The sequence below is a fragment of the Leeuwenhoekiella aestuarii genome (genome assembly GCF_004104055.1).
In the GTDB taxonomy this organism is placed as follows: domain Bacteria; phylum Bacteroidota; class Bacteroidia; order Flavobacteriales; family Flavobacteriaceae; genus Leeuwenhoekiella; species Leeuwenhoekiella aestuarii.
This window is the reverse complement of sequence record NZ_QOVJ01000002.1, coordinates 1-57,671: the sequence shown is the minus strand read 5'-3', so window position 1 is coordinate 57,671 and position 57,671 is coordinate 1. Positions and strand designations below refer to the sequence as shown.

Genomic DNA, 57,671 nt, shown 5'->3' with positions numbered 1-57,671 from the left:
CAGACCTATTCCTTTAAAATACGAAGCATCAAAACCGATAGGATTATCGCTAAAATCTCCCGCCAAATAATAAAAGTCATAATCTGTACCCGTATGACTCATCACTGCCGGAAAGCTTTTAGGGATTCCATATTTTGCTAATTCCTGATTGCCTTGTTCAGTTGTAGCTAATTGATAACTGGCGTAGGTTTTATTCACTGCAGCATCTGTTTCCATAACTTCAAACCAAAAGGGATACTTCTCTTTTTCCGGAAGGTTATAATGCTCCTGCCCTTCTGCAGTTGCATAAATAAAAGGCAAAGGATTATCGAGATGCGTCCCATGCTCCAGGATCACAACAGTCCCAGAATCATCATTAACTAATACAACCCCATCTTTTGTGAAAGGCCATTCACCATTATGATTCTTTTTGTAATTTTTCATAATCCAGCCTGGTAATTCCAGATTTGTAATTTCATCAAGAGAATCAAAATACCTCCCGGTCCATCCCGTAAATTTTACTTTATAAAGAGATTCAAACTCAGCTCTTAGTATCTTTGGCGTGGGGCTGGCCAAACAATTAAATTCTGCTATAACAGGCTTCTTCTTACTTTTCATCTGCTTGATGAAATCCATATCTTCAGTACTCAGACCTCCGTACAATTTCCCTTTCTTTGCTTCGGTATATTTCGCATACCATTCCTGCTTATAAATACCGTAGGTATCTGTGATATACAACAGATCTGCATCATCACTCAGCAGGCTTAAGCTTTCTATAGAAAAACGCTCCAGACCTTTAATAGCATAAATGGTATCCTCTTTTGGGAAAAAACCAAAATAATCCGTATTAACCTCATAACCAGAAGTACTGTTCTTAAGATAACGGTTGTGGTTCAAAACCCAATGAAAAGAGACGTGCTCCTGGCCATCTGCTTTCATCACCGTTTTATCTATAATAGCAGCTGTTAGGTATTTTTTTGGAGTAAAATACCAGGCTAAAAACGATAACAACGGAGTTAATACAAGAAGTATGATTGCAATGCTAATTATCTTTTTTACCATAATTAGAATCGTTTAATAAAACCAACACTTATAGAAAATTGAAGCCCTCTTGTATCTGCGGCATATTCCTGATCTTCAAGCGCTGTCTGTGCCGTTAAAACGTGAGTGGATCCCAATAGTTTTCTATAGTATAATGCTACATTGTTAGAACGCAAACGGGTAATGTTTGCTCCGTCAAAAAGCACGCTGTTTGCGTTATCATCTGGGGAAATCCCGGTTCCTATTTTTGCTCCTATAAAGTCATCTGCCCCGCCAAAGTAGTAACGCACTGTTAACGCATAAGACTGAGACAATGCACTATCTGAAGGAGTTAAGTAAGTCCTGAAATTAAACCAGTAATTCTTATAGTATTTACCCAAACCTAAGGTATAAATAAAGGTATCCTCATTAAAAGCCAAATATCTAAAACCAGCGTCTGCCTCAAAGGAAGCGGGTAAGTTTGCAAATAATGAAAACCCTGCTCTATACTGAGGAAAGATTCCGCTATCGCTTGAGATTCCCAGATTCACATAGGTATAAAACAAGTCTGAAATACGTGGATAAGCATCTACTTCAAACTGAAGCGCATCGGTTTTAAAACGGTTTGCAAAATTGACTCGTGCAGCCATAGAGCCCAACTTGGTTTGCCGTGTATAATCTAATGCCGCTAAATGCCATGGATCGTCAAAACGCTCGTCAAAATATACAAACTCGTAGTTAACACCCAGTTCATTTTTAGCAGACGAACTGTTTATTCCGCTTAGCATACTACGCGCCTGAGTGAGTTTTGGGTTTTGTTCTAAAAGTTTCTGAAGCGTTGCAGTTGCTTCTTCATATCGCTCCAAATCCTTTAAAACCTTAGCCTTTAAAATTCCAAGGTTTTCTGATTCAGGATGTACTTCTAAACCGGTATTTACGAGTTTTAAAGCAGCTTCAGAGTTATCATTCCAAAACTCAAGGTTTCCGTAAGCAAAACTGGCATCTTCATGACCTTTCTCTTTTGCCAAAACTTCTTCAAAAGCCATTCGCGCTTTAGGCAAGCTATCAGAATACGTATAAATTCGACCTAAAAAAACACGCATTTCTAAATAGTCCGGACTTTTTGCCAATGCCGCTTTTAAAAGTTTTACCGCTTTAGGATAATCATCTTCATCAAAAGCTGCATTACGAGCTTGAGTGTAGAGTTCGTCTGTAGTGTATTCCTGTTCTTGTGCAAATGAGCCACATGTCACGAATAACACGGCTAGCATAAAGACCTTAAATGATTTGTATAAATGGGGCATAGTATAGGTTTTCAAGTTTTACCGGTATTTCCTAATCCTGCTCTGGACATTTCTCCCCAGGATTTTTTTCCTTGTATTAGATCTATATTTCCTTTAACAGCAGCCCACATGACAATGGGATGGTATAAAATGGGTTCTAGTAATGCGGTGAGTATGAGCATAAACATAAACTTAGGCTTCTTGTATTGCTGAAAGGAGTACTCTTCAAAGAATATAGCCGTTATCGAAAATAGAATTGAAAACGTATAGATCACTAAAAAGAAAATTCCAAAAACCTGAAAATTCACCTTTCCTAAGAGGACTAAAATTATAAAAAATAAGATTCCTATAAATTCTATAATGGGTGCAAACCACTCAAAAAACATCCAATAAGGAGTGCTCAGCAACCCCAGAACACCATAGCTGGGATTGAACAACATTTTTTTATGCAGCATTAAAGTTTCTACGGTACCTCTCGCCCAGCGATTGCGCTGCCGTCGCAGAATTTGTATACTTTCCGGAACTTCGGTCCAACACAAAGGATCAGGCACAAAACCTACCGTGTATGGAATGTTTTGCTCTCGCATAACTCTACGCATACGCACGAGTAGCTCCATATCTTCACCCACCGTATTGTGATTATAACCACCAGCTTCAATAACCGTTTGCTTATCAAACATTCCAAAAGCTCCGGATATCAACAACAAACCGTCTACTCTTGACCACGCCATTCTGCCCATTAAGAACGCTCTAAAGTATTCTAATATCTGTGCCTTTCCCAGAAAAGTACGTGGTAAACGAACTTCGATAATCCTGCCGTCTTCAATGATACAATTATTAGCAACTCTAATGATTCCGCCACTGGCAATTACTCTTTTTGTATTGTTTAAAAAAGGTCTTATGAGCTTTAAAAGTGAGTTACGCTCTAAAATACAATCTACATCTATACAACAGATTAAATCATAGATACAGCAGTTGATCCCAGTATTTAGAGCATCTGCTTTACCTCCGTTTTCTTTATCTATTACTCTTAAGTTTTTATAAGCCTTTATTCGGGATTTATAGATTCCTCGTATTTTTTTTGTTTGGATGTGATGGTAATGAATCAACTCTTGTTCTTCAAGCTCAAAGGTTTCGATGAGCTTTTGAAGGGAATTGTCTTTACTTCCGTCATTAATAATCACAATCTCAAACGAAGGATAATTCAACGTAAGCAGCGAACGAATATTTTCAACCACATTAGCTTCTTCATTGTAAGCCGGTGCTAATACAGAAATCGCAGGTAAATTAGCAGATTGTAATAATGCAGCATCATCCTGAAAATTATTACGCCGCTTATAGTCTCTTATTTCAAAAATTGAAAAAAAGGCAGAAAAAATATATCCTGAAATTATGATTAGACCATAGATTAAAAACAGGATACTAAAAACTTCTATAACTGAAATGGAGTATAGCTGCAAGTCGTTCAATTTTTATAAAAGATAAGCAACTTTCAACTAAAAATAAGGTCTTTACGCACCGATACTTCTATTAATTGAATACTGTTGAAAATCTTCCCAATCTTTTGAGATTGTTTCAATATTTAATAGCTTTTTTACAGGGATCTTTTCATCAAATAAACCTGAAATCTTATAAAAATCTATTTGCAGGTTTTCTTCTTCTTTATGAATGTGTGGTACTAAAGTTTGTAAATCTTTATACGCACCTATCTTGCTAATAGCATATAAAATACTGCGCTTGTTTGCCGGCGTTTCTTCTGGAAAATGGGCAACCATTAATTGTAATGCCTCAGAAACTTCCATTGCTTGCAACACTTGAATCGCCTGATGTCTTACATTTTCTGAAGTATGATCTAAACAATCTATTAAAAAAGGAATGTTCTGAAACTGATTAAAACTCAAAATCATTTTTATACAAAACACCACAATACTATCTTCTTTATGATTGAGCCAACGTGCAAAATCCGGGATTTCTACTTCAAAGCTTTTGAGGCTATTCTCAATCAATACTTGTTGCCAAAGCGTCAGACGACCTTCAAGATTGTCTAAAAACACTAATGGATCTGTCTTAGAGGTATTTAAAAAATACAATATAGCATGCTGCTTCAACTCAACGCGTTTAGATTGTAATAAAGGCATTATGAGTTGATCTGGCACAGCAATACCTAATTTTGAAAACGCAAAGAGTGCTCTAGCTTTATTAAACCATTCTTTTCTTTTTAAATCTTTCAATAAAAAACGATACAAGCCTAACCCATAAAAAATCTCTTTTATAAGTGCAGTGGACTCTCCTTTTAAATTTTCATCAAAAATCAATACTTGCTTGATCAAAATTTTATAATCGTAAGAAGACTTGATATTATCAAATTTGAAATTAGCCAACTCCTTACTTTTGTTTATAGAATCATCAAATAGAAAGGTATTTGCAAAATCTATAAACTTAGTTTCCAGTTTTTTCCTATGGGCTTCTTTGAAGTTTTTTTGAATACGTAAATACAGAACCAGCCCCACAAAAAGAAGAGTAATTATTAAAAAGAATATACTGAGTAGCAGATTAACCTTTAAAATAAAAGGCCAGTCCTCTAAGTCTAGAGTAGGGTTTAACATAGTATTAAGTTCAATAGTGACTTGGGGAGTCGGTTTAATTTAAAATGTATTTTTTCTTATACGCAAATCAATTTTTATTATAGTTTAGATAGGGTTCTTTTAACGCGCAGCGACAATTCACTTGGGCTAAAAGGCTTTGTTATAAAATCATCTACCCCCATTTTAAATGCGTCGGTTATGATGTCTTCTTGTGTTGAAGTTGACAGAACAATGACCGGGATCTTGGGGTAATTTTTTTTTATATGCTCTATAATTTGAGTTCCTGTAACAAAGGGTAACATTAGATCTGTTAAGATCAAATCAAAGATCTCTTCATGGAGCAACTTCATAGCTTGCCTGCCCTCTTCTGCTACAACAATATCATAACCATCTTTCTTTAGTTTAAATTCTAAAGAACGTACGACCATAGGATTATCTTCTATAATTAGAATTCTTTGCATCAGACCCTTTTAAATAATTCAGGAAAATCTTGCTTTAAGCACTCCTGTACATTCATATATTCATCTCTCAATAATTTGATTTGCTCTAACTTAGAAGAGTCAACCTGACTATGAGCCAACTCATCACAGATTTTACTTCCTAAATTATTCTCTAACATTTCAAAAGATGGTTTTATATTATGAGCGAGATTACTTACCTCCTTGTAATGCTCTTTCTCAAATAGTTCTTCTATTTCTAGAATACGCTTACCTACTGATTCATTAAAGATCTTGATACTTTCTTTGATAAAAATATCATCTCCTTCAGAGAGATTAATCAAATAAGATAATGAGTACGGTTTTGAATTCAATTCCACTGGCTTTTTCTTATTTGAAAGCAAACCCAGTACCCGGTCCAGATCTGATTTTTCAAATCCTTTCTTTAGAACTTCAAAAGCTTCATTGTCTGTATAGATTTCATTTTTATCAGAATCTGAAAAAAATAAAATCCCACCACTATAGTTCATATTATCCTTTAAATAATGAATGGTTTGTACCGCTCCAAGTGGTTTTATATGTTCTTCTAGAATAAGCAGATCTGCCTCTCCTATTTGCTTTACATACTGAATAGCTCCCATACCCGAAGTAAAATGGCTTATCTGGACCTCATTTGGATTAAAATAAGCATTGAAGGCAGCCACAGCATCTGCGTCTGTGGTTACAAATATTATAGTTCTTAAAGCTTTCTTCACTTTAGTTCAGGGAGTTATAAGCGTGTTAGTTTTATATTGTTACTGCGTCATTATCACTATTAAACAAATAGCGTGTCAATGCTTGTTTTAAATCTTCTAATACGATAGGTTTAGAGACATAATCATCCATTCCGTTATCTATACAGCGCTCACGCTCTCCTTTTATTGCTCTTGCAGTAAGTGCTATTATAGGAACTCTTGAGGTATCTGATTCTTCTAATTGTCTAATAGCTTTAGTTGCTTCAAAACCGCTTAAAACCGGCATTTGAATGTCCATCAAAATAAAGTCTATTTTTGTCTTTTTATAAGCAGCTATTGCTTCCTCCCCATTATCTACCTCAAGCAATACAGCATTAGGAACAATTTTAGTTACAATTGTTCGCGTTAAAAATTTATTTACCGGGTTGTCTTCCGCTATAAGAATAGTAGGCGTTTTATCTTGAAGATCAAAAGGCTCTGAAACCGTATACATTTCTTCAGTTTCTATTGAAGGATTTTCTAAGGTCTCAAAAAATTCAAAAAGTTCATTTCTAAGCACCGGTTTAACCATTTTTGCCGAAATACCTAAATCCTCACTTCTCGTATTCAATTTCTGATCATCACCAGAACTATGCATTAAAAGTATCGGGAGTTCTTCTTTAGTAATTTTTAGTTCATTTCTAAGGTGTTCTACTAAATCCAGACCATTCAAATAAGGCATATGAAAATCTACAATTGCCAGATCATAGTTATCTTCTTTCTCTAAAATTTCAATAGCATCAACACCATTACTGACCAAAGTGGTTTCTATATTACGTTCCCGCAACATCTCATCAATGATATAGCGATTGTTTAGATTATCTTCTACAACAAGCACTTTCTTTATAGCGCGTTCTAACTTATTTTCTAGTTGTTGAGAATCTACAGTTGTAAAATCTACCGTAAAGTAAAAAGTAGTACCCAGGCCTAATTCGCTACTTACTTCGAGTTTGCTATTCATCAACTCTAACAGGCGATTACTAATGGTCAAACCTAATCCTGTGCCTCCATACTTCCGGGTGGTCGAAGCATCGGCTTGATCAAAAGCTCTAAATATTTTCTTTAGATTTTGTGGTGCAATACCTATTCCGGTGTCTCGTATTGAAAAGGTATATCTTTTTTTCTGGCTGTCATCAATTGAGTCATTAGACGTTACTTTTACTTCAATCTCCCCTTTATGCGTAAACTTGAGTGCATTACTCAGTAAATTGATCAAAATCTGTCTTAATCTAAGACCATCTGCCATTATATGAGCATTAAGACCTTTAGGTATATTCAACAGTACTTCTAACTCTTTTTGATGAGCTTGTTGCTTTATCATTTCTACAGATCTGCCACAAATCTCTGAGATATTGACCCGTTCTTCGCTGAGCTCTAGTTTTCCGGCTTCGATTTTAGAAAAGTCTAATATATCATTTATCAAATCAAGCAATGAAACCGCAGAAGCATAAACAGTTTCCATATATTTTTGCTGATTCGTATTTAATTCTGTTTTAAGTAACAGGTCACTAAAACCAATCACCCCATTTAAAGGGGTTCTAATTTCATGACTCATGTTTGCTAAAAATTCTGACTTTGATTTATTTGCAGCTTCAGCTTTAAGTTTTGCTTTTAGCAAAGACTGCTCCATAGATTTTAAGGCAGATATGTCTGCTGAAATCCCCAGATACCCTTTTGTATTTCCGCTGTCATCTTTTATTGCAGTAACCACTAATTGAACCGGAAACGTAGAACCATCCTTTCTTACATACGTCCAATCACTGGTTTCAAGTTCTCCTCTATTAATTTTATAGGTGAAAACATCATGACGGTCTACTTTTTCTCCATATTGCTTTTCAAGATTCTGTGCATAATTTTTAACTTCATCATCTTTATGAAATAATGATGGTTTCTTTTTACCTACAACCTCTTCTGCTGTATATCCTAAAAGATTTTCAGCTCCTTTATTGAATTTCCTGATAACATGATTAAGATCTGTTTCTACGATGATAACCTGAGTTGTAGAATCTAAAATGACGCGCATATCATTTAAGCTTTCTTCAAGTGCGCGTTTAGCATTGATCTCATCAGTCATATCTACCACCTGACCAATTAATGAGCGTACATTATCGTGCTCATCTAATAAACCAGAGACAGTAAGGAAACAGTGAACTACAGAACCATTTTTATGCAAATAGCGCTTCTCTATTTGATAAGATGGTGATTTTTGAGAAATGACTTTTGCAAAAAGGTGATTATCATTATCGCGGTCATCCGGGTGGGTGATCTCATCTAAAGATTTTTTGAGCAGCTCTTCTTTAGTATATCCTATCATTTGAGCCAGATTGTGATTTACACTACGCCACCGGCCCTGCAAATCTACAAGTGCCATCCCATTAGGAGAGTATTCAAAAACGCGCTTAAACCGTGTTGCATTTTCAAGTGCTTTACGCTCAAGATTTTTTTTGACTGTAATATCTTCTACCTGAGTGATTACAAGGTCAGAATTCAAGTCTCCAACAGAAATTAAAGAACAGTTCATATTACACCAGATGGTACTTCCTGAAAAATGAAGACATTCAACTTCTATATTATAATGTTCTATTGCACCGGATAGCAATTCACTTCGCTTTTGAATAGCAAGATCTAGATACTCTGGCTTAATAACATCTTTAAAGGTATAACTTAAAACTTCTTCCTCAGATAGCGAATTAAGACCAAAAATCTTTCTTGCAGCAGGATTGGCCATTTCTAATTTATTCTGACTGTTTACCAGAATGATACCTATAGCAGAATTTTCAAAAATTTTAGAAAACCGAAGCTCCGCTTTTTTATGAGCTTCCTGATGATGTTTTCTTTTGCTTATATCTTGAAATGCACCATAAACTCTTACACACGTGCCGTTTTTAAGTTCGGGTTTCCCCATACTCCGAACCCACTTTTCTGTTCCGTCATAGGTTACAATTATAAACTCATCGTCAAAGTTTTTTCCTTCTTCAACACAAGCAGTAAAAAGTGCTATGAGTCGATCTCTGTGTTCTCCTTCTTTATAAAAATTTATACCCGTTTCTATATGAGGTTCATAATCTGGCGGTACACCATGTATTTCTTTAGTAACGCGTGTCCATATTATAGTATTCTCTATTAGATCTACTTCCCATCCTCCTACACAAGCTAAATCATTAGTCTCTTCATAAATTTCATTGAATTTACGAAGCTTCTTAATTTTCTTCAAATACTTATTTGATGAAAACTCATTATCAATTTCTCGTATAAATTTTAGGATTAAATGCCGTGATCCATTAGAATCCACATGAACAAGATGAGAAGACTTAGCTGTAAGCATTTTCTTGCTTTTAGATACAAGCGAGAAATAATTGTCTTTTTTTGCAGAACCCTCATGAGTTAAAGCACGAATTAAATCTTCTATAGATTTTTTACCTGCCTCACCTAAAATGGACCACCACAAGTCTAACGCAGTATCCTTTTCGGGTTCTGGATATTCTAAAATGGACCAGAAAGATTGAGTTATAAAATATCTATTTTGAAAATCAAGATTTACATAGTAAACACCAAGTGAGGCCTCGTTTGTAATCCAAGAAAAGATATCAGGATTCTCACACAAAATACGATGAAAATCTTCCTTAAAAAAGTCTGATTTAGACATTATCTAAAGGTTTAAGTTGGGTTACTAAATTTTAAACTGAAGTTTAAAAATTCATTCGGGCATTCAAATATATGTTTTTAAACTAATATTTTGAGCATTTTAGCGGTGAAATTATTTTTAGAAATATAATTTATTCTAAAAATTTAGTAGTAATACCTCTTAAAATACCTCAACTTCTTTTAAAAAGTGCTTTTGAACCGGTTTGAGAAGGTTTTAATTCTAATGTATTTTCAAAATTTAATCCATTCTCTTCTCGATGAGACACATAGAGAATTGCGGTTTCACGAGCTGCAGCTATTCTATTTACCAATTGAACTAACAACTGTGCTCCTCGCGTATCTAAACCAGAACTAGGCTCATCTAAAATAAGTAATGGCGGATGTTTAATCATTGCACGCGCGATCAGAACAAGTCGTTTTTGTACTTCATTTAATTTTCTAAAAGTATATTCTTTTTTATCGCTTAGGCCTATTAGCTCAAGCCATTCTTCTGCCTTAGTTACTTCTAATGATGTAGGTTTTTGGTATAGGCCCACACTATCATATAGACCAGAAATCACCATTTCTATAACGCTATGCATCCCATCAAAACGCTCTGTAAGTGTGGCCGTAATGTATCCTATCTTCTTTTTAATTTCCCAAACACTTTCTCCGCTGCCTTTTTTTCTTCCTAAGATGTATAATTCTTTACCATAACCTTTTGTGCTGTCTCCAGTGATCATAGATAGTAACGTGGTCTTCCCCGACCCATTGGGACCTTTCAAATGCCAGGCCTCTCCCTTTTTTATCTCCCAGGAAATAGTATTTATAATGGGTTTGCCATCAAAGGAAACAGAGACGTCGTTAAATTTCACTAAACTTTCAGGTAGCTTTTCATAGCGCTCTAAAGGCAGTGGGATTTTAGAAAATTTAGCGTTAAAATCAGACGCTATATCAGTCGGTTGAAATTCAATTTTTCGGAAGATTTTTTGCTCATACACCAAACCCGTATTGATAAACGGCAGTACATCTTCCGCTCTTCTATAAAGCTGAATTACAGTTATGTGCGTGGCCAATTCTTGGAGTTTCTCTTTAAACCATGTTACTTTTTCAACATCAAGTCCCTCAAACGGATTGTCTACTATTAAAAAACTGGGATTTTGACTCAACTGGTAATCGAGTAATAGTTTTTTGCGCTCCCCACTTGACTTACTATTTAGATCATCCTGCGCTGAAGTAAGTATCGTTTTTCCATGTCTATACTCTTCATCTAAATAATAATTCAGCGTATCATTAGAAAAGATAAGTCCAGATCCTCCGGCTTCTTCTGTAAGCCAATCAGCATCTTGCAAGACTTTCAACTGTGAAAAACTCAGTGCCTGCTGCGAAACATCATAAGCATAATGCTTACGCTTAGTGTCGGTATTTGATTCCTTCAAAATAGTTAATCGGTTTTAAGTAAACTACTTCGGGGTAACCCCTCGAAGCATTAAACTGAATAATAGCTTTTTAGAACGAGACAAGTCTCGCCCTATTTAAATCTCAATTATCGAGTGATCTCTAAAATTATCTTGCCTATATGGTTACTGCTTTCCATCAGTTCATGAGCTGCAGCAGCTTGTTCAAGTTTAAATGTTTTATAGACAAAAGGTTTAATTGTACCCTTGTTCAATAATGGCCATATTTCATTTTGCAGTTCTACTCCTATTTGATGCTTAACTTCAATAGATTGTGGTTTTAAAAGACTCCCTGTAATAAGGAGTTGCTTACTCATGATTGTCCATAAATTAATTTCCGGAGTCAAACCATTCATTCCATTGATATTGACCAGACGTCCCTGCTTATTGAGAATATTCAAGTTTTTCTGAGTGTAACTTCCTCCTACCATATCCAGGATCACATCAATCTTACTCCTCTCAAATTCAGATTCAAAATCAGTCTCTTTATAATTGATCACTTCAGCTAAATCATGCTGTTTGATAAACTCTAATTTTTCTGGAGAACCAACGGTGGTAAAGGTTTTTAAGCCTAAAGCCTTAGCCATTTGCAACCCCATAATACCAATACCACTGGTACCGCCGTGAATCAATAGCCGCTCTCCCTTTTTTGCTTTTGCTTGCTGAAAGACATTAAACCAAACCGTAAACATAACCTCGGGTAAAGCTGCTGCTTCAACAAAACTAAAGCCATCAGGTAGCGGAAGACACAAGCGTGCATCCACGACAATTTCTGTAGCATACCCCCCACCGGCAACCAAAGCACAAACCGCATCGCCTACCTTAAAAGATTCAACATTTTTATCTATTTCTATAACTTCTCCCGCCACTTCGAGTCCGGGAATTTGAGCTGCAGGGGTATCATCACCATAAGCATTGGGATTTTTACGCGTAAGAATATCACTACGGTTAACACCCGCCGCTTTTACTGCAATACGTACGTGATACGCTGCTAAAGGTTGACGTTCAACTGTTTTTAATTTTAAAACTTCAGGTCCTCCGGCTTTGATTATAGTAATTGCTTTCATAAAATAGTTTTCAATTGAAAGTTCATCAAGAATAGAGACATACGCTATCAAATAAATCATAAAAAAAGCCCTTTTCTTTGAGAAAAGGGCTTTTTAGTGATTCTTAAGATCTTAAATGTGTATGGCTCTGTCTTCCGTTGCAGCAAGTGCCGCTTCTTTTACAGCTTCTGCATACGTAGGATGTGCGTGAGACATAATCGCAATATCTTCTGCACTCGCACGAAATTCCATTGCGGTTACTCCTTCAGCAATTAAATCGGCTACCCGAGCCCCCACCATATGAACGCCAAGAACTTCATCAGTCTCTTTATCTGCAAGAATTTTTACAAATCCATCTATATCACCAGAAGCTCTAGAACGTCCTAAAGCACGCATAGGAAACTGACCTGATTTATACGCTACACCGTCTTCTTTAAGTTGCTCTTCGGTCTTACCTACAGAAGCAACTTCTGGCCAGGTGTACACCACGCCTGGAATCAGGTTGTAATCAATATGCGGTTTTTGACCGGCAAGGGTTTCGGCAACAAAAACACCTTCTTCTTCAGCTTTATGTGCAAGCATTGCACCGCGAACCACATCCCCAATAGCATAAATATTAGAAACTGAAGTTTGCAAATGCTCATTGACCTCAACACGACCGCGATCATCGGTTTTCAATCCGGCAGCTTGCAGGTTCAGTCCGTCTGTGTATGCTTTACGCCCTACAGAAACTAAAACATAATCTCCTGTAAACTCAACTTCGTTATCTTTTTTATCGGTAGCAGTAACCACAACCTCATCTCCTTTACGCTCCACTGCACTTACTTTATGAGACGTGTTTATTTTAACCTTAGCTTTTTTAAGAACCTTTATTAGTTCTTTACTTTGAGCCCCATCCATGGTTGGGATGATTCGGTCTAAATATTCTACAACAGTCACTTCAGACCCCAAACGCTTATAAACCTGACCTAATTCTAAGCCGATCACGCCACCACCTATAACGATAAGATGTTTTGGAATTTCTTTAAGTTTTAAGGCTTCTGTAGAAGTGATGATGCGTTCTTTATCTATGTTGATAAACGGAAGACTTGCAGGCTTGCTTCCGGTAGCGATAATGGTATTTTTTGCTTCAATCTCAACGTCATCCCCCTCAGCAACAGCGATGTGAATGTGTGTTTTATCTTTAAAACTCCCTACTCCCTGAAAAGTATCGATCTTGTTTTTGTTCATTAAAAACTCAATACCCTTTGTAGTTTGTTCTACCACAGCAGCTTTACGCGCCATCATTTTCTCCAGATTGATCTTGATCTCTCCGGGAATTTCGATCCCGTGCTCTTCAAAATGTTGAATAGCATCGTCATAATGATGTGAAGAATCTAATAGGGCTTTAGAAGGAATACAACCTACATTAAGGCACGTACCGCCCATAGTTGCATATTTCTCAATGATTGCTGTTTTAAGACCCAACTGGGCGCAGCGAATGGCAGCCACATAACCTCCGGGACCGGAACCAATGACCGCAACGTCGTATGTACTCATAATTTTTGCTTTCTTTTTTTAAGAGGCCTTAAAGGTACGACACACAAAAAAGTTAACCGAATATTGGGTTGGATTATTTTAATCTTGATATTTTAATTAGAGCCTATTCTTCTTATAGATAAATTACAGGTATTTGCAGGAAAAGAAGTATCCCCTGCTCCCACCGTATACCGAAGACGAACTCTATCATTTGCATTTAAAGTAACTAGAAATGTTTTTGAAGATGTTACCCGCTGACCACTAACAAAATGTATAGTTTGATTTGAACTTTGGGCAATCTTTGTGTACGTGTTATTATTTGGAGCTCTATCTACATAAAAGTCAAAAGTACGCGCAGTATCATCATTTGCTAACATACTTATTGCATAAGAAATCTCATATATGCCAGCAATTGTTGCTTGTAAATAATACTCTGAATTACTATGAGTAACATTTTTAAGTACCGAAGTTACATTTAGACTACGTGTGTAATCACCTGTAACATTTAGACCTCCATCATTACTAGCATACATTTCACCAAACGCTTCTACAGGTGCACTAGATGGAATTTGCCAAGAGGCATTACCAGTTGCATCAGAAGTCAACACTTTACCAGCAGCTTGATTTCCATCTACGTAACGCAAGCTTCCATTGACCTGAAATTTTGCTGAAGGGGTATTGGTACCAATACCTACTCGTAGATTAGTGTTGGTATGATTACCCAGAATAATGGAATTAGCTTGAGGAGCTCTAGTGCCAGAACCTAATGCGATGGCATTTGTCCCTGTACTTTCAGCATTATTTCCAATAGCGACAGCCCCATCCTGATTGGTATAGGTATCGTAACCCAGCGCGATGGAATTTTGTCCCTGAGCATCAGATTGCCTACCCAGGGCTGTAGCATTAAGTTGATTGGTATAGCTGTCGGGACCAATTGCAACAGAATAATCTCCCTGCGCATCAGCTGAATAACCTATAGCGAGTCCAAATGCCTTATTGCTGTAAGCATCGTCACCTATAGCTAAAGCATTTGTTGCAAGAGCTGCAGATGAATAGCCTATTGCTATGGTATTGAGTGCATTTCCCTCTGCGCGATCACCTATTGCGACAGATGAAATACCCGTAGCTTTAGTTTCATACCCTACAGCAGTAGCATTATCTGCCGTTGCATCAGAATTATAACCTAACGAAGTGGTATTGATCGCTGAGGCATTAGCCTGACTTCCTAATGCTGTACTATTAGATTGGTTTGCAGTAGTTCCAGAACCAACGGCAGTTGCAGCATCACCGGTTGCCCGTGCCCCATTACCTATAGCCGTAGCATTTTGAGCTGTGGCTTGAGTTCCTGTTCCTAAAGCAGATGACCTCAAACCAGAAGAGGTAGAATTTTGACCAAAAGCTACAGCTGAAGAATTGCTTGCAGTCGCATTACTTCCTAATGCGGCAGCATTTTGGGCACTTGTAAGAGCCCCTATCCCAATTGAAACCGAATTATTTCCATTTGCATCTGCGCCAACTCCAAAAGCAAGTGAGCTCTGGTTTCTGGCAATCGCATTCAAACCTATTGCCGCTGAAGAGTTTCCTCGGGCACTCGCATTGGTACCTAAAGCCAAACTACTTACAGAACTTGCAATAGCCCCACTACCAAAAGCATTGGCATCAGTATTGGACGCCAATGCATTATACCCCGTAGCCGTAGCCCGGGAAGCACTGGCATCGGCATTACGACCTAAGGCTGTAGCATCATCTGCTGTGGCCGTAGTTTCAAAACCTATTGCAGTAGACCGTGCAGAACTGGCAGTTGCTCCGCGCCCATAGGCAGCACTCTCTTCAGCCTGAGCCCTACTTTGAAAGCCTGTTGCCGTTGATCTGGCTCCTGAAGCCTCAGTTGCTCTCCCTAAAGCGGTTGATTCTTCACTTGAAGCTGCTGCTTGATATCCTAAAGCGGTTGATCTTGCCCCTGATGCTGTTGCCGCTCGACCGTATGCAGCAGATTCTTCTCCCGAAGAACTAGCCTGATAGCCTACAGCCACAGACCGTGCTCCATTACTGGAGGCATCTCTACCTAAATAGAGTGAATTATCCGTTTTTATACTCCCGACATTAGTATTATTGACCCTGAAATTTAACGGTTGATTATCTGTCGTTCCTAAAAAATTAGTTGAAGGGTTTGTACCGGCATTTCCTGTCAATGCCCAACCTGTTGATGCCCCACCGGAAACACCTTTTAAAATAACCCATTTATTTTGTGAAGAACTATATACATACAAACCTTCAATAATAACGTCTACTGTTTGACCTGCCGGTGTGGTGGTAGGTTGAGTTACATAAATCATCGTGCCATTTTGGTCGGCTGTATAGGTTTTCGCCTGGAGTTGATCTCCTGTTAATCGTGGAGGTGCAATACCATCTAAAGATGTTGCATCTGATGGATTACCTATTACATCTAAAGAGCTTTTAGGGTCGGTAGTGCCAATTCCTACCTGAGCCGAACTTGAAAAAATTATTAATAAGAAAGATAATGAGAGTAAGTGTTGTTTCATACAATGATTGATTTAAGGCACCTCAAAAATAAATGTTAAAATAACATAGGATATTGATAAATAGTTATTTAACACAAGTAAAAAATATTTTCCTACAAACAAGTATTTTATCTGGTTTAACGTAAGTTTTACCGACACTTACGTTAAAAACAATCCTGCGGTTTTGAGTTTTCCAATTAATTGTAACATTTGTTTAGTCGTTTTATCTTAAGACCAATTCGTCTTCTACAAGAACTTTGCAGGCATCACCTCTGTTCGAAACATCAAGCATTATGATAAAAAAGTTTTGAATTTTGAGGCATACCTTTTACTATATTAATCCTGAGCAGGGATCCAAACAAAGCATCACAGGTATAAAATCCGGGAGTATAAAGCATTTTTTTTATAGACTAGTCGGCTGTTCTGGCATTGTATGGATTAATTTTATAACTTACTCATGAACAACATGCTACCACACTGCAACCACAGTGCTACCACAGTGCAACCACACTTTACCACGTTTTATGTGGATGAAATTGGTTGGATTGTTGTAGCACCATTGTATAAACTATAACCTAACACCTGTATGCTATGGCACAACTAGACAGCAAAAGCGGACTTAAAGGAAACATCGGCGATCTTGTATTTAGAAATGTGAATGGGAAAACCATCGTACAATCCCGGCCCGATACCTCCGGTAAAGCGCGCAAAGGGCGGGGAAAACAAACAGCCACCGATTTCGGAAGGGCTTCCCAAATTACCAGTAGTCTTTTCAGAGGACTGCGCCCTTTCTTGAGTACTCTGTATGATTCCCAGTTTTTTAACCGCTTCCGCAAAGGGGTATATCAGGGAATGAAAATGAACGACACCCTGCCTCAAGGCAGTCTGGATTTGTGGCAGGGGGAGCCCTCTGTATTAGAAGGCCTGGAGGCCGACCGGAACAATGAGTACGCGCAGTACGTGCAAATCCCCAGGCTGCAGATGAATCTCAACGAGAGAACTCTGGAAATTGAGATCCCGGAGTTTAAAGCGAGTACCCACCTCTTCTGGCCTGCAAATGCCGCTGAGGCCGAACTCTGTTATTGGGTATGCGCCTACGACGCTAAAACCTATCAGTTTTTACGACACGAACTTTTTAGCATTCCTATTCACCACAAGACCGTTACCCTTGGAGCTGCGAGATTTACTGCAACCGGACTGCCCCAAGAGGCCCTTATACTGATTACGGGCGGGGTTTTGTATTATAGCGCAGATATTCGCCTAGGCACATTGTGTATCAATTCCAAGGCTTTTAATCCTGCCCAGGTGATGAAGGTTTTTAAGGCTTAACTTCCATAACCAGCTCTTATCTTTGTGCTGTTTTTGTTACAGTATTCACAAGAACGCTTTTTATGAGAATTAAAAAACCTCCCTTTAAAGAGAGGTTTACATGCATTCATATCCTTACTCGCTCCAAACATTTTGAAGTTTAGCATCCTATCAGCGTTTGGGTTGTTATTGGTTTTGGAGTGTGCGAAGCTCCGTGTTCATTGGGGTATTCTATATACCCGGCATTATCTGATCATTAAGATTGATCAAAAAATAAAGCCCCTTTTCGAAAAAAGGGACTTTAAGAAGTTTATAACTACATCAATTAATCGGTTGTGCCCCGTCATTTGCTTTTAAGGTCCATCCCGGGTTTTGATAGATGGGTGATGTGCTTAAATCGGCACCTTCTGCTGTAATCAAAAAGTGCTGAATTGCAATAGGGTCAAGATAATGAGCCATTGCCCAGCTATACCCGTCATACACAAGTTCACCACCGGTTTTTTCATAAGGTCTTAAATAGGTGCTCCGGTTGGGTGACGATACAGTTGCTGTACCTGTTTCATAGGTTAACTCACCGCTATCGTACCAGTTTTGCATAGGTCCCCATAATTTAAAGCCTTCAATGTGATAGTTTTGGGTCATAAGTTGATCCATCGCTCTCCATCTTTTCAAGTCCATCCACCGCAATCCCTCAGCAAAGAGTTCGTTTCTTCGTTCGCGACGAATGTTATACAAAGTAGGTTCAACCAGTTGACCAGCTGTATAAGCGCCCCAATCTCCTGCTGCCTCAAGAGCCATACTCGTCGCTGCAATGGTTTTGTTGAAGTCCGTATCCACACCTGCGCGCTCCCGTATCGATGTCCAATAAGACGCAGCAGTACCGTTGATGCTACCGGTTTTTAAATACGAGGCTTCTATATAATTTAAATAAGCCTCTGTTGCTCTAAATACAATACTTCCTGTATATCCTTGTCCGTTATTAGCCTGAGCTCCATCGTAATTCAAACCTTTTCGAATCGCATAACCCGTAGCATATATACGGTTTATGATCTCTGGTATGGGTTCAACCGGTGTCACGTGTGTACCGGCATTTACATTATAGAGCACATTGATCTGTTCGGGTTGTTTCAGAAAAAGCCATAACCTACCGTCTCTATTTGATCTAACATCAGCAATGTAATCATCACCTACATATCCAGAACCCGATGCATAAATAGGAAGACCGTTTTCCATCACAAATGAATCAACCAAACCTTTAGTCAGTCCAACAGTAGCATTGCCTCGCATAGCTTCTACAGGCACATTGTGTACAACTCCCAGCCCCTGATCATAATCCCTCCAAAGTAAGACTTCGTCATATCCAGACATATCGGTGTCACTAAACATATCAAAATATGGATTTTGAGAATCGGTAACAGCTTGCTGTAATACGCCGTTGTTAGGTGTTAATGAAAAAGCGTCAGCAACTTCTTTTGAAGCCTCTATTGCCTGATCTAAAAGCCAGTCTATTTCAGCATCAATGCTACCGGCTTCATAGTTCCATCCCTGATTGTAGTTTTTAGCTGCTCCCGGCCAGCCCGATCCATTGGGTACAAAAGCGGTCCCTTTAAAGTTTTGAAGCCATGACGCTTCATAAAGCGCTACCCGAGACTTCACTAAAAGTGCTGAATATTTAGAGAGCCTGTTTTTATTTCCGTCAGGTGCAGTATTCTGCATCATCGCTGCGGCAGAGTCTAAATCTGAAATGATAAAGCGAACCACCTCAGATCTGGGCGTTCTTTTACTTACATCGATAAGCACTTCTTTATCATCAGCATAGTTTTTCTTCACTATTGGAAAATCCCCTAAAGCCTGCACCTTATTAAAGTATTCAAAAGCTCTGAAAAAATAAGCTTCTCCAATATAATGTTCAATTATGCTTTCGCTACCTGTGATTTCATTAGCTTCCCAGCGCGGTACTACCGTATTCAGAAAGTAGTTGATATTATATATGTTCGTAAAGCTCCAGCTGCCATCTGTTTGCGGCACCCTCCATTGTCCGGGAACATACTTATTATCATAACTTAAATCTGCCATATTATCGGTATCGCTATCGATACCAAATGTGCCAAAACTCCAGTTTCCGTGAGAGGGGAGCATCCCATACAGGTTGATGGTATAGGCGGCCAGCTGAGATTCCTCATACAAATAGTCTTCAGGAATGACCTGAGATTGTGGCGGTCTGTCTAAGAAATCATCGCTACAACTCACTGCTAAAACAAACAGCGAAAATAGTACTAGGGTATTTATATATCTTTTCATCGTGTTTTTTTTAAAAGTTAATGTTCAAGCCAAAAGCAAAAGTTGTTGAAAGTGGGTATACATTACCGCCCGATCCACCGTCTATAGTTTCCGGATCAAATACTTTTGACATTGCTGTTGCTGTCCATAAATTTTCACCGGCAACGTAAATTCTAAAACTTTTTATCCCTAAATCTTCATAAACCTGTGAAGGTATGGTATATCCCAGTTGAACATTCTTAAGGCGTATGTAAGAAGCGTCCTGTAAGTATTTAGATTGAGTTTGCTTATTCTTTGTGTTGAATAATGGACGTGGATAATACGCATCTGTATTTTGTCCTAAAGGATGGTTTTCATCAGCTCTAAAGTAATCCTCATGCTGTACGAATCCTGTAGACCACCACTGAGAATCAGAAACTCCCCAGAAATAATAGCTTCCTTGAAAATAATCTTGTTTTAAAACTCCCTGAAAAAAGGCTCTAAAATCAAAACCTTTCCAGTCTGCATTCAGCGTAATGGCAAAAGGATATCGTACCGTACTGTTCCCGATCACTTTACGATCACCCGGTTCATCTGAGGTCCAAGATCCCGAATCGATCTTTCCATCTCCGTTAAGGTCTTTGTACATAATATCACCTGCCGCCCACTGGTTGCCCAATGCGTCCTGTCCCCCATTGGGTAAGGAATTGAGATGCGCTTGCATTTCTTCTTCGGTCTTAGCGATACCCAACGTCTCATACCCCCATATTTCACCAACTTTTTGACCCGTTCTATACGTATTTAAGGAATTCGTCTGATTGGGATATCTGGTGATTTCGGCCTGAGAGTCTGACAACAGTACATCTATGCCATAACCCAATCCATTGCTCAGCCTGTCTTTCCAGGACAGACTCAACTCAAATCCGTAGGTTTTTAGATCGGTATTGTTTGTTTGAGGAACTGCTGTACCTAAAACTACCGGAAGTTCTGGTGCCGGCCCCACCATATCCAGGGTATATCTGGTGAAATAATCGAAAGATCCTGTTAGTCTGTTTTTAAACAGTGCGAGATCAAGACCTACATTCCAGCTTTGAACCTTTTCCCAGGTTAATGACTGACTAACCAGTCCGGGCGCACTGCTGGTATTGGGTCGCTGGCCGTTTACAAGCCATCCTCCGTTTGCAGTGCCTATAGGCATCGTTAGATAAGTAGGGTACCAATCATCTGTATTCTGGTTGCCCAATTCACCCCAGGAGCCTCTAAACTTAAAGGTGCTTATGGTTTCATATAAATCACCCCAGAATTCTTCTTTTGCAACATTCCATCCTGCAGAAACCGATGGAAACCACTGCCAGCGTTTATCTCTTTGAAAACGGGAAGTTCCATCATAGCGTATGTTTGCTTCTAAAAGATAACGTTCTTTAAAATTATAATTGAGTCTGGCAAAATATCCGGCGGTAGCCCAATTTTGATATTCTCCTCTAATGGAAGGTGCCACGACATTTCCGTTTGCATCTACTCCCGATGTCAGATCCAGAACCGGCAAAGCTGGTAAAATAACTCCAGTACGATCTGCACTCAGGCTCCTGTATTTATTAAGTTCTGACTGAAAACCTGCCGTAACACTAAAGTTGTGTTTTTCTTCAATATCAAAATTATAGGTACTGTATATATTGGTGTTGAAGTAATTTTCGCGGAACGCATATTCATATACACTAGAGTTTCTATTATACAGATACGGATCTCCGTTTACATCGTGATTGAAGGTCTGCAACACATCCCAGTGTCTAAAATCATTTCTGATTCTATAATTAAATTCTGCAAATACTTCCAGTCCTTCAGTAGGCTTTATCACAAATTGAGCTTGCTGATACAACCAGTCTTTCTGACTCACATCGCGTCCACCGTCTCGCAGCCCCAATGCAGGTGAGGGCGAAGAATATAAATATCCGTTCGCATCATAAAGCGGTAAAACCGGCCATCCCTGTCTGGCTAAATCTTGAAATAAATTATCATTTAAGGCAGAAGGTCTTCCATAGTCTTCTCTAATGAATCGCATAGAAACATTAAGGGTAAGCCAATCTGTAAGGTCAGAACCTACTTTAGCTGTAGTAGTATATCTTTTAAATTTGTCCCGGTTGAATTCCATCAGACCATTTTGATCCAAGTAGTTTCCAGAAACATAATATCTAACGCGATCCCCTCCTCCACGCACACTAAAGTTGTGTTCTTGGGAGTAAGACTGTTTTCTGTATATCGCATCATACCAATTAACGTTAGCGTTACCAAATGCATAACCATCAGCCCATCGTGATGGGTTGCTTGGATTTGGGACAATAGGATCGCTGATCACACCACTTTGATAATCTTTAATACGTTGCAATCGTTCTTCACTAAAAATAGGCCCATTATTGCCATTAATATTCGCATCGTTAAAAAAGGTCGCAAACGTATAAGAATCCATCATTTCCGGCATGTTTAAAGGTGTACTCAATCTAAAATTGGTACTGTATTGCACGCTAGGGATGCCTTTCTTTCCGGTCTTTGTGGTTACCAAAATAACCCCAAATGCAGCCCGAGAGCCATAGATGGAAGCCGCTGCGGCATCTTTTAAAACCGAAACGCTTTCTATATCCTGTGGGTTAATCGCGTTGATATCCCCTTGCATCCCATCGATGAGTACCAAAGGGCTTCCTGTAGAGCCACTCCCAATTGTGGTAGTTCCACGTATATTTATTGAAGGTCTGCTTTCTAAGCTACCTCCACTACTTTGATTGATATTAAGTCCTCCTACAACACCTTGAAGCATTTGCGTTGCATTTTGTACAGGCCTTGATTTAAAGGTTTCCGAGTCAACAGATGCTACAGCTCCTGTGAGATTGACTTTCTTTTTTTTACCAAAACCTACAACCACCACCTCTCCAAGTTCTGCTGCATTCTCCTTAAGGGTGATATTTACAGAAGTTTGACCATCAAGTGTAACTTCCTGGTTAGCAAAACCTAAAAAGGAGAATACTAAGACATCCTGATTTTCTGCAGCTATTGTGTAAAGACCATCAAAATCAGATACGGTGCCCTTTGCTTTATCTTTGATTTTTATGGTTACACCCGGTAACGGCATCCCCGTCTGATCTACAATTGTTCCAGTTACGGTTAGCTCTTGCGCCTGGATAAGAGTGCATGAGAGCAAGACTAGGATACTGGTAAAATATAATTTAAGGTAATTAATTCTCATATTTTATTGTGTTTATTAAAGTTTAGACATACAGTTATATTTGGATTTACTGGGAATTTTAGTCTTATATTATTTTGGTCTCTTTAAAAAGAAAATTGCCAACGCTAATAGGTTTTATAGGGAGTCTCTGGTAGCAGATGGCACAGCTGAAATATTAGTAATCACCCAATTCTAAAAACCTATGATCAAAGGATAAATCATTTGATTTCCTTCAGAATACTGTATAGGTGATTTCATTCTTCAAATAAACGTATATTATACACTTATTATTGATAGGATATTACCCTACCTTAATAGGATTTATACTTTAACAGGTTTTTGCTGAAAAGTAGTTACTTGACACCCAGTCTGAATGTTCTAAAAGTTGGTAAAACTCCCTTGCTCCAGAAGCTTTAAGAAGAGATTCTACAGGTGAAGAAGAAGGTCGTAATACTGAACCTATTATACCTTCCGCTGCATTAAGGAGCTGGAAGTTTCAACATCACATCAGGGTGTTGATTGTCATACTGTAAGGAAAAAGTGATTTAAGGGTAAACTGGGTTATCAGCTCTGCGTGCGTCTCACATCTGTTCTTAAAACGATCTGCGCTTACTCTCAACCCAAGGAGCAAAATTCATTTTAGCCTTTGGGTATGGATGTTACTCCTTTTGAATTCAAAAACTCATAAAATGTATGAGAGTTTGAGCTACATATCAACTGCTAAAAGGCGTAAACAGCAGCTTGCGTTTACAGTTTCGGCACTGCCCAACGCATTTATTTAAGTTGCAGGCTAATGGCTTCAATTCCCTTTAGGAGTCCTTTATAATAGTTTTCTTGTTTAAACTCCGGAATCATGAGTTCTTCGATAATGCGTTTTGCTTCTGAGTCGGTTAAACGTTGCGGAATCCCCATACTGTTTTCAATGCGAATCTGTTTCAATTCTTTTCCCGGGGCAATTACAATTCCATTGTCTTTTTCTTCCATTCCAACTCCCCAGTCGTTCGCTAAATCAAATGCATAACTTTCAATAGTTAAATAGGGTTCTATCGAAACTAAAGTCACAACTGCTATTTGATCTGAAGTTGCAGATTCAAGTTCTTGAATTTTTCTGGTGAGTTCCGCTTCTTCTGATTCGCTAAGAATATTCTCAAAATCATTCACGGATCCTTTTTGTTTAGGAAAAATACTACTTGCTTTAGGCGTAGCAGAAGGCATATCTGCAGGTGCGGTTTTTATAGAACTGCAAGACGCATACGCGATCAATATAAAAATGAATGTAGTAAATTTGAAGGAAAGTCGATTCATTTGCCCTGTTGGTTGACCAGATTTTTCAATCTGCTTGTTTATTCGTGGTCGAAAATACACATTGAACGAGAATTGGCTTATGCTTTCTTGCTTTTTTTAGTTCAGTAACGTCAGGAAGAACCAGGTTGCACGGAGGCTTTAAGTAAAGTACTGACCCTAAGAAAGTCCCTACGACACCCTTTTGAAAGGATAACTTCTTTTAAATCAAAAACATATAGCCTAAACAACGTTCTGCCAATGCTCTTCTCACATTTTTTTAATCTCTCTATCTTTACACCTTAATAGTTGATCACATTATGAAGGTACTTGGAACCGGTAAAAACGATTTAAAATTCATACTGCATCAAACCTTTAGCAGCCCATTATTCTCCCCGATAAGCAACTACGTTTCCTGGAAACTCGAAAACAATTGGGATGACTATAATGAGCTTTATCATGCTATTAATTACATAGAAAGCTTAAAGCAGACAGCAGGTGTTTGGTTTGATATACACACTTTGGAAAGAAACGGCACCATCATCGGTGTTTTAACGGTTGTAGGGGGTGAACTAGAAAAGCCTGGTATAGAAGGCGAAGCCGATCTAAAGGAGACCGTATTGCTCAAATACTTCCATATCGTAGAAAAAGGAATGGGACACGGAAGCTATTGGCTTAACACAATTATTTTCCCCTACTACCGCTCTAAAAACTATGCTAAAATGCTAATTAGCAGCAGCCATCCCAAATCTTTTAATTTTTATAATAAGCTGGGCAAAGAGGTTAAACACTACACCAAAAGGAGTGATAACAATTTGCACGAACGGACCTGCAAGACCTTTTTAATAAATCTATAATCTCAGGCAAAAGAAAAGGTATTCAAGTAGTGGTTAGGATGTTTGTTTTATGCTTCTCATGAAATGATTGATTTGGAATACAAGAAATTCGCAAAGTCGGTTTTATGCTATTCGTTTCTATAACATCTTTTCGTTACACGCGCGATTTCTATTTTAGCGCAAGCTCGTGAATCTCTCCTCATCGATGTGCCTTCTTCAAAAAAAGAACCAATAGAAAAAACAGCTATTCTTTATAGTGTATTTGCACCACCTATCAGTTAAAGTTATATCCCGAAGATTGTTTATTATTGTAAGCATCTTAAAATACACCTATGAGCAATCAGGATCAGGATCCAAAAAATCAGGAAATCGTTGAGAACAGAGCATTAAACATTTGGGAAGCATTGATTCCTATTATTGCTCTTGTAGGGATGCTGGCTTATAATGTTTTTGTTTTTGGGGATGACGCCCTCAGTGGCTCTAACCAATTCATTTTGCTATTGGGTGCTGCAGTTGCAGCCATTGTTGGCTTTTTTAACAAAACTTCTTTTGACACCATGATGGAAGAAGTTGCTCAAAATATCAAATCTACATCGGGTGCCATTATCATTTTATTAATGGTAGGTGCTCTCGCCGGAACCTGGTTGATAAGCGGCATCATCCCCACCATGATTTATTACGGATTACAGATTTTAAATCCGTCTATTTTCCTTGCTGCTTGTGTAGTTATCTGTGCTATTATCTCTGTTGCTACAGGAAGTAGCTGGACGACCTCTGCCACTGTAGGCATCGCTTTGATAGGAATCGCAAATGCGCTAGACATTTCACTCGGTATGACCGCAGGAGCAATACTATCCGGAGCTTACTTTGGAGACAAACTGTCTCCCCTTAGTGATACCACAAATCTTGCCCCAGCAATGGCAGGGACCGACTTGTTTACGCATATTCAATATATGCTCTATACCACGGTTCCTACGGTTACCATAACCCTTATCGTATTTATAATTATCGGTTTGAATATTGAAACAACAGGTACTGCAGACACTTCGTCAATATTAGCTTCTATAGATGATGCATTCAATATTAGTCCGTGGTTATTTTTAGTTCCCGCAATTGTCATATTTTTAATAATAAAAAAAACTTCCCCGTTAATCGCTTTATTGATAGGAACCCTTCTCGGGGGGATCGCTGCGCTTATTTTTCAGCCTGAAATCGTAGCCGGACTTGGAGGTAGCGATAAGATTACATTTAAAAGTGGTTATATGGGTGTGATGAATGCGATAACGGTAGATACAGCTATTGAAACTACTAATGAAAATCTTAATGACCTTTTTGCCGCAAGCGGAATGTCTGGCATGTTAGGTACCATCTGGTTGATCATTTGTGCGATGACCTTTGGAGGTATTATGGATGCCATAGGCGCACTCTCCCGCATTAGCGAGTTTATGCTCAATTTATTTGATAGCACTTTTGGGTTATTTGCCAGTACAGTTGCTACCTGCATCGGTTTAAACGCAACAGCGAGTGATCAATATTTAGCCATTGTGGTTCCCGGTAAAATGTATGCTAAAGCGTATCGTGATAAAGGCCTAGCTCCCGAAAACCTGAGTAGAACTTTAGAGGACAGCGGTACGGTAACTTCAGTATTGGTTCCCTATAATACATGTGGCGCGTATCAAAGTGGTGTTTTAGGAGTTTCTGTAGCAGACTATTTTGTTTACGCGATATTCAATTGGTTGAGCCCCTTTATGACGTTGATATTTGCTGCATTCAGCATAAAAATCAGAACGTTAAAAGAAACCAAAACAGTCTAATCCTTACTTTAGGTATTCTGAATTTTTATAAAATCGCCGTTTTATCATTACCTTAAAATTTAACCGATAAATTTAATGGTATCCTATTTTTACACCTCAATTCTTAAGAGTCTACTAAAAGAATATGCTTTTTTGACAAGGCATAGATAAAGCTTATATTAAAATAATTTGTTTGCATTTTCTATGTTGTCATTAATCGATTTAGCGAGTTATCTTTGCTGTGTAAAATTTAAAAAACTAATTAATGACATCAGTAGGTAAACAATTTCCAAACTTAGCTGTAGACGCTATGAATGAAATGGGAGATACATTTAAATTAAATGTATTGGAAGAAGCAAAAAAGAACGGTAAGAAAGTTTTGCTTTTTTGGTATCCAAAAGATTTCACATTCGTATGTCCTACAGAACTTCACGCTTTTCAGGCAGCAATGAGTGAGTTTGAAAAACGTAATACTTTAGTTATAGGTGCATCTTGTGATACACCAGAAGTACACTTTGCATGGTTGAATACGCCTAAAGACAATGGTGGTATTGAAGGTGTGACTTACCCAATCTTAGCAGATACGAATCGTAACCTTGCTAATCGTCTAGGGATTTTAGATGTTACTAACGAGCGTTATGATGAAGAGACCGGTATCTTAACTGTAGATGGTGATAATGTAACCTATAGAGCTACGTATTTGATCGACGAAGAAGGAACGGTATTTCACGAAGGTGTAAACCACATGCCGGTGGGTCGTAACGTTAAAGAATTTTTACGTTTAATCGACGCCTATGCTCACGTTCAGAAAAACGGTGAAGTATGTCCTGCAAACTGGGAAGAAGGTAAAGATGCAATGAATGCTAACCGTGATGGTGTAGCTTCTTACTTAGCTTCAAATTAATTTCTTTCACCCAACTTCATTTTTTCTAAAGAAATTAACCTTAAAAAGCAATTCATGATTCAAGAACTTGATCAAGACAATCTTTCAGAATTAGTTAGTGATAACGAAACTGTAATTGTTCAATATATGGCAAGCTGGTGTGGTAACTGCAGATTGATGAAGCCTAAGTTTAAGAAACTTGCTTCTGAAAACGAAAATGCTAAATTTTATTTAGTAGATGCAGAAAAATATCCGGAGAGCCGAAAAATGGCTACCGTAGATAACCTGCCAACTTTTGCTACGTTTAAAAATGGAACTTTTGTTAATCAGGTACAAACCAACAAGTTTGAAAACCTAAAAGAACTCGTAAATGAAGTTACCAGTAATTAAGCATTTGCAAAAAAACAACAGTGTTGAAGCGTTACAAAACACCATTGATGTCTTAGAATCTTTTACAGAGCATCGTTCTGTAACCGACACCGATATGGATGTTGTAGGCGAGTTGATCACCAATCTTTGTGGCGCTGTTGAAATGCACCAAATGATCTCAGAAGGAATGTCAGAACGTGATGCAGCAAATGGATTTGCTCAAAAGGTTCTGGGTTCTATAGACCGATAAATGTAGGTTAGATTTTTTAATCAAAAAGCCCTCAGTTTCCCTAGCTGAGGGCTTTTTTTTTTGATAAAAAACGCTTAAGATTTTAGCAAAGCTTTAATTGGAGGTCCTTTTACTATTGACTACTTTTACGGTATTATTGAGACCTAAAGCTTTGAGGTTTACCTCAAGAACAGAAATCATCTCAGTTAAACGTGTTGTGGGCTTGCCCTAAACTTATTTACATTAAACCAATTTAAACATTATGGCTACAATCACCCTCGGAGGAAACCCTACACATACTAACGGAGTGCTTCCTAAAGTAGGCACCCCTGCCCCAGACTTCAAACTCGCTGCTACAGATTTAACTCAAGTAAGCCTTGAAGATTACAAAGGAAAACGCGTTGTTATGAATATCTTCCCTAGTGTTGACACGGGTGTATGTGCAGCTTCGGTAAGACATTTTAATAAAGAGGCTTCTGCTTTAAAAGATACTGCAGTATTATGCATCTCAAGAGATTTACCTTTTGCACAAGCACGCTTTTGCGGTGCAGAAGGTCTAGATAATGTGGCAACGCTTTCAGATTTTAAAGATGGGTCTTTTGGTAAAGAATACGGTTTAGAAATTGCTGATGGTGCTTTTGCAGGATTGCATTCTCGCGTTGTGCTTGTTTTAGATGCTGATCATACCTTAATTTATAGTGAGCAAGTACCTGAAATTGGTCAGGAGCCAAATTATGAAGCTGCATTGAGCTCCTTAAATTAAACGATGACGCAACCGCCCAAAGACAATTTTGTAGTAAATAGAATCAAAGCCTTTAAATATGCTTTTAAAGGTGCATGGCTATTGCGCAAAGAAGCGAGCATACAAGTGCAACTGGGCTGCGCCTTAGTTGTTACGATCCTGGGGTTCGCAGCAGATTTATCTACAACCGAGTGGTGTATTCAACTCTTGGCAATAGGTCTGGTTTTAGCTACAGAAGGACTCAATACAGCGATTGAACGAATAGCAGATTTTATTCATCCTGAGTATCATGAAAAAATAGGGATTATAAAAGATGTTTCTGCAGGAGCGGTGACCTTTGCAGCCGTTATTGCTGCAATCATTGGCTTTATTATTTACATACCTAAACTCTTCTAAAATTTTATAAGTTTAGTACCGTTTGATATTTGTATTTTTACCCGCTAATGGTTGAAACCATCGGAAATCAAACCGCAAATAATTGAACGATTTTTTCAGATTTGTAGGGGTTTAACACGTTATTACCTAAAATCTACTTAGTCTAAGCTTAGAATGGCCAGAAAAAAAACCAAAACAAAATCTAAATCTACCAAGCAGCCCAAAAAGATCTCTTTTAAGCTGTCTAAACAACAAAAAATAGTTCTGGGAAGTTTTTTGTTCCTTTTAGGACTAGCCTTGTTGTTTTCATTTATATCCTACTTTTTCACTTGGCAGGCAGATCAAAGTACACTTCATAACTTAAGCGACCGCAGTGTGGAGTCTCAAAACTGGCTTAATAAATTTGGTGCCGGTATTGGGGACTTGTTCATTTATCAAGGTTTTGGCTTGTCTGCATTTACTATTGCTGTACTGGTAACACTTACCGGCTTTTATTACTTTTTTGATAAGCCGAAAAAAAGCCTACAGTCATTTTGGTTTTGGGGCATTATTGTGATGCTTTGGTTCTCTGTATTTTTTGGTTTTTTTGCTGATAAAAATCCGTTATTAGGAGGTATGGTAGGTTTTGAACTCAATGATTTCCTTCAGGATTTTATAGGGATGATCGGTACAATTCTGGTACTTGTGTTTGTTGCCATTGTTTATTTCGCCGTAAGGCTAAAAATTACTCCGGAGCATATAGGTCAATATCTTAAATCAAAAAAACAAGCGATTTCTTCAGAATTCAATACTGAAGATTCAGACGAAAGTGAATTTGTAGATACTGCTTTTGATAAAGATAATATTGAACTCCCTGTTGAAGAAAACACCGAAGAAATAGAAGAACCGGTTTTAAAAACAAAACCAGCTGCAGAGCCTGAACCAACTCCTGCCCCACTCGAGATTAATAAACCGGAAAGTGACGAGAATTTTGAAATAGAAATTGAAGAAACAGTTGAAGAGGAAGAAGTTGATGAAAATCTAAGCACAAAGCTGGTTCAGGATTTTGGCGAATTTGACCCTACTCTGGAACTCAGCAATTATAAATTTCCGTCTATTGAACTGCTGAAAGATTATACAAAAGGACAAAGCATCACGATTGATCAGGAAGAGCTTGAGGAAAACAAAAATCGTATTGTAGATACGCTTAAAAACTACAAAATTGATATCGCGCACATCAAAGCGACAGTAGGTCCTACTGTTACCTTATATGAGATTGTACCCGAAGCAGGTGTGCGTATCTCTAAAATCAAGAATCTTGAGGATGACATTGCGCTTTCGCTTTCTGCATTGGGTATACGTATCATTGCTCCAATTCCGGGAAAAGGAACAATTGGTATAGAGGTGCCTAACAAAAATGCGCGCATTGTTTCTATGCGCTCAGCGATCGCTTCCCCACGTTTTCAAAATGCAGAAATGGAGTTACCGCTTACTTTAGGTAAAACCATATCTAATGAGACTTTTGTTGTAGATCTCGCTAAAATGCCTCACCTTCTTATGGCGGGTGCTACCGGTCAGGGTAAATCGGTAGGTTTGAATGCGATCTTAACCTCTTTGTTGTATAAAAAGCATCCTGCGGAAGTAAAATTTGTTTTGGTCGATCCTAAAAAGGTCGAACTTACTTTATTCAATAAAATAGAGCGTCATTATCTCGCAAAACTTCCAGATTCTGAGGAAGCAATCATCACCGATAATGCAAAAGTAATCAATACCTTAAACTCCCTCTGTATTGAAATGGATCAACGTTACGACTTGCTTAAAAATGCAATGGCTCGTAATATTAAAGAATATAACGCCAAGTTTAAAAAACGCAAATTAAACCCTAACGACGGTCATAAATTTTTACCGTATATCGTTCTGGTAATTGATGAGTTTGCAGATTTGATTATGACTGCGGGTAAAGAAGTTGAAACTCCGATTGCACGTCTGGCGCAGCTTGCACGAGCAATAGGTATTCACCTTATTGTGGCCACACAACGTCCTTCAGTAAACGTTATTACAGGTATTATAAAAGCCAACTTCCCGGCGCGTATTGCTTTTAGAGTAACTTCAAAAATAGATTCAAGGACCATTTTAGACAGTCAGGGTGCAGATCAGTTAATCGGTCGTGGGGATATGTTATTTACCCAAGGGAATTCGCTGGTACGTATACAGTGCGCATTTGTAGACACTCCGGAAGTCGAAAAAATAACTGATTTCATCGGTGCACAAAAAGCCTATCCTGACGCTCATTTACTGCCTGAATATGTAGGTGAAGAAGGTGGCACAAGTCTTGATATAGATGCCAGTGACCGAGATGCATTGTTTATGGATGCTGCAGAAGTTATTGTCACAGCGCAACAAGGAAGTGCGTCTTTGCTACAACGGAAGCTTAAATTAGGGTACAACCGCGCAGGGCGAATTATAGATCAATTAGAAGCTGCAGGTGTTGTAGGACCTTTTGAAGGCAGTAAAGCCAGACAAGTTCTCGTGAATGATATGAATGGATTACACCAATTATTAAACAATGAATAATATGAAATTTTCAAAAATAAAAGTATTTAGCCTGATGCTGATCGCATTTACCGGAGCTTCTACACTATTTGCTCAGGATGCTAAAGCAAAAAAACTATTAGACGAAGTCTCTGCCAAAGTAAAAACATATGACAATATGTACATAGATTTTAAGTATGGCTTATCTAATGATGCCGCAGGCATAAATCAAGAAACCCGTGGTGATGTTACTCTAGACGGTGATAAATACAAACTCAATTTAATGGGTACAACCCAGATGTATGATGGCAAAAAGTTATACACCGTCATCCCTGAAGATGAAGAGATCACCATCTCTACTCAAGATCCGGGAGATGATGATGCCATTACTCCCTCTAAGATGCTAACCTTTTTTAATGAAGGCTACACCTACAAATGGGATATTGAGCAAAATGTAAATGGTCGTAAAATTCAATATGTAAAGCTCACTCCTATGGATTCTAACAGTGAATTAAAGTCAGCTTTATTAGGTGTTGATTCACAAACCAAACACATTTATCGTTTGATAATGACTCAAAACAACGGCAGTAAAATAACCATTACCGTTAACTCATTTAAAACCGATAAGCCTTTACCTGCTAATATGTTTGTTTTTGACGAGAGCAAATATGGAGATTACTATATAAACCGACTAGACTAGGTTCTTTTGAAAATACTAGACCGTTATATTCTCACCACATTTATCAAGAACTTTCTCAGCACGTTCATCATCTTGATGTTCATCTTTGTGTTACAAACTGTATGGTTGTACATCAAAGAATTAGCCGGGAAAGATCTTGATTTTATGATTATTGTAAAATTTCTGCTGTACTTCTCTCCCCGATTAGTAACGCTGGTTTTACCGTTAACGGTTCTGCTTACCAGTATTATGACCTTTGGCAATTTTGCAGAAAACTATGAGTTTGCTGCAATGAAATCTACCGGTATTTCATTACAACGCGCAATGCGCAGTCTTACTATTTTTATTCTGGCACTTGCTGCAACCTCTTTCTTGTTTGCTAATTATGTGATTCCGGCAGCGGAGTTTGAATCGTTAAACTTACGTAGAAATATTGCTCAGGTTAAGCCCGCAATGGCTATAACAAAAGGGCAATACACCACCATAGGTGAAGACTACGTGATGAAAGTAGCCGACAAACAAGGGGAGAAAGGTCAGTTTTTGAAAGATGTTATCATTTATCAAAAAGATCCTTCGAGAGTGGGTAATTACACGGTGATTAAAGCCCGAGAAGGCGAGTTGATAAGTGCAGAAGGAGATAATGTACTTTCCTTAAAATTAATTGACGGTAATTATTATGACGAGGTTGAGCAAAAAGATTTTAGAAAGCAAAAGCGCGAACCTTATGTAAAAAGTTATTTTGAGACCTATACCATAAACATAGATCTATCAGAGCTTAGTAATGTAGATATGGATGAAAAAAGCATTGACAATGCGTATACCATGCTTACCGTTACCCAGCTTAATGACACGCTTGCAGACATCTCCAGAAATTACAATCAGTATTTAACTTCTCTGGGCAAAGGGCAGGTAAGAGAAATGCAATTGCGCCCATTAGACTCTTCCTATTTAAAGAATGTGAAGAAAGATACCACACGAGTTTTAAAAGAAAACCTCATTGATAATTTTGATTTTTCAGAACAAATTCAAGTTCTAGACTATGCTAAAACCACAGTAAAAAACAACATCACCTCGATCAAAAACCGAAAAACAGACAACAGTATTAAGGTCAAAACACTGAGCAAATATGAAATTGCTTTACACGAGAAGTTTGTTTTAGCTTTTGGCTGTGTAATTCTGTTTTTTGTGGGCGCACCACTTGGAGCCATCATTAGAAAAGGTGGTTTAGGTCTACCTATTGTGATTGGTGTGGTGCTCTTTTTAACCTATCACTTCATTGGTATTTTTGCAAAAAACAGTGCAGAAGATGGTACCGTTGCAGCGTGGTTAGCCAGCTGGTTGAGCACCCTTATCTTATTTCCGTTAGGTGTTTATTTAACTTATCGCGCTACAACTGATCAGGGCTTATTTGACCTGGACGGATTTCTGGATCCAATTAAAAAATTATTTAAAAAGAGAAAGGATTCCGAAATTGATCCCGAACAACCTTTGATAGATTTTGATTTGTCTAATTCTGAAAAGGCAATTTTAAAGACCAAAACCAAAAGAGAACTTCAGGATATTATAGACAACTACCAAGTTTATGGATATTCTGAGAAATTCAAAGAAGCTGCAGAAACCCTATTGAAGACACTCTAGAAGGTTTTAAAAGTTTTGATAATTCTACCTCAAGGTTAAGAGCAACCTAAATCGTACCTTTATATCCGCTTAAAAAAGAAAGATTATGGCTACGCAAACGCGAACCAAAAAGACAAAACTCAATACTATCCCTGAAGCTATTGAGGATATAAAACAGGGTAAAGTGATCATTGTTGTAGATGATGAAGATCGCGAGAATGAAGGTGACTTTCTAGCAGCTTCAGAGCTTGTTACTGCAGAAACGATAAATTTTATGGCTACACACGGCCGTGGTCTTATCTGTGCTCCTATTACTGAAGAACGTTGCAAAGAGCTTAAGCTAGAAATGATGGTAGGTACAAACAGCGACCCTATGGAAACTGCATTTACTGTTTCTGTTGATTTAAAAGGTCACGGGGTAACTACGGGTATCAGTGCATTAGATCGTGCAAAAGCTGTAAAAGGTCTTACTGATCCCGATATGAATTCATGGGATTTTACAAGACCAGGACATATTTTCCCACTTAAAGCCAAAGAAGGTGGCGTTTTGAGGAGAACAGGGCACACTGAAGCCGCTATTGATTTTGCTCGTCTTGCAGGTTTTGCTCCAGCAGGAGTTATTGTTGAAGTGATGAATGAAGACGGTACGATGGCTCGATTACCGCAACTCTTTGAGATCGCAGAAAAATTTGATCTAAAAATTGTTTCTATAGCTGATCTTGTTGCTTACCGCATGCAACACGATTCGCTAATTGTAAAAAAGGAGGATTTTGAAATCAATACACTTTTTGGCACTTTCAGACTACGCGCCTACCAGCAAACTACCAACGATCAAATACATATTGCACTTTCAAAAGGAACTTGGGTAAACGATGAGCCCGTTCTCGTTCGTGTGAACTCAAGTTTTGTAAATAATGATATTTTAAGTACGTTAACCGAACAAGCTGACACCAAACTCAATCAGATTTTTGAAAAAATAAATTCTGAAGGAAAAGGAGCTGTAGTCTTTATAAATCAAGAGAATTTTGCTAGTAAGTTACTTTTCCGCCTTGCGGAATTAAAAGAACGCCAGGAAACCGGACGCGAGTTTACCAACAATTCTAAAATGGACCTTAAAGATTTTGGTATAGGCGCTCAAATTTTGCACGATCTGGGGATCTCAAAAATACGTTTACTCTCTAATAGTGAAGATCAAAAACGTGTAGGTATGATAGGTTACGGCCTTGAGATTACTGATAAAGTAAATTACTAACGCGTTAAATTATTGCGCATTTGCCACATAATGAAATTAAATTCGTATTTATAAGGAACAAAAGTCATAAATATGAATTCAAAATTTTACTTTTCTATCCTATTTACTTTAGGTTTCGGGAGTTTTTTAATCGCGCAAGTACCATCAAAAATGCGTTTAACTCCGGCAGATTCTCTATTTCAAAAATTCAATTTAAATCCTCAAGACTTTTCAGATCTGGATTTATTAAAGAATAAAAATCCACTGAGTGAATATACACCACCTGTTGAAAAACCAAATGGATTTAAAAATCTGATGCCTATTATAATACCAAACGATAGGTTTGATTATAAACTGAAAATCTACAAACCAGACGGAATATACGAACATAACATGCCTATTTTAGAGCCTATTATGATCGAGAAGTATTACAGATCATAAATGAATGATAGTCTCTTTTTGAGGTCTGCGAACCTTTTTAAAGTCGGCAAACATATCATCCTTGGCGCGGTAACCTACTGGTAATATCAATGCAGATGCCAGATTGTGTTTTTTAAGATCAAGAATGTAATCAAATTTTTCAGGATCAAAACCTTCCATTGGGCAGGCATCAATTTTTTCCAGCGCGCAAACAGTAAGTAAATTTCCCATCGCTAAATACGCCTGGCGTATGGCCCACTCGCGAGTTTCTGAAGAAGACTGTTTGTCAAATTTATTGGCAAGCATTTCTTTAAAAGGTTTCAATATTGGTTCTGGAGTTTCGCGTATTTTCTGAACCCTATCAAAATAATTAGTCACAAAAGGTGCTTGTACCTTTCGCTCGACGCAGATAACTAAAAGATGTGATGCATCTAAAACCTGACGTTGATTCAAAGAAGCTTCTACCAATTCTGCTTGCTTTTCTTTATTAGAAATCACTACGAGACGTAACGGCTGTAAACCATATGAAGTCGCGGTAAGATTAAAAGCTTCTTGCAAAACCGTTAATTTCTCTTCTTCTAAAAACCGGTTCTCATCAAACTTTTTTGTCGCGTAACGCCATTTAAGGCTTTGAACTACATCCATCTTAAAATTTTAGGCAAATATAAACAGCTAAAATTGCTAATCGCCTTTTGAATGCTAACAAATTCTTATATAATTATTATTAAAAACCATAGCTGCATTCAATATTCTCAATACGTTATTGCTTAATTTTTGCGTTAGCATCAAAACAAATTATAAGTTTACACTACCTAATTGCCAGCCGGTTTTATGTTTATAAAAAAAATACTCGCTTTGCGCATTCTGCGTTATCTTATTCTTGCTGCTTTACTTGTTCTTATTTTAACAAGTTACTTGTCTTATCATATTAGAAATGAAACGGAGCAATTTATCTATGATGATATTAATACTATTCCTAAAACTTATACTGCACTAGTCTTAGGAGCCAGTGTAAAAAGCAACGGCGAACTATCTACTATGCTGAGAGATCGTGTAGAGTCTGCTCTATTGTTGTATCATCGCGGAAAGGTAAACCGGTTTTTAGTTTCTGGAGATAACCGCACCACTAACTATAATGAACCGGTAGCTATGAAAAAGTATTTGCAAGAACGCGGTGTTCCTGAAAAAGATATTTTTATGGACTTTGCTGGTTTTGACACCTACGATTCTGTCTACCGGGCATCTTATATTTTTGAAGTAGATAATGCAATTGTAGTATCGCAGCGCTTTCACTTACCTCGTGCTGTATATATAGCCCGTTCTATGGGTCTCAATTTTTACGGTTATAATGGAGATCGGCGTGAGTATGAACTCGAAAGTCGCAATAGATTTAGAGAAGTTGCTGCAAATGTAAAGGCCTGGTTAGAACTTTTGATCAACAAAGAACCTCATTTTAAGGGAGATAAAATTCCCATTACCGGAAAAAACAATTAAGTCAAAAATTCCTCAAAAAAGTGTGTTGCCAATCAGAAAAAACTTTCTATATTTGCACCCGCAATCAGCAAATAGCTGATGAGACACTCAGGAGAAATGGCAGAGTGGTCGAATGCGGCAGTCTTGAAAACTGTTGAGGGTCACACCTCCGGGGGTTCGAATCCCTCTTTCTCCGCTTAGAATTGATCAAATTCTACTAAAAGCCCGTAAACACTATGTTTATGGGCTTTTTTAATTTTATCTAATTTCATCTGAAATCAATTAATATCAAATAAAAAGAGCTGTATTCGGTGCTGAAAACCAGCTCTTTTTTCAAGCACCGAATTACCCTATTCACTCTGTTATATAGCAAGTTACAGATAATATGTTTATTTTTTATTCTAACTTTATAGGGAACAAAAAATAAGCACCTATGCAAAACACGTATTCAACCCTATTCTACCCAAAAGGAAGCAATACTGATAAAAACGGTCTAGTACCTATTTATGCTCGCATAACAGTAAATGGAAAACGCAGTGAGTTTAGTATTAAACGTAAAGTTTCCCAATCAAAATGGAATTCAGAAGCCGGAAAATTAAAAGGTACTACGATAGAGGTTAGAGAATTCAATCGCTTCTTAAACAACGTTAGAACAAAAATAAACAAGCTATACGATAAACTTGTTGAGAATGAAGAAACGATAACTGCAGATAAACTAAAGCTCTTATATCAAGGAAAAAGTCTTAAACCCAAGATGCTTTTAGCCATTTTCCAAGAGCACAATGATAAGATTGAAAATCTTGTTGGAAAGGAATATGCACCTGGAACTATTGAGCGTTATAAAACCGCAAAAAAACACGTAGAAGATTTCATTAAACTGGAATATAGGGCATCTGACATCCCTGTAAAGGATGTAGACCATAAATTCATAACGGGATTGGAATATTACCTTAAAACAGAACGAAATTGCGCTCATAATACCGCAATTAAATATGTTACCAACTTTAAAAAGATTATTCGTATTGCTTTTGCAAATGATTGGATCAGTAAGGATCCCTTTTTAAATTGGAAAGCCAAACTGAAAATTGTAGAACGCGAATTTTTAACTGAAGATGAGATTCAAAGGATTATTGAAAAAGAACTGCACACAGAACGTCTTGATCAGGTTAAAGACATTTTCCTTTTCTCTTGCTTTACAGGGCTGGCTTACGCAGATGTAAAAAAACTAGCCACTAATGATGTTGTGCTTGGTATAGATGGTGGAAAATGGATTAAAATCAACAGATCGAAGACGGATACCCGCAGTAGCATTCCTCTGCTTCCCACTGCCCTAGCAATTTTAGAAAAATACCAAGAACATCCCGAAGTATCTAAAAATGGGAAATTGCTTCCAGTACTAAGTAATCAAAAAATGAATGCCTATATCAAAGAAATTGCAGATCTATGCAAAATTCATAAAAATCTTACTTTCCACTTAGCTCGACATACATTTGCAACAACTATCACTTTATCTAATGGAGTTTCTATTGAATCAGTAAGTAAAATGCTTGGTCATAAAAACCTAAGAACAACCCAGCATTATGCGAAAATCTTAGATCAAAAAGTAAGTGAAGACATGATGACATTGCGAAACAAAATGCAAAATAATCCAGTTTTTAATTAATGTATGGTTTTAATATTTATTTAGAAACTCGACTATAAAGATAATTAATGTGGAGAGGGTTCATTAAAATGCTTATTCAGGATTTAAAATCAATAAAAAGACAGACCAACCCCCTACAGCTGGCCTGCTTGTTAACTAAATATTTATTTAGTTAGATTTAAATAAAGTAAGTCACGATAACTCCTGAATAATGCTATCCCATTTAGAGGCTTCCATTTTTTAGAGGTGTTTTAGGCACAGTTCTACTACTTGACTTACTTCTTAAAATTGATAGTGAAGTTTTATTTTTGCTGAGACAAATAAAACGCTTATTTTAAGTATAAGCAAGTTGTTGTAGTCGTAATTCATAAATTACGACCTATTCTGATAGTATTCTTTTGACTATATTTACCTGGTATTAAACTATTTACAATGCTAATGGTTTTAATCTAAAAATTGTGTTTTTGATTAGCTTAGATTAATTTTAGTCAAACCTATATTTTGTGAAATCACCTATTAAAAAACTAAAACTAAGCTTGTATGAGCGTTATATACTCAGTGGCCTGGCTCACGGAATACCCGTGGGTAAATTACCGTTAATACTTGAGAGGTATGATCTTGAAGCACATTCCCTAAGTAGTGTTGAAAAGAGCCTTAGGAATTTAAAGAAGCATTGTGGATGTAATACTAATGCTCAATTGGTCTATGAATACAGAGAATGGGTACTAAAATTGGATACAGATCAAATATTAGACTCTTAAGATATTTTTGAAAAATTTACTTTATTTGAATTTATAGGTGTCAATGAATTTCAGTTTTTCATGCACTTAATATATGCCGTCTAAAACAACCTAGTATTAACAAATTTATTTAGGTAAAACTTAATGATAATTTGAAATACTAATTTACCCCACCACTCTCTTAAAATCGCTTGCATCAGAAAACCGAGGATCTGTCTTTCTGGTAAGCCGGATCACCCGATCTACGATGATGCTGCAAAGCTCATACTCCTGAGTCACTTTACCGATGACCTGATAGACTTCTTTACCACTCATAAACGAATGGGCTACCGAATCTGGGAAATGTACCGTATCAAAGAACACACCTTCCCGGTCTAAAAAAGTACCAAAGTACATGGTTCGTCCGCCATCGAGCGGTACCCGTTTGGCCGTGACCATCACTCCGCAGATACTTATCGTTTGACCGATATGATCCTGGACTTCGCGTACCATTATACTTCTAGGAAGTTCAGCTTCCAATAAGTCAAAACGCGAACACAGGTGAAACTCCAGCAATTCGATCTCATCGTAGGCATTCTCGATACCTGTAGATTTAAAATTAGGTAATTGATACGCTACCGATTTTGTGCTGAACAACCTAGGAACATCATAGGCGGTTTTAGGGTTGATCAGTAGGTGGACTTGCCAAAGCAATTCCTTTCTATCATTACCTGTTAAACGTAAGGCTCCGATGCGTATTAACAGCACCAGCTGTTCCAGACCTAAGTGAACCCGCTCTACAAAATCTTCCAGACTGGTAAATCTCCCATACAACTGCCGCTGGGTAAGTAATTTTTCAATCCTCCGCGCTTCTAAATCCTTGATCATCCCGAAGCCTAAATAAATTTTTGTCCCTATGATGCTATTAGGATGATCACTGGTATTGATGCAGGGAAGTTCGAGCTGACCGCCACATTTACGAATTTCGTTTAGATAATCTTCAACCCAATAAAAACCAACCCCATTGTTGAGTACTGCGGTCATAAATTCAAGTGGAAAGTAGTGCTTTAAAAAATGGTTGGTTGGCAATGGTTTCTTTTTACACTAACAAAAAGCGGTAGTTTTCCAGTTCCTTTGTGAGTTCCTGTAATGTTCGCCTAACTACACTTGTTCCCAATCTCCAAGCGTTCCGCCACTTTCCTTACCAGTTTTTCTATTTGATTGTCGTTGTATAAATCTATGCTTTGCCTAAACCTTGATAAATCGTCTTATCCCAAAGTTGAAAAGGATATTAAGGAAGTTAAAGTTTCAGAGCTTAAAACACTTTCCAACCTGTTTAATATGTAAATTGATGATATTATCAACTATGATGAGAATACTACACCTAAAGAGCTTGTTTTAGAAGATAAAAGCGAAAACGAACAGATTAAGCTTATCAATCAACTTGAAGAGGAAGATAAGTCTACTATCCTAAAAATCATCGATACGATGCTTACCAATAAGAAGTTCAAGGATTTTTTCAATAAGAACGTTGCTACGCTTTATGGCAAAAAAAACCGCCACTTGGGCGGTTTCATTTTAATGCTCTGCATAGTGGATATTTGAGAACCTAACTATCCAACCTTGGTTATCCGTACGATATACATAAATCAATTTGTAATCTTTGTCTATTTTAATATCAAAGCATTGTTCGCCAGTTGATATTTTTAATATTGGTACTTGCTCATCATCAGAATAATCATAACCAAAATATTCATCAGTTTTGTCGGTTACCTCGTTCGTTTTTATGTATTTGTTAAACAAAACTTCATCGTTAACATACCCTTTTACTTTACCATCGAAATCACTAAGAAAATGGACAACAAAAGATTTTAAGTTTTCATCAGCAACTAAGCCTTCCTTTCGGGCTTCCGCATCTGCTTTCTCATATTGAACGTTTACATTAGTTCCACAAGTGATACTTTGTATTATTCTGTCCTGGGAACGACAACTACTTACTGCCACAGCAATTATTATCATTAAAACATATCGATTCATCCTCATTAGTTTTGTTGTCCTCTTATTAGCTTGTCAATGCTTTTAAGTTGTCCTGAAGTGGTTTGAGTTCCTGAACTTGAACGATTAGCTTTTACTGGATTGGCTCCAGAGTTCATTAGATTTTTTATAACAGTACCTGCTTTAACTCCTTCTGCTCCTTGTCTTATATCTTCAACACCCTGTTTTGTACTCCATGGATGTAGTAACCCAGCTGTATGACCTGCTTCATGAGAAAAACTTCTTGCTATATCAGAGTTACCTCTTTTACTACCATCTCGCTTGGCTGTTACTTCAAAACTATTTTCTTGAGTTTTACCTAATGCACCTGCTTTTCCTCCACGATATTTTTTACCGACTACATTACCATCTTTATCTTTTACAGGTGTTGAAGCTTGTTCATTCAATGTTACTAAAAAGTCTCCTTTGGCTTCTGCAACGTCCTCTGTCACTAACGATGCAGAGATATTTTCATCACTATTACTAAATGACTCTATAAATTGCTCTGTGATACTGGTTTTCAGCTTTGTTAATTGCTTATCTGTTAATCCAGCATCATTATATAGTTGAACGGTAAGAGTTAGATTAGTATTTCCATCGTCGTCTTTTACACTCTTCCACTCTAATCCTTCAAGCTCTATTCCATCAATAACCCTATTTTCAGCAAAATTATATGGTCCATTATAAACGTAATCTTCTGCAAGTGGATCTATGCTAAAGAAACGCCCAATAGTTGGGTCGTAATTTCTGTATTTGAACTCAACCCAATTGAGACCAAGCTCCTTATGGACTTCCTGACCTTGGAACGTCTTGTAGTTGTTCTCCGTTCCTACGATATTGCTGTTGTAGCCTTTTTGTACCATTCCGTATGGATAATAAGTTCGCTCCTGTAAAATCTCCGTGGATGCGTTTATAGAGCCGTTCCCATTGCTATCGGAGTAGGATAGCCTAATGTTCCCCAAATGGTCCTTGTATTGATAGACATATTTATAACTCGTACCCATTTTATCCACATAACCCTCAGGATGATTAAAAAAATCTAAAACTGTAGTACTATTCTCAGTCTTATATATGTAATTTCCTGCGTATTGTGTCACACTTCCTGGAGCTGTTTTCTGGAGTTTTATTCCTGTGGCATCATAAATATAAGAAATTGTACCGGTACCGGCTCCTCTATTTGCTGTCACATTTACAGCATCCGGTAAATTAAGGTGGTTATAATTAATATTGTCTATACCTTTATTCAAGTCTTTAATTAGATTACCATTTGCATCGTAGGCAAATTCAGCATTACTGTTAGCTCCATTCCCAAAGCCATATGTACTATTTCCAGCGTCATTTACCCGTACTAGTTTATTTCCTAAATTATTGTCATTATAAATATAGGTCAGATTATCCATAGTTCCGTATGCCGTTACTTCTCCGGCGCTATTGAGAGCTGTATGACCTTGACGAATAAGGTTTTTGATATTTCCATTTTTATCATAGTTAATTCCAGAAACATTGTAGTTACTATTTATATTTGTTGCACCAGTAATACGATTTAATGCATCGTAGTCGTATGAGTACCATTTTAATGCGTTATCGGAATTGGCTGTGCGCCACTCTGTTTCTGAAATATTACCGTTAAAAAGTGGTGTCGCACCATGATCTGCGGTATTGTAATTGAGCTTAAAGGCAAATAAATCATTCCCTAGACTAGTTGGATCGTTGATTGTCTTTAACCATCCTCGTATATTATACTTGTAGTCAACTGTTTGAAGTCCGTTTCCAGTAGAGGCACCTCCAACATTCTTATTTTTGAGTTGACCCAACTCATCGTATTCATTAAAAGCAATCAGTTCCTCGGTCTGATTATTGATCTTCTGAGTCTGCTTAGTGAGTCTACCCATATGATCATAGGTAAATTTATCAATGGTTGTTATAGTAGGCTGTCCGGTTTTAGTATGTACCATCTTGCTCTCCTCCACTTTACCGGTAAAACCCAATTTCATTTCTACAGTATCGTCAGTATTGAGATAATCGTTAACCGTACGTATCCAGATTACACGCCCTTTATCATCATAACCCGTTGTGGTAGTTATCCAATCATTGGTTGTCAATACCCGTACCCGGCTAACTGTTGTTAGGCTCTTCGTATTGGTGGTAATAGTTTCTCCATAACTCGTCTGAGAAGGAACGGTTACTTTTCCCTGTGCTCCATTTGGTAAGTACGTATCATAATAATTTATAGTATAAACTCCAGCTACCCCTACCGGCTTAGCTACATTGCTATAATACACCTGATCCCCAGAGTAGGTGCTGGACGCAGTTGTGCGGGTTTCATATTGACTTGCAGCTCCATCAAAAACCGTCTGTAAATTAGCACGAGTTTCATTGCCAGACCAGTAACCCGTATAAGCTACACGCCCGAAGGCATCATACTTGGTAAACAACCATTTATTTTCAGCATCCAAATTAGCATCCTGGGTCATACAGGGTTGGTTTAGTTTATTATACACAATGTACTCTTTGCCCTTACCAGGTAATTTTTTTTCAGACAGATTTCCTCTTCCATTGTACTTATATTGATAAGCCAAATTATCAAGTAGTAATGAAGTAGGATTTGTTGTAGGAAGGGAAGCATAATTTTCACCATTATATCCTATATATTCTCCAATGAATTTTGGAGAAAGTACATAAATCAGTTCCGCTCTATTATTATAAATATAATACGTATCCAACCAATAACTTGCTGATTGTGTACCTGCACTCATATTATCTTTGTTCTCTTTTCGCTTGACATATGTAAGACCCAAAGACTTATCTCTATATTCAATAGTACGTATACCATGTTCATCAGTTGTATGTGTGCCGATAAGTTCTCCCTCTTCCCAATAGACGGGCTTTAATAGCCCACCCCCGGTTGCCACCTCAAAACTTAAAATTTCCTGAGAAGTATTAATAATACGATCATATTTTACGGTATGATCACTTCCTAATTGCCAATCTTCTCCCGGAAACCCTACTTCAAGAACCCTATTGAAAGGTGAGTTTTCAAATTTGTTTTCTGAATAAGGAAATAAACTTGAAGGAATAGAAGGTTGATTAATACTATTTTGTGAATTTTCATAAAAACTTAGGACATCTTGAAGTGCCGTAGGCTTAAATGCTCCATCACTTTGGGAGGGTGTAGGTGTTACTGCATAAGGAAGATATTTGGTAGGTTCTCGACCATATTGATCATAAAAATTAATATTCACTATATCTCTATAGGCCGGAGTCGCCTTTACTAAAACTGACTGGACTGGTCTGCCTAATCCATCATAGTAATTTACTTCCTTCCTTACTTCTGAAGGAGTCTTATTATTTAAAGTTTCACTGCCATTAAAGGCATCTAAAGGACTAAAAGTTTTAATAAAATTATAATAATCGTAAACAGCTGGGGCTGGAGGTGGAAGACTTGCCTGATTTACCCTTATATTCGTGGTTATTAAACCATAATTATTAAATTTTCCTTCCGAAACCAGATAATAGGTTCCAGGATCAAGAGTTATTCTAAGAGAGGCAGCTTGACCAGAACATACAGGACCATCACCTCCATTATATGCTATATGCTTATTATTTTTAAAAAGTTGAATGTAAGTGTCAAAATTGGATCCACAGTGTGACAAATCAAGTTCTAGTGTCTTATTTAATTGAAATTCATACCAAATATCATCACTGGTATGACCAAAATTATCACCATAACAATTAGAAGGATCATTGCTTTTTACGTCAACAAAATTTGTGTTTTCATCAACTACACCAACCATAATCGGTACATATTTTGATACTCCCGGAAAACTTGGTGATCCGGAGCATTGTGCGTAAGACATTTGATCAAAGCAAATTATAAGGACGAGGAAAAAGAATATTTTTATCTTCATAAGAATCATCATCTTGATTTAAAAAATTAGAACTAATAGGTTTCATTGAAACTCTCAACCTCGCCATAGTATTTATATGAGTAGCGCTTAATTATTTTTCTATATTGATCTAAAATTGAAATTAATCTGCCTAAACCATCATATTTATAATAAGTTATATTATTTTTTTCATCACACTTGCTGCTCAATCCTATCATAGGTGTATGTGCAAAGGAGATCATTTGTGCACCTTCAGGATATAGCCTTACCTCATCTATTTTGCCTGCCCCACTGATGCTTAAATTAATCACGTTAGAAACCAAGTGCTCGTAATAGGTCCAGTTACCAATTGATTTACCTGTTTTCGTACTGATGCTACCTGAAACATTATAATTACCAGCACTACTCCAATAAGATACTACATACTTTTTATTAGGGTTTAAATTACTAACAGAAAGGTTCTTCCCACTGTTCAATGTGTATGTTTGGGAACCTGTCGGTGAAGTACTATCATAACTACCTTCTCCTGAATATTGCCAACTTCCTAGAACGTTGTTTTCATTATTGGGCGCCCATTCCTTTTCTCCATACTCAAATGAATTTTGATAAACATCTCCTTGAATTGAATTACTAACTATTGCTTTTAGATTGATTGAAAGAGCATCCCATATATAAGATTCAACTGCTCCATCATTATTACTTTTAGCCAGTAGTTTGCCTGAGTCGTCATAATTCAGAAAATTAACTACCTCAGTACCAACAGCAGCATTATTCTTATAATTTGTTACGGTGGAATTAAGCATTAATGGAACTGTAGTATATAAAGCCGGGATTAGACGGTCTACAAATCTCTTACGCTTACGTTTTACAAGATCGCCTTCTATAAATGTTGACTCTTCGATAACGTCATTTAATTTGTTGATAGCCCTCAGCTTCTGGAAATAATTATTTTGCTCTTGGCTGCTCACGTCCTGAATTGTACTTTCATCCTGAACATACTTATATTCGGTTGCGTGTAGCCTGCCTTTACTGTCAATTGCTTCTATTCGAGATAATTGTTCATGATTGGGGCTGTCGTAGAAATACTCTGTGGAAGTGGATAGTGATTTTTCATCTTCATATATAAATTTTTCTATTTTTCCTATCCGGGAGTAAATAACAGAAACTACTAAATCATTATATTCAAACGCATTTACGGGCAAGTTGCCATTATAGGCATAATTATAATATAAATCATCTGCTTTAGGACCGATTAGATCATAAATTGCTCCTGATGAATTTCCATTTTTTGAAACAGTAAAGCCTACCTGCCTATTACCCTTACTAAACCCTTTATAAGTATAAACCTCTTTTGAGACTAATGTATATGGATTGACTGAATTAAAGTTATTTTTAAAGACTTCTTTACTTAGCAATTGGCCTCTCTTCCACGGTTGATTTAGAGTAAACCTATTGTAACCATCCTCTTTGAATTGAGAATTATCATACTCATTCATATATGTACTTGCAAAATTGTATGTATATAACGTTTTGCCGCTATTTTGTGTTAGGTTCCCCTCTATTTCTTCTACTTTATCATAAAATACAGGAGCTCCTCGATGGTATACAATAGGATAAAGTGGTTGACTACTTATAAAAGTCGGTTTATGCATATAGGAAGAGTAATTACCATATTGATTTTGATTCACATATCCTTTGTATTTTTGATAAGTAAACATACTCAGAGAAGCGGGAGTCATACTTTTTACAGAGAGATAGTTGTACGTTTTTTCTATAGGTTGGAGATCATCTTCAAAAGCAAAATACTTTATTTTTTTAACTCGAAGACCGCCAAGTATACCTCCTAGATAATAACCAGATAACTTATGATTCTCATACTCAAAACTTGCAAACCCACCAGTAGGATAAGTAATTTTATTTAACAAACAAGCTTGCGTATACTGTGGGTTGGCTTTCCTATTAGTACTTTGTACGGATGACTGGCTTGTAAAATTTGTGTGAATATCCGTTGGAATTAATCCTGCACCTCCACTATTATTATAAAAACCCCAGTAGTCAATACTGGTATTATTCCCTTCTGTATAACCATTAACAACCTTTCTATATGGAGGAAGACCTATTGGATTGTATTGAAATGAATAAGTATTTTCCGCTGATGAATTTTTAAAGGTTACAGAATTAAGTTTTAACCTATTATTATCTTCACTAGTTACCCCTCCATAACTAGTAAAATAACTCTGATTAAATACAATATCTTTTACCCTTAAATGTGGTAATTGAAGAGAATAAATACTTATATAACTTATTCTTGTTTTATCTCTATCAAGCCTATCCGTAACACCATTAAAAAAAACGCGTCCCCCATCAAAATGTATATACTTAATTTGAAGACCGTATACCTTAAAAGGAGTTTTTTGATGACTGTTTGGAGGATTCCATCCCGAGCCATTGTTAAATACAGTTTTATAACTTCGAGTATAGGTCTCATTGGAGTAATCAAAATAATAAGGTTTATTTACATATTCAAATTCAATCTTTCTTCCAGTAACGAGGTCTATTATCTTAGATACACAAAATGCGGTAGTCTCAGTGGTAGGTCCTGGATAAGTTTGTGTTGTCCTTAAACTGGTTTCCTTTTTATCAAAAATATATTCCATAGCGTCTGGTGTTGTAATTTTAAAACCAGCATCTACAGAATTATTAATAGTCTCTATTTTTAAATCATCATCTTTACTCAGCAGTTGTAAAACTCCATTGTCATCGTAGAAAAATGATCCTGAAAAAGACCCGCAATTGAAATTGTAGATAGGATGCATTGAAGGATAAAATCCATCTGCAGAATTAGTCATCTCTTCCATCCAAGAGACCCCTCTGTTTGTAGCAGCCAATGCATCAAGCTCATTTTTATACAATTTAGTTGAATAAGGAAAAACCTTTGTCTCTTCCTTAGAAATGTTTATCCGATATCCATAGTTTAAATTCCAACCTAGACCAATCATACTGGAAAGATCTTGCACTCTAATACCTGATGTTTGATAGGAAATTGAAATAGGGAGTGTTATTCTTCCAGATTTAATAGTATAAATAGGTATTTCGATATTTGCAGAACCACTAGTATGATCAACCGTATATGGTGAGAATTCATAAAGACTTGAAGCACTTGGTGTCTTAGGAATATTAATTTCTTGTGGGGTAAATGTTTGATTAGGAGCAGGGTCTTGAGCTAAAACCTGAAAAGGTAATACTGAGAAAATGATGAAATATCTTAAGAAAAATCTGCCAGTCATATTTAACGTTTTATGTTCCATATTAAGTTATTTCTAAAATCCTCATTAAAATAAATAATTCTAATTCAGCACAATATGAAAATTTCAAACGTTATAGTAAAATAATATAGGTCGTAATTGATAAATTCAGACTAACAGAATAGTCAAATGAAACATATTGTTGAGATTTGATAAGAAATAATGTTATAATGTAAGATTATGAATAACCAAACTGATTCACCTCGCTGAATATCTGGTCGCTACCCTACTTCCATTTTAGATCCATGTAAATTGTAATCTAATACTGCCTCACCTTCCACGCCTCAAAACCCCGGGTTTCGATCAGGTAGTTACAACTGTTTTGCAATTGGCTGATGCCCTCTTGTTTCCAAGTATCAAAAGCGTGATTCCCCAACAGCGCTACCTGTATTTCTTTTTTAAAGCGTTGTTGTTGATGCTTATGCAGTATTTCCCAATATTCTAATATACGATCACGCTGTCGCTCAATAAGCTCTGGAGCTGGGATCTTATCGCTTTTAGCAGCGTTTATATTCCTGGCAGCAGGTAACAGGTTCCAGAGGTCGTTGTTTTTCCAGATAGAAAAAGGTATTACGTGGTCTAGTGCGTAACGCCCAATCCGTTTCCCGGTCCATACGCAATATACCTGACCTTGGGTGTTGAGTATATCTTGATACAGTTTTTTAGACTCCGCGATATGGCGGGCGGTTATCGGACTTTTTAAAACTTCGTTCAATACACGGTTTACCGAGAGTTCTTGCCCTGAGGCATTCACTGAAAACTCTGCCCATTTAAACATTATGGCATCCTGGCCACCTATAAAACTTCCCAAAATTTTAAACGCCTCGTAATAGTCTCTTGGTATAGAGAATGAACCGAATTCCAGTATCAGATACTCCAGATCCAGATGTTCTGGTCTTCTGAGTCTTTTATTCTGATACTCAAAAATGGAGTAGTATGCATCACTTATGGACCGTCCTGTATATTTCATAGGCATCGTCGTGATGGTGTCTCGTATCTTTTTAAGGAGATTAAAAAAAGGGACCTGTATAGTAGCCGGAATCCCCTTATTCTTTAGGTCATTGTAAAAAGCCGAAAAACCACCTCTAGGTCGATACCAATCGATCAATTGCATAAAGGGTTCCCTAAAGGCCAAATTTGCACTCCCATTTATTTGGGGGATGGCGGGGTCTGACTCTAAAATAGGATAATAATACAACAGCCATTTTTCGATTAGTAAGCCGGTAGGGATTTGTACTCGGTCACCACTTACACGTAGATAGGGAGAGTTTTCCTGTATGAGATCGATGACGCCACGTAAGAGTGCAAACTTATAAGTGGTGCTTTTACTATCCCGGGCTATGATTTTGCTGATATTTTGAAAGGTTTGGTTATTCAATATAAGATATGGATGCGTTCGCTTTTAAATGTACTAAGAACAATTGGCACGTACAGAAACTTCTTATTTTACGTTTGTAAATGAGATAAGAATCATTCAAAATGTTTGACTAAGGTCTCGAATTGTTTTTGATCCAAAATAGGATCAAAATAAGTTATGTAATCGTTCAATTCATTCAATAGTTTCACACTTACAAATTTAAATGTCTCACTGGGTTTATGTTTTATCATAACCACAATATTGCGTACAGGGATCTTTTTTTGTCCCCAATGATGATTTTTTAATGTGATATTTTTGGAGGTATATACAAAGAGCGCAAAACCTGAACGCTCTATCTGATCTACAGGTGATCTTAAACTTAAATTGTGAATTGATGATTCGCTCCAATTTTTGGTTTCAATGCAAAATAGACCGGCTTTAGAAATTAACAGATGATCAATCTGAATAGAGGTTATTCGGGAATTGGTTTTTCTGAAATATAAGGGCGGATCAAAATTTAACCTAAAATCATTAAATACCACAAAATCATCTGATAGCTTTTCCAACTCTTTTACGACTAGGTTCTCTCCTATTGCTCCTGCAACCAGATTTTGTAATTCTCCAAGAGAATTATAGATATGCTCTAATTTTGTAATTTCAGATTGTGCGTATTCCTGAATCAAATACTCCAGTTCCGTAGTGTACCGGTGGATAAATAAATTATGATTTTCTATACGCTCAGTGATCTTCCTGACTGATCGACTTATTAATTCCGTTCTGTTATTGTTTAAATAAGCCAGCCTTTTCTCTTTAAAATAAAATTCAATAGCTATGCAAACCCTTTTTAATAAGTTAGTGCCCTCCGTGTGTTTTAGCACATCAACCCTATTGGCTAACTGAGATATCTTAGTGTCTAAGTCATCAGTTTTCAAAAAAAGAGTAACTGGTTAAATTAGGTATGTTGATGCTCAGGTTTCCTTTCGGCTCCAGTTTAAGATCGAATGACTTCAATTTTAAGGGGGCGGTATAGTTACCCAGATACAGGCGTTCGTGTGCAATACCAGCAAAATAATAGGAGTTTACTTCGAGATTATAAGCCTTATTAAAAGTAAGTGGATGGTGTGGATATCTTCTTATAAAAGCATTATTACGATGTATCTGCTCTTCTGATGTCAAAAAGAGGACAATTACCAATACAGAACTTCCCAAAAGGCCTGCACAAAGTTTTAGTATTGCGCGATGGTGCAAACCAGTCGTAGCGCTTTTAGGATTTTGAGACGCTATTAAAAAAGCAAAGGCAGCCAACAGCACACAAATCCCATTAAAAATCAAATGCTCCGTCCAGCCTAGAGATTCGAGAATCCCTCCACACGAGCACGGCACAAAATCGGCGTAGTTGAGAATGATGATGATATAGGTCGTAAAAGCCGTCATCAAACACAGACTGCCATATAAACCCATTTTTTTAGTTTTTGGAAACAGCAAGAGTCCGCTTAGTACGTATTCACTTAACTGAACCAACCAAACCAAGACTCCGGCATAAGCACTCAATAAAGGGGATTGCCCCAGTTGCACGCTAAAGGCTTCAAACTCGAGCAGCTTAGCTGTAGCGGCATAAACCCAGAGCAGGGTGAAGAAGCCATTCACCAGATCTATAAGCCATTTAATAGGATTGCTTTTACGAAATGTCATACCCTTGATTCTTAGACCCTAAAGGTCAGCAGACTTTTTAAAAGTCAGCATGACGCAACAGTCGGAAAGCATGACACTAAAGTCTTTTCTCAGTCTTTTCGGAAGAATAAAGGGGCTTTGCCATAATGTTTTTTAAAACTTCGCGTAAAATGACTAGCGCTGTTGAATCCATTTTTGTTGGCAATATACTTTATCGAATAATCTGATTCCTCCAACATGGCATAAGCCAAACTTAAACGTTTTTGCAGGTGATATTGATAAATAGTTACCCCAAAAGTTTTCTTAAACACCGTCTTGATTTTAGTCGCATTGGTTTCGTGTATCAAACCGATCTCCCTAAGAGAAGGTAGGGGTTTATTTAAATTGCGTAAGCAATACATGCGCAATTTTTTTGCCAGAACCCTATTTGTGGCACTTCGCTTTTTAACGGACTTAGACATTTTACTGGTAACCTCAGGATTTGGCTTCAGGTTGTCTTTTTTAAAATCTTCATAGATGAGGAGTACATAAACAGGTTTATCTTGTTTTATCAAACGAAGAAGGCTGCAATTGGATCGAAAAATACGCTTATCCGAAGTATTAAAATCCAAAGGAAAGGGTTTAGGGTCGGGGTCCTTGGTTAAATTTTGGAGTTCTTCGGTAAGTAACGGGATGGAATAATCGGTCAAATAGGAGTCCATACGTGTAATTTCTGTTTGCGGATCTGAATAACCCAGAATCCTCAAAAAACAGGCTGAATGGTCGATCAGTTTGCTCTGGTCATTAAATACGACTACTACCGGCACCGGTTTAACCATAAACTCGCCACTACTGTCAAAATTAAAATAGGCTATTTCTTCACTTAGCATATTTAAAAGTGCTCCAAAGGTATCTATAGCATCCAGCCGGGCTGAAGGCTTATAGCGAAATTCGAAATTGCCTACCGCAATCTCCTTGATTTGATTGAACAGTTGATTAAACCGTTCCTTTTTACTGCGTTCCATTCACCTACAGGTTTAAATTTCTTTCCGGAATCGGCTTAAAAACGCAATTGCCGGAGTTTCCTCTTTAAAAATTTCTGTAGGGGGATTAACAGCCGTTGTTTGTAAATACATACTTAAGATGTGCAGGGTATAGTTGCTCTTAATTAGAAAAGCCTGTGCTTTAGTGAGTAGCGATCCTTTAATTGCTAGATAATCGCGGGCATCTTTATCTGCCCCTTCCACTGCTCTGAGGTCACACATTACAGGATAACATATACCCTCCTGAAAGCGTAGCCGTGTCTCGACTACGTTCTTAGCGATAGTTAGATTAATACACCGAATAGGCTTATAGACAAAATGCAAAATTCCGTCTTTTAGCTCCAGTGTTGCATATCTATCCTCAATCGCCATGTCGCTCATCTACCTGTTAAAAAAGAATCTATTTGATTCCTTTTTTAGCATCAATTTTATGCAAATACATTCAAATGCTATGGATATTGAATTTTAAAATTAATTAAAAAAATTTTGAAATTAATTGATGATAAAGTCAAAAAAGCATGACACTAAAGTCTAAATGCATGACCTTAAAGTCCAAATGCGTCCCCTTATATACCCCCCTTTTCCATTAATAGCTAGCTTGTAGGACAATTCAAATTATAACAAAATGGCTCAAATCAAACACAACAATTTTTTAGATACTGTAGATAAAGTGATCACCGAAGCCAAGGCTGAAGGAATTGTACACTTGCGTGCCGAAGATGACTGGCTTACGGGAAGAGTGCTTACCATAAATGGAATTATCAGTTATCATTTCGGAAATACGGGATACCTGGGTCTGGAGTTAGATAAACGTATTAAATTGGCAGCTATGAACGCCACATTGGAATATGGCACGCAATTCCCACTATCGAAGACCTACATTGCGCATCCGCTCTATGAAGAGCTCGAAGAAAAGCTGGAGCTGCTCTTTGAAAACCCGGTGATCATCACCAAGAACAGCACTCTGGGCCATCTGGCGGTAATCCCTACTGTGGTGCGGGATGAAGATGCTGTGATCCTGGATCATCAGGTACATTGGAGTGTACAGAATGCCACTCAAATGCTTAAAGTACGAGGCATACCGGTACAACTGATGCGGCATAACAATCTGGAAATGCTGGAAAGCCTGATTCAAAAACTATCTTCTAAAGTTTCTAAAATCTGGTATATGGCCGATGGGGTGTACTCGATGTTCGGAGATTATGCCCCGGTTAAGGAATTGATCGAACTTTCTAAGAAATACCCACAGCTACACCTCTACTTTGACGATGTACACGGTATGAGCTGGAAAGGTAAGAACGGGATGGGTTTTGTGATGAGTCAGTTAGATACCCTGCCCGAAAATGTTTTGGTATTCGGCACCTTGAGTAAAACCTTTGGAGCATCGGGTTCGGTTCTGGTCTGTTCTAATAAAAAGTTTTACAATCAAATTAAAAACTTCGGCGGTCCCCTTACCTTCTCTGCACAATTAGAGCCTAGTGCGGTAGGCGCAGCCATCGCTTCGGCAAAAATCCATTTATCTAACGAGATCTATTCCCTACAGGATGCGCTTAAATACCGTATAAACTATTTCAACCAAAAGCTGGCTAAAACCGATTTACCGCTTATCGCGCGAAATAGTTCGCCAGTATTCTATATAGGCACCGGCCTGCCAGCTACGGGCTACCATCTTGTAAAACGCCTGATGGAGGAAGGTATTTATGTAAACCTGGGCTTATTTCCTGCAGTCCCTGCCAAAAATACCGGGCTTCGTATTACCCTCTCCAATCACAATGCACTTAATGATATCGATTTTCTCGTTGAGCAATTAGTCCGCCACTATGATCCTGCCTTGATCGCTACGCACAATTCCCGTTCCCGCATTGGCAACGCTTTTCGCATGGATTTCAAAGATTCCAAACCTTTTGGCAAACCGAATCAGGAGTTGCAATTTTATGTATACGATACCATCTCCAAAACCAATACATCCTATTGGAATGAATGCCTGGGAACAACCAACTTGTTGGATGAGAATGGCATGCGCTTTTTGGAAAAGAGTTTTAATTTGATGAAAGATCCCCAGCGGCAATGGCGCTACAGATACGTGCAAATTGTGGATGATGCCAACTGTCCGGTACTGATGACCTTTTTAACCGAAAGCCTTTGGAAAAACGATATGTTGTCCCCCGCTTCAGTTTCTAAAAAACTGGAGCAAAAACGAATAACTGCTCCCAACCTACAAACCTCCCGGGTACTGTCTCTAGGTTGTTTGTTTACCGAAGGAAACCACCTATACCTGAATGAAGCGCATCCACAAGCAGCATTAGCATTGACTAAATTGCTGATGTATATTGAGCTATTAGGTCATCAATGGAACGTGGATATGACGGTGCTTCGGGATTTTGACGTGAACTTTAAATGGTCTAAACTCATTCAGGATCAAGGATACTTTCCGATGGATATGCCAGAATCCTGTGTCTTAGAAGACTTGGATCGTAAAATGGGAAAAGATTATAGCCAATACCTTTCCAAGCGTTCTCAAAAACATTTTAAAAAGGATATTGAACCTTACTTGAAAAATGTACGATGTAGGGTGGTCAAACGGCCAAAACCCGAACAACTAGAAAGCTATTACGAACAGTATTTACAGGTAAAATCTAGAAATTTCGATTTAAACACCTTCACCTATCCCTTTGAGGTATTTGAAGAGATGCGTATGCATTCCAAATGGGAATTCCTAGTCCTCAGGTCCAAAGCTGAGGACTGTTTATTAGGTGTGATGTTTTGCTATAAAAATTATTCAGGTACGTATGTTCCCAGTCTCATAGGTATGGATTACCAATATCTGGAAGAGTTTCAAACCTATAGACAGTTGTTGTACCAAACCATTTTAAGAGCCCGGAAGCTGAATATGAAACAGATCGATTTTGGGATTAGTGCGAATTTTGAAAAGCGAAAACTAGGGGCTACAGTTATTCCCAAAAAAGCTTTTGTGCAGACCGACGATAATTTTTTATTAGAACACTTAGAAATGATGAGAACCAGCAACTAAATGCAAGGAGCCATTCAAGTAAGACGTGATTGATTGCCAACTAATCTACTACCCCAGTTGAAAGTTCTACTCCCTCATTATTTATTAACCCGCCTAGTTAATAACGTGATGTTTACCACCGAAATACAACACTTTCATCAGCTGCTCCATACGCAGGTCCTCGTGCTGATGGATCCCCTTAAAAAAGCCAATGCCGGGATAGAGATCGCTAATGATTCGCTTTCTAAGTTGAAAGAAATCGTAGAACAGGAAGACTTTGAAACCGTCCCCGAAGAGATCAACTTTTTCAAAAACATCAAACCGTGCCCGATGAGTTACCTCATTTACTTCTCGGAGATGCGTTCGTGTGAATCCCGAAAACCTAAAGCTGGAGCAAGCTTCCAAATTCGCTTTTTTGAAAAGGAACTGCGTAAGATCAATAAGTTCTTTTACCGGAACAATGATTTTGTACAATATATGGAGCAAGGGCATTCGTATATGGATCACCAACTGTTTACCCGCAACCACCGCAAAAATTTCCCCTTTACTCCGACTATTAACTATTATCAGTATCCGGAGTTTTCTAGTTCTCACGATATGCTCTGGGCGAAGATTCAGGCAATGTATCGGTTGATCCATTACATCCGTGAAGCATTGGAAGCTTTAAAGCCCGGAAGCGTAGACATTCTACATCCACAAAAACACCCTATATTATTATGGTCGGGGTCTAAAACGGCACTGGTAGAGCTGATTTATGCACTATTTGCTGCGGGGGATTTAAATCACGGTACGGCAGAGATCAGCACGATCACACACGCATTTGAAGACTTCTTTAATATCAAATTAGACAACAACTATAAGACCTACTCAGAGATCAAAGCCCGAAAAACTACTCGGGCTAAATATCTGGAAGCCTTAATCGTCGCTTTGGAAGCTAAAATGAATAAAGACGACGAATAGCATCTATTAAAGGAGCTCGGGCAAGCTGTGACTCATTGGACACGAATTCTTAATTTCGAGGCAATACTCGGGTTTATACCCTTTGGGGCGCCACTAAAAATCCCACCTCTTCGTAACTACGAAAACACGCTGCTATTACCATTTACAGTGTATCACTGATCGCAAAGATCCCCCTGCTGTATCAAAAACACGTAAAACCGATCAAAATTAAAGCTTGTTTGCAGCCTGTTAAATTCTTTCCCACTACGAAACCCCTTGTGAATAATTCCAATTAAAACCCCTCAAATTCGTAGAACGAAAGTCAAACCCAGATAGGGGCTATCAACAAAAATGGATGAACCTCGATAGCCCCTTTCTATTTAAAACACTGTATTATGCCAGCAACACTGATTACCACAGACGACCTCTATGAGTTCAAGTTAGAATTGCTTGAAGATTTAAAAAAACTGCTACAAATCCAGGCCGAAGCCAAACCCAAAAGCTATCTCAAATCCTCCGAGGTGATGGAATGGCTTCAAATAAGTCCGGGAACCCTACAAAACTTACGCATTAACGGCACCATACCCTTCACTAAAGTGGGCGGTATCATCTACTACGATG

Annotated in this window: 43 protein-coding genes and 1 tRNA gene (1 of these 44 running past the window's edge); 20 read left to right on the top strand and 24 right to left on the bottom strand. The window is 37.7% G+C overall.

The features are described 5' to 3' along the window. The 11 genes from DSM03_RS06270 to DSM03_RS06220 all read right to left on the bottom strand — a co-directional run. Positions 1–1,041, bottom strand: partial view of a hypothetical protein gene (locus DSM03_RS06270; protein ID WP_128761276.1) — the 5' portion only. 117 nt of this gene lie to the left of the window's left edge; 1,041 of the gene's 1,158 nt are visible here — the first part of the coding sequence; it begins with the start codon at positions 1,039–1,041; the stop codon falls past the left edge of the window. 2 nt (positions 1,042–1,043) lie between these two features. Further along, complete coding sequence (locus DSM03_RS06265; protein WP_128761277.1) at positions 1,044–2,303, bottom strand: YaiO family outer membrane beta-barrel protein; 1,260 nt, start codon at positions 2,301–2,303, stop codon at positions 1,044–1,046. Between the two features lie 11 nt (positions 2,304–2,314). Continuing rightward, positions 2,315–3,742: a glycosyltransferase family 2 protein gene (locus DSM03_RS06260; RefSeq protein WP_128761334.1), complete on the bottom strand. Its 1,428-nt coding sequence runs from the start codon at positions 3,740–3,742 to the stop codon at positions 2,315–2,317. A gap of 51 nt (positions 3,743–3,793) precedes the next feature. Next, positions 3,794–4,888, bottom strand: a complete 1,095-nt coding sequence (locus DSM03_RS06255; RefSeq protein ID WP_128763080.1) for a HEAT repeat domain-containing protein — start codon at positions 4,886–4,888, stop codon at positions 3,794–3,796. 77 nt (positions 4,889–4,965) lie between these two features. After that, positions 4,966–5,328 carry a response regulator transcription factor gene (locus DSM03_RS06250; RefSeq protein ID WP_201740415.1) on the bottom strand — a complete coding sequence of 121 codons (363 nt, stop codon included), beginning with the start codon at positions 5,326–5,328 and terminating at the stop codon, positions 4,966–4,968. After that, positions 5,328–6,059 (bottom strand): Hpt domain-containing protein, encoded by a 732-nt coding sequence (locus tag DSM03_RS06245; protein ID WP_128761280.1) that lies wholly within the window; start codon positions 6,057–6,059, stop codon positions 5,328–5,330. Before DSM03_RS06245 ends, DSM03_RS06250 begins: the two co-directional genes overlap by 1 nt. Positions 6,060–6,090: 31 nt before the next feature. Further along, positions 6,091–9,723: a PAS domain-containing hybrid sensor histidine kinase/response regulator gene (locus DSM03_RS06240; RefSeq protein ID WP_128761281.1), complete on the bottom strand. Its 3,633-nt coding sequence runs from the start codon at positions 9,721–9,723 to the stop codon at positions 6,091–6,093. Between the two features lie 169 nt (positions 9,724–9,892). Then, a complete protein-coding gene (locus DSM03_RS06235; RefSeq protein WP_161567075.1) occupies positions 9,893–11,140 on the bottom strand; it encodes an ATP-binding cassette domain-containing protein in 1,248 nt (415 codons plus the stop codon). Between the two features lie 107 nt (positions 11,141–11,247). Continuing rightward, on the bottom strand, positions 11,248–12,225 hold the full coding sequence (locus DSM03_RS06230) for an NAD(P)H-quinone oxidoreductase (RefSeq protein ID WP_128761335.1): 978 nt from the start codon (positions 12,223–12,225) through the stop codon (positions 11,248–11,250). A 111-nt stretch (positions 12,226–12,336) separates the two neighbouring features. Next, positions 12,337–13,743 carry a dihydrolipoyl dehydrogenase gene (gene lpdA / locus DSM03_RS06225; protein WP_128761283.1) on the bottom strand — a complete coding sequence of 469 codons (1,407 nt, stop codon included), beginning with the start codon at positions 13,741–13,743 and terminating at the stop codon, positions 12,337–12,339. 92 nt (positions 13,744–13,835) lie between these two features. Further along, a complete protein-coding gene (locus tag DSM03_RS06220) occupies positions 13,836–16,265 on the bottom strand; it encodes a hypothetical protein (protein ID WP_128761284.1) in 2,430 nt (809 codons plus the stop codon). Between the two features lie 570 nt (positions 16,266–16,835). Between DSM03_RS06220 and DSM03_RS06215 the strand changes: the two genes are divergently transcribed. Then, the gene (locus DSM03_RS06215) at positions 16,836–17,573 is read left to right on the top strand and encodes a hypothetical protein (RefSeq protein WP_128763079.1); all 738 of its coding nucleotides are present in this window, start codon (positions 16,836–16,838) and stop codon (positions 17,571–17,573) included. A gap of 300 nt (positions 17,574–17,873) precedes the next feature. Here DSM03_RS06215 and DSM03_RS06210 read toward each other — a convergent pair whose 3' ends face one another. From DSM03_RS06210 to DSM03_RS06200, 3 genes are all read right to left on the bottom strand, one after another. Beyond that, on the bottom strand, positions 17,874–19,853 hold the full coding sequence (locus DSM03_RS06210; RefSeq protein ID WP_128761286.1) for a RagB/SusD family nutrient uptake outer membrane protein: 1,980 nt from the start codon (positions 19,851–19,853) through the stop codon (positions 17,874–17,876). Positions 19,854–19,863: 10 nt separating this feature from the next. Then, complete coding sequence (locus DSM03_RS06205; protein ID WP_128761287.1) at positions 19,864–23,046, bottom strand: SusC/RagA family TonB-linked outer membrane protein; 3,183 nt, start codon at positions 23,044–23,046, stop codon at positions 19,864–19,866. Between the two features lie 753 nt (positions 23,047–23,799). Beyond that, positions 23,800–24,330: a TPM domain-containing protein gene (locus DSM03_RS06200; protein ID WP_128761288.1), complete on the bottom strand. Its 531-nt coding sequence runs from the start codon at positions 24,328–24,330 to the stop codon at positions 23,800–23,802. Between the two features lie 296 nt (positions 24,331–24,626). Here DSM03_RS06200 and DSM03_RS06195 point away from each other — a divergent pair, with 296 nt between their 5' ends. From DSM03_RS06195 to DSM03_RS06140, 12 genes are all read left to right on the top strand, one after another. Next, entirely contained in the window at positions 24,627–25,163 is a 537-nt protein-coding gene (locus tag DSM03_RS06195) for a hypothetical protein (protein WP_128761289.1), read from the top strand. 311 nt (positions 25,164–25,474) lie between these two features. Then, on the top strand, positions 25,475–26,956 hold the full coding sequence (gene nhaC / locus DSM03_RS06190) for a Na+/H+ antiporter NhaC (RefSeq protein ID WP_128761290.1): 1,482 nt from the start codon (positions 25,475–25,477) through the stop codon (positions 26,954–26,956). Positions 26,957–27,200: 244 nt separating this feature from the next. Next, positions 27,201–27,839 carry a peroxiredoxin gene (locus DSM03_RS06185; RefSeq protein ID WP_128761291.1) on the top strand — a complete coding sequence of 213 codons (639 nt, stop codon included), beginning with the start codon at positions 27,201–27,203 and terminating at the stop codon, positions 27,837–27,839. Between the two features lie 54 nt (positions 27,840–27,893). Next, positions 27,894–28,208 carry a thioredoxin family protein gene (locus tag DSM03_RS06180; protein ID WP_128761292.1) on the top strand — a complete coding sequence of 105 codons (315 nt, stop codon included), beginning with the start codon at positions 27,894–27,896 and terminating at the stop codon, positions 28,206–28,208. Beyond that, the gene (locus tag DSM03_RS06175) at positions 28,189–28,437 is read left to right on the top strand and encodes a DUF6952 family protein (protein ID WP_128761293.1); all 249 of its coding nucleotides are present in this window, start codon (positions 28,189–28,191) and stop codon (positions 28,435–28,437) included. Before DSM03_RS06180 ends, DSM03_RS06175 begins: the two co-directional genes overlap by 20 nt. A gap of 241 nt (positions 28,438–28,678) precedes the next feature. Next, positions 28,679–29,179, top strand: coding sequence for a thiol peroxidase (gene tpx / locus DSM03_RS06170; RefSeq protein ID WP_128761294.1), 501 nt, complete (start codon positions 28,679–28,681; stop codon positions 29,177–29,179). A 3-nt stretch (positions 29,180–29,182) separates the two neighbouring features. Further along, a complete protein-coding gene (locus DSM03_RS06165; RefSeq protein WP_128761295.1) occupies positions 29,183–29,554 on the top strand; it encodes a diacylglycerol kinase in 372 nt (123 codons plus the stop codon). A gap of 153 nt (positions 29,555–29,707) precedes the next feature. Further along, positions 29,708–32,086: an FtsK/SpoIIIE family DNA translocase gene (locus tag DSM03_RS06160; protein ID WP_128761296.1), complete on the top strand. Its 2,379-nt coding sequence runs from the start codon at positions 29,708–29,710 to the stop codon at positions 32,084–32,086. 1 nt (position 32,087) lies between these two features. Further along, entirely contained in the window at positions 32,088–32,744 is a 657-nt protein-coding gene (gene lolA1 / locus DSM03_RS06155; RefSeq protein WP_476703240.1) for an outer membrane lipoprotein periplasmic chaperone LolA1, read from the top strand. Between the two features lie 6 nt (positions 32,745–32,750). Continuing rightward, on the top strand, positions 32,751–34,361 hold the full coding sequence (locus DSM03_RS06150; RefSeq protein ID WP_236638829.1) for an LptF/LptG family permease: 1,611 nt from the start codon (positions 32,751–32,753) through the stop codon (positions 34,359–34,361). 85 nt (positions 34,362–34,446) lie between these two features. Further along, the gene (gene ribB / locus DSM03_RS06145) at positions 34,447–35,592 is read left to right on the top strand and encodes a 3,4-dihydroxy-2-butanone-4-phosphate synthase (RefSeq protein WP_128761298.1); all 1,146 of its coding nucleotides are present in this window, start codon (positions 34,447–34,449) and stop codon (positions 35,590–35,592) included. A gap of 72 nt (positions 35,593–35,664) precedes the next feature. Beyond that, a complete protein-coding gene (locus DSM03_RS06140) occupies positions 35,665–36,012 on the top strand; it encodes a hypothetical protein (RefSeq protein WP_128761299.1) in 348 nt (115 codons plus the stop codon). Here DSM03_RS06140 and DSM03_RS06135 read toward each other — a convergent pair. Continuing rightward, a complete protein-coding gene (locus DSM03_RS06135; protein ID WP_128761300.1) occupies positions 36,007–36,636 on the bottom strand; it encodes an NAD(P)H-dependent oxidoreductase in 630 nt (209 codons plus the stop codon). The genes DSM03_RS06140 and DSM03_RS06135 overlap by 6 nt on opposite strands. 210 nt (positions 36,637–36,846) lie before the next feature. Here DSM03_RS06135 and DSM03_RS06130 point away from each other — a divergent pair, with 210 nt between their 5' ends. The 4 genes from DSM03_RS06130 to DSM03_RS06115 all read left to right on the top strand — a co-directional run bounded on the left by DSM03_RS06130 (position 36,847) and on the right by DSM03_RS06115 (position 39,867). After that, entirely contained in the window at positions 36,847–37,485 is a 639-nt protein-coding gene (locus DSM03_RS06130; protein WP_236638831.1) for a SanA/YdcF family protein, read from the top strand. Positions 37,486–37,575: 90 nt separating this feature from the next. Then, a tRNA-Ser gene (locus DSM03_RS06125) sits at positions 37,576–37,660 on the top strand. Between the two features lie 237 nt (positions 37,661–37,897). Continuing rightward, positions 37,898–39,127 carry a site-specific integrase gene (locus DSM03_RS06120; RefSeq protein ID WP_128763078.1) on the top strand — a complete coding sequence of 410 codons (1,230 nt, stop codon included), beginning with the start codon at positions 37,898–37,900 and terminating at the stop codon, positions 39,125–39,127. Between the two features lie 482 nt (positions 39,128–39,609). Continuing rightward, the gene (locus tag DSM03_RS06115; protein ID WP_128763077.1) at positions 39,610–39,867 is read left to right on the top strand and encodes a hypothetical protein; all 258 of its coding nucleotides are present in this window, start codon (positions 39,610–39,612) and stop codon (positions 39,865–39,867) included. A 144-nt stretch (positions 39,868–40,011) separates the two neighbouring features. On the opposite strand, the gene DSM03_RS06110 is transcribed toward DSM03_RS06115, so the two are convergent. The 9 genes from DSM03_RS06110 to DSM03_RS06065 all read right to left on the bottom strand — a co-directional run bounded on the left by DSM03_RS06110 (position 40,012) and on the right by DSM03_RS06065 (position 53,482). Continuing rightward, positions 40,012–40,869, bottom strand: a complete 858-nt coding sequence (locus tag DSM03_RS06110) for a helix-hairpin-helix domain-containing protein (RefSeq protein WP_161568053.1) — start codon at positions 40,867–40,869, stop codon at positions 40,012–40,014. A gap of 534 nt (positions 40,870–41,403) precedes the next feature. Then, entirely contained in the window at positions 41,404–41,862 is a 459-nt protein-coding gene (locus DSM03_RS06100; RefSeq protein WP_128763075.1) for a hypothetical protein, read from the bottom strand. Positions 41,863–41,867: 5 nt separating this feature from the next. After that, positions 41,868–45,716 carry a DUF6443 domain-containing protein gene (locus tag DSM03_RS06095; protein ID WP_161568052.1) on the bottom strand — a complete coding sequence of 1,283 codons (3,849 nt, stop codon included), beginning with the start codon at positions 45,714–45,716 and terminating at the stop codon, positions 41,868–41,870. A gap of 83 nt (positions 45,717–45,799) precedes the next feature. Continuing rightward, positions 45,800–49,054, bottom strand: a complete 3,255-nt coding sequence (locus DSM03_RS06090) for a hypothetical protein (protein ID WP_128763073.1) — start codon at positions 49,052–49,054, stop codon at positions 45,800–45,802. Positions 49,055–49,310: 256 nt separating this feature from the next. Next, positions 49,311–50,429 carry an HNH endonuclease domain-containing protein gene (locus tag DSM03_RS06085; protein ID WP_128763072.1) on the bottom strand — a complete coding sequence of 373 codons (1,119 nt, stop codon included), beginning with the start codon at positions 50,427–50,429 and terminating at the stop codon, positions 49,311–49,313. Between the two features lie 92 nt (positions 50,430–50,521). Continuing rightward, positions 50,522–51,340 (bottom strand): nuclease-related domain-containing protein, encoded by an 819-nt coding sequence (locus DSM03_RS06080; RefSeq protein WP_128763071.1) that lies wholly within the window; start codon positions 51,338–51,340, stop codon positions 50,522–50,524. Continuing rightward, positions 51,330–52,100: a MauE/DoxX family redox-associated membrane protein gene (locus tag DSM03_RS06075; protein ID WP_128763070.1), complete on the bottom strand. Its 771-nt coding sequence runs from the start codon at positions 52,098–52,100 to the stop codon at positions 51,330–51,332. The genes DSM03_RS06080 and DSM03_RS06075 overlap by 11 nt, the downstream gene beginning before the upstream one ends. An 89-nt stretch (positions 52,101–52,189) precedes the next feature. After that, on the bottom strand, positions 52,190–53,083 hold the full coding sequence (locus DSM03_RS06070) for a helix-turn-helix domain-containing protein (RefSeq protein ID WP_128763069.1): 894 nt from the start codon (positions 53,081–53,083) through the stop codon (positions 52,190–52,192). Between the two features lie 12 nt (positions 53,084–53,095). Then, positions 53,096–53,482 carry a DUF7793 family protein gene (locus DSM03_RS06065; RefSeq protein WP_128763068.1) on the bottom strand — a complete coding sequence of 129 codons (387 nt, stop codon included), beginning with the start codon at positions 53,480–53,482 and terminating at the stop codon, positions 53,096–53,098. Between the two features lie 244 nt (positions 53,483–53,726). On the opposite strand from DSM03_RS06065, the gene DSM03_RS06060 reads away from it, so the two are divergent. From DSM03_RS06060 to DSM03_RS06050, 3 genes are all read left to right on the top strand, one after another. Beyond that, the gene (locus DSM03_RS06060; RefSeq protein WP_128763067.1) at positions 53,727–56,132 is read left to right on the top strand and encodes an aminotransferase class I/II-fold pyridoxal phosphate-dependent enzyme; all 2,406 of its coding nucleotides are present in this window, start codon (positions 53,727–53,729) and stop codon (positions 56,130–56,132) included. Between the two features lie 57 nt (positions 56,133–56,189). Next, a complete protein-coding gene (locus tag DSM03_RS06055) occupies positions 56,190–57,071 on the top strand; it encodes an RteC domain-containing protein (protein ID WP_128763066.1) in 882 nt (293 codons plus the stop codon). A 374-nt stretch (positions 57,072–57,445) separates the two neighbouring features. Further along, the coding region (locus DSM03_RS06050) for a helix-turn-helix domain-containing protein (RefSeq protein WP_161568051.1) at positions 57,446–57,671 on the top strand (226 nt) is incomplete at its 3' end.

Excerpts from the sequence above, each read along its gene's own strand:
- DSM03_RS06265 (WP_128761277.1), bottom strand. The coding sequence starts at position 2,303 with ATGCCCCATTTATACAAATCATTTAAGGTCTTTATGCTAGCCGTGTTA.
- DSM03_RS06255 (WP_128763080.1), bottom strand. The coding sequence starts at position 4,888 with ATGTTAAACCCTACTCTAGACTTAGAGGACTGGCCTTTTATTTTAAAG.
- DSM03_RS06250 (WP_201740415.1), bottom strand. The coding sequence starts at position 5,328 with ATGCAAAGAATTCTAATTATAGAAGATAATCCTATGGTCGTACGTTCT.
- DSM03_RS06240 (WP_128761281.1), bottom strand. The coding sequence starts at position 9,723 with ATGTCTAAATCAGACTTTTTTAAGGAAGATTTTCATCGTATTTTGTGT.
- DSM03_RS06230 (WP_128761335.1), bottom strand. The coding sequence starts at position 12,225 with ATGAAAGCAATTACTATAATCAAAGCCGGAGGACCTGAAGTTTTAAAA.
- lpdA (WP_128761283.1), bottom strand. The coding sequence starts at position 13,743 with ATGAGTACATACGACGTTGCGGTCATTGGTTCCGGTCCCGGAGGTTAT.
- DSM03_RS06220 (WP_128761284.1), bottom strand. The coding sequence starts at position 16,265 with ATGAAACAACACTTACTCTCATTATCTTTCTTATTAATAATTTTTTCA.
- DSM03_RS06215 (WP_128763079.1), top strand. The coding sequence starts at position 16,836 with ATGGCACAACTAGACAGCAAAAGCGGACTTAAAGGAAACATCGGCGAT.
- DSM03_RS06210 (WP_128761286.1), bottom strand. The coding sequence starts at position 19,853 with ATGAAAAGATATATAAATACCCTAGTACTATTTTCGCTGTTTGTTTTA.
- DSM03_RS06205 (WP_128761287.1), bottom strand. The coding sequence starts at position 23,046 with ATGAGAATTAATTACCTTAAATTATATTTTACCAGTATCCTAGTCTTG.
- DSM03_RS06200 (WP_128761288.1), bottom strand. The coding sequence starts at position 24,330 with ATGAATCGACTTTCCTTCAAATTTACTACATTCATTTTTATATTGATC.
- DSM03_RS06195 (WP_128761289.1), top strand. The coding sequence starts at position 24,627 with ATGAAGGTACTTGGAACCGGTAAAAACGATTTAAAATTCATACTGCAT.
- nhaC (WP_128761290.1), top strand. The coding sequence starts at position 25,475 with ATGAGCAATCAGGATCAGGATCCAAAAAATCAGGAAATCGTTGAGAAC.
- DSM03_RS06185 (WP_128761291.1), top strand. The coding sequence starts at position 27,201 with ATGACATCAGTAGGTAAACAATTTCCAAACTTAGCTGTAGACGCTATG.
- DSM03_RS06180 (WP_128761292.1), top strand. The coding sequence starts at position 27,894 with ATGATTCAAGAACTTGATCAAGACAATCTTTCAGAATTAGTTAGTGAT.
- DSM03_RS06175 (WP_128761293.1), top strand. The coding sequence starts at position 28,189 with ATGAAGTTACCAGTAATTAAGCATTTGCAAAAAAACAACAGTGTTGAA.
- tpx (WP_128761294.1), top strand. The coding sequence starts at position 28,679 with ATGGCTACAATCACCCTCGGAGGAAACCCTACACATACTAACGGAGTG.
- DSM03_RS06165 (WP_128761295.1), top strand. The coding sequence starts at position 29,183 with ATGACGCAACCGCCCAAAGACAATTTTGTAGTAAATAGAATCAAAGCC.
- DSM03_RS06160 (WP_128761296.1), top strand. The coding sequence starts at position 29,708 with ATGGCCAGAAAAAAAACCAAAACAAAATCTAAATCTACCAAGCAGCCC.
- lolA1 (WP_476703240.1), top strand. The coding sequence starts at position 32,088 with ATGAAATTTTCAAAAATAAAAGTATTTAGCCTGATGCTGATCGCATTT.
- ribB (WP_128761298.1), top strand. The coding sequence starts at position 34,447 with ATGGCTACGCAAACGCGAACCAAAAAGACAAAACTCAATACTATCCCT.
- DSM03_RS06140 (WP_128761299.1), top strand. The coding sequence starts at position 35,665 with ATGAATTCAAAATTTTACTTTTCTATCCTATTTACTTTAGGTTTCGGG.
- DSM03_RS06135 (WP_128761300.1), bottom strand. The coding sequence starts at position 36,636 with ATGGATGTAGTTCAAAGCCTTAAATGGCGTTACGCGACAAAAAAGTTT.
- DSM03_RS06120 (WP_128763078.1), top strand. The coding sequence starts at position 37,898 with ATGCAAAACACGTATTCAACCCTATTCTACCCAAAAGGAAGCAATACT.
- DSM03_RS06110 (WP_161568053.1), bottom strand. The coding sequence starts at position 40,869 with ATGACCGCAGTACTCAACAATGGGGTTGGTTTTTATTGGGTTGAAGAT.
- DSM03_RS06100 (WP_128763075.1), bottom strand. The coding sequence starts at position 41,862 with ATGAATCGATATGTTTTAATGATAATAATTGCTGTGGCAGTAAGTAGT.
- DSM03_RS06095 (WP_161568052.1), bottom strand. The coding sequence starts at position 45,716 with ATGTCTTACGCACAATGCTCCGGATCACCAAGTTTTCCGGGAGTATCA.
- DSM03_RS06090 (WP_128763073.1), bottom strand. The coding sequence starts at position 49,054 with ATGGAACATAAAACGTTAAATATGACTGGCAGATTTTTCTTAAGATAT.
- DSM03_RS06075 (WP_128763070.1), bottom strand. The coding sequence starts at position 52,100 with ATGACATTTCGTAAAAGCAATCCTATTAAATGGCTTATAGATCTGGTG.
- DSM03_RS06070 (WP_128763069.1), bottom strand. The coding sequence starts at position 53,083 with ATGGAACGCAGTAAAAAGGAACGGTTTAATCAACTGTTCAATCAAATC.
- DSM03_RS06065 (WP_128763068.1), bottom strand. The coding sequence starts at position 53,482 with ATGAGCGACATGGCGATTGAGGATAGATATGCAACACTGGAGCTAAAA.
- DSM03_RS06060 (WP_128763067.1), top strand. The coding sequence starts at position 53,727 with ATGGCTCAAATCAAACACAACAATTTTTTAGATACTGTAGATAAAGTG.